This is a genomic window from Flavobacterium terrisoli, from assembly GCF_030167905.1.
GTDB lineage: Bacteria > Bacteroidota > Bacteroidia > Flavobacteriales > Flavobacteriaceae > Flavobacterium > Flavobacterium terrisoli.
Map to the genome: position 1 here is coordinate 115,344 of NZ_JARGNA010000005.1, position 57,671 is coordinate 173,014.

Below are 57,671 nucleotides of genomic sequence, written 5' to 3' on the forward strand. Positions count from 1 at the left end.
AGCCAAAATATCTCCATTTTCATCAACGTTATTTGCATAAACTTCGCCTTTTGGTGCTTTCTCAAAAATCCCAACCCAATCCAGTTCATCAAATCCTTGCCCCAAAATATCATTTCCCATTCCGAAATATTTGGTTTCTTTTCCATTTCCAAATATTATTCGCAAGCCAGATTTTTTATTTCGTGTGCTTTGAACAATTTCTACAATGTCATTCTTTTTGTCTCCATCCAAATCGCAAATAATTTTATTGACCTTATGCGTTTTAGAAATAGAAATAGTATCAATTTTTTTATTAGCAATTTTTTTTGCCGCTAAGTTTTCAGTTTTTACTTCTCTTTTACATGAAAAGAAAAGTAAAATGAAAATTAAAAGAAGAATGTCTTTCATGAAGATAGGTTTAATGCTTGCCAGTAACTAGTTTATAGGCGCTACAAAGTAGCGGGTTTACATCCTAATTTGGGTTGATAGGCGCTATTTTGTGGCGCTTTATGTTCAAATATAATTGTTTTTTTACAAATCATCAAACGGGCTCTTGATTTGTTGAAGACTCTTCGTGCTCACATGGGTATAAATCTCTGTCGTTTTACTGCTGCTGTGACCTAACAGTTCCTGTATATATCTTAAATCAGTGCCGCTTTCCAACAAATGGGTCGCGTAGCTGTGGCGCAACCAATGCAAAGTCACCGGCTTATCAATTTTGGCCTTTTCCACTGCATTCTTTAGTACCTGTTGCAAACTACGGGCATCATAGGGTTGGCCTATTTTTTGTCCCTCAAAAAGATAAGTCTTCGGTTTGTAAATCCTAAAATAACTTCGTAGCATTTCCAATATTTTAGGGCTCAATGGCGCTATCCTGTCTTTCTTGCCTTTCGCATTTTTAATCAATACTATATTCCTCTTGGAATCTATGTCTTGTGGTTTCAGTGCCAATAATTCACCACACCGCAATCCGCAACTGTAAATCAAACTCAGCATCGCTTTGTGCTTTATATTGCTATGGGCTTCCAGAATTAATTTCACTTCTTCTTTGCTCAGAACATTAGGCAATACCTTGGCGCGTTTGGGCCGATGAATCCTTTCAATATCCACTTTTCGATTGCCGATGGTCGTAAAAAACAGTTTGATGGCATTAACGATTTGATTTTGATACGAAGCCGATAACTGCTTTTTTAAAATGTAATCATTGTTGTAAAGGATTAAATCGTCATTGTCAATTTCACTAATGGCTTTTTGATTGTAAAAAGCCAATAAGGATTTGGCAGCATCCAAATAAGTTGCGATGGTATTTTCGCTATACCTTTTGGAACGAAGCCAACGCCTGAAATTCTCCAAACCTCTCAACCCTTCTTCATTGGGCATGGTGTCAGCGAGTAGGGGCAGCCCAAATCGCTTTCGGTTCTCATCAGTATCGGGCACATGCCACACCTTTAATGACTGACTCCATCTTGAACCGGCTATGGCTTTTATTCTGGCAATCAGTACTTCATCTTTGTCAAATGACACGGCAATTCGTTTCTCACCACCATGGGTTATCATTTTAGCACTCCATTGCATCTTGTTAATCTTTTTATAAAAGTAAGAAAAATAACCTTTAATATTATAAAAGAGCCATTAATAATGGTTTGTTTCTTTTTATACTGTTTATATCTTTTCTATGCCCTTATCCCTAAAACAAACTCACTTTAACTTTATTTTACCAAGCTCCCGTTTTAATATTGTTATTTTTGCCCTATGTCTGCAAAGCAATTCATAGTATTGGGTAAGTTATGGGTACTATTACTGTTTGGTAATAGCGCCTTTGCCAATACTGTGATGCCGTTTGGAGAGCAGCAGGAATCCAAAGCCGTAACGCTGTATAAAGCCGTAGAGACGCTTCACAAAGATGGTTTGCAACCTCAGGTGCCGTCGGTAAGAATAATCTCTGAGCAACAAGCCAAATCTTTTAGTCTTGGTTATCCGGTAATCGGGCTTTATGAAAGCGTCCGTTTGGTTCCGGGCTATGTGGGCCCAACCGTAGTCTTACTTCAGGATGCGGATCGCTGTAAAAGTGTTTCCCGTTTCTTGTTTCCCTATCATTTTTTCTGGTAAAGCTGTAATCGTTTAATCGACAGTATTACAATTCATCGTTTCCCTTTTGGGATAACGATACAACTTTATTTTAAAAATGATACCCATGGAAACATCAGTAATTATTATTGGTCTGGTCTTTATTTTGATCATAGCCATACCGCTCTATTTTGTCTTGAAATCCAAGAAAATAGACCAAAATCAAATTGACTCCCTTTTTGCCCAATACAGTCAGAACAACCGTTACCGCTTTCAGTTGGTAGCCTCACACGAACGCAAAGCCTTAGCGCTTGACCCTCAAAACCGAGGGCTGCTTTTTATGGATTTTAACCTTAACGAACCTTATGTCGCTTTCCGCGATTTGACTAACATTCAGAATTGCGCCATAGCCATCGGGAACCCGCAGGGCAGAAGCAATGTGTTGAAAAAGGTAGAATGGATTTTTATGTCCAATAAAGGAACCGCGCAGGATGATGGTGTTCTTTTCCATGATGGAGACAAGCCTTATATCGTTCCGGTGTATCCGCATGAAGAACTCAAATTGGCGGAGCAATGGCAGGAAGTGATTAATAAGCATCTTTAAAAGAAAAAGCCCTGAGAAATCAGGGCTTTTATTATCTTTAATTCACAGGCTCTACTTTAAACCCGGCTTTTCGGAGCAGCGCAATCACACCCTTTTCTCCACCTAAGTGCGCAGCACCAACACCAAAGAATGTTGATTTCTCTTTTGCGATTTTATCAATTCGGCTAATCCAGTTTTGGTTTCGGTTGTTGAGCAATTCATCAACATATTTGGAAGTCATCACATTATCCGATTTTTTAGTAAAATCAACCATCGCTTCAATGTTCTCCGATTTGTACATATCGAGCATGGCATTCATTTCTGTAGTGTCTCTTTTCAGATTGCTTTTGGCGGTTTTTACCAATTCGTCCATTTGGTCTTTATACGAAATGGCATCAAACACATCGAGTTGCTCAGAAACGGTTTCCAATCCAATGACTTCTTCATTCTGGGCTTTGCTTATTTTTTGCAGCTCTGTCTCTACCGATTGCATTTCGCAAGGCAGCATTTTTGGATACAACATCGCCGAAACCATAAAAGGCTTTACGGTATTAAGCATTTCGGCAGAAAAGCCCACTTCGGCTTTCAAAAAATCATCCACAATTTTAAAGTCTTCTGCTGAAGCCAATGATTTCATCGTAACGCCGTCTTTCATCATCATTTTCATCATCATTTCGCCCTGCATATTGGGATCATCCATATCCAGTTCCAAACACAATTGCTGGGTATTATCGAGTGCAGTTTTAACTTTCGCAGACAATGTAGCATCACAAGTGATGTGAATGGTTCCAAATAAATAAGACGGTTTGGAAAGGCCATTGCCTGATATTTTCCACAACAAGGTGTTATTCTTGTTGGTTTGGGCATTAGCAAAACCAGCCAATAAGGCGAGTAGAAGCAGGGCTATTTTTTTCATGTTATAAGTCGATTTTTTTAAGCTCTTTGTAATTGCCTTGTAATTTACGCAACAGTATGCCGTAAAGTAAGCGGTAGAACAACCAGAAGATTCCAACAAAGACCACTGTGGTTAAGATAATGATGCAAATCGTAATCGATAAGGTACGATAACTGTCTTCGTGGGCAATCTTGTCTTTTAGCGCATTCATTTTAGGATTGTAAACAAAAGCCATCACAAAGCCCATAATGGTACTGACAAATATCATGCTCAGATTATACCAAACATAGTATTGTACGGTCTTACGCGTTCTTAAAATATCCTGCATCAACTGTTTGGTTGAGGTTATCGTAGAGATTTTAGTGTAGTTTTTATAAAAACAATAAATAAACCCAACAACAACAACATAATTGAGATAGGTGAACGCTTTCAAATAAATTGAAAAGTTCTCGGCGTGCAGACTCTTAATGGCCTCATCAGTATTAAACAATATGTTGACCAAGGCCCATGCCGCAAATTCCAATACGCTAATAACCAATATCCATTTTACAATAGATGATGATTTCTTATGCAGCATGTTGTAAATCTCACTTTCCGTAACCTGCTCAAAAGAATGGGTATCCTTTTTCCAGGCTTTTTTTAATAAATCCAACTCATCCATATTCCTTAGGGATTTAATATTTTTTTTAATTTTCCTTTGATTCTGTTCATTTTCACTCGTGCATTGACTTCACTGATCCCCAATGTCTCCGATATTTCGGTGTAATCCTTATCTTCAAGATAGAGAAACACCAAAGCTTTTTCAATATCATTCAACTGTTGCACCGCCTGGTACATCAACTTGATTTGTTCTTCTTCTTCTAAATTGTAATCTTCCTGACTTAAGAAATGTTTTTGTCCTTCGTAAGTAACCGTTGCTACGGTTCTGGTATTTTTTCTGTAGAGTGTAATTGCAGTATTCAGCGCTACGCGATAAGCCCAGGTCGAAAATTTAGATTCACCTCTAAATTTTGGGAACGCTTTCCAAAGCTGAATGGTAATTTCCTGAAACAAGTCATTGTGTGCATCTTCGCCATTGGTGTATAACCGACATATCTTGTGGATAATGTTCTGGTTTTCCTTTAGCTGTTTTACAAATGATTGTTCTAAGTTGTCACTCATAGCTCGTTAGTAGTGCAAGCGGTTGTTTTGTTACACTTAGTAAAACTACATTTTTTATTATACAAATTCAAGTTTCTAATTTCCTTATCTTTGTAACCTAAATTACAAGCACAAAAATGAAAATAGGGCACTACAATACACTTACGATTGCACGCGAAACCAAAGTTGGACTTTTTTTAACCGATGGTACTGCCGATGTATTGCTTCCGGTGAAATATGTTCCAAAGGAGTATACTATCGGGGATGAAATCATAGTGTTTGTTTACCTTGACCATGAAGAAAGACCGGTGGCTACGACATTGGAACCTTATATACTGATGGATGAATTTGGCTTATTGCGCGTCAACTTTGTCAATAAGTTTGGTGCTTTTTTGGATTGGGGATTGGAAAAAGATTTGTTTGTTCCATTTAAGGAACAAGCGCGCCCAATGGAAAAAGGAAAACGTTATTTGGTCTTTGCCTATATCGATGAGAAAACCAACAGGATTGTGGCATCGAGTAAAACCAATCAGTTTTTGAGCAATGAGAATCTGACCGTTGCCGTTGGTGATGAAGTTGATTTAATCATTTCGCATATTACCGAAGTTGGGATTAATGTTATCATCAATGACCAACACAAAGGTTTGCTCTATAAAGATCAGGTGTATGACGATATCCGAACCGGAGACCGAATGACCGGTTATATCAAAAACATCCGCCCTGATAATAAGATTGATGTTACGCTGCACAAATTCGGTTACAGCAATGTGGAACCCAATGCCGAGAAAATCCTGTATGAACTGAGAGCCAGCCGCGGCTTTTTAAGATTGACGGACAACAGTCATCCAGAAGACATCAAAACCGTACTAAAGATGAGTAAAAAGACCTTTAAGAAAGCCATTGGAGCGCTTTACAAGGAAAAGCGCATCGAGATTAAGGAAGACGGGATTTACCTGGTAAAGGAAATAACCATCTAAAGTTTATTCTCCCAGTTCGAGTTCCGTTGGCACCGGAGTTTCTATTTCAGTTTTCTTTTTATAAAAAAGGCTGCTTACCATACTCAAGGTAGCATAAGGCCTGTTGGAGTATTTATTCCCCAAACAAATAACCGTTACGGTATCTTTTTTTACCGGTATAAAGGAAGTATTATTGCCATGCCACCAGCCGTTGTGGTACACCATTTTTTCGCCGTTTGGTGGTAAAAAACGCATGCGCATTCCCAAACCATAATCCTTAATTGGCTTGGCAACTTTGCCGGCGCTATAACCAAAGTAGGCTTCCTGCAATAATTCGGGTTTGATAAAATCAGGAGAATAAGTGGCTAAGTCAAACTTCACCAAATCTCTCGGTGTGGAATAGATGTTTTTATCACCATACAAATTATCATATTGATCCCAAGGGAAAATAGTACTCGATCGGTATGATTTGCAAACGGTGTCCCTGTCGGTTTCATAATTGAACACAAAAGTATTTTTCATGCCAAGCGGTTTGAAAATCAGGGTTTGCATGGCATCGCGATAGTTCTGGCCGGTGGCTCTTTCAATGATGAGTGCCAAAATCACATAATTGGTGTTGCAATAATCAAATCGGGCATTGTCGGCAAATATCGGTCTGAATTTTTGCTTGACCATCAAATCCAAAATATCCTGATTGGTCAAAACCTTTTTTCGGTTCCAGCCTTTTTTCATAATGCCCGGAAAGTTGGAGTAATGTGGCAAACCGCTTCTGTGATTGAGCAGCGTTCTGATGGTGGTGTTCTTATAGGGGAATTTCGGAATCCAATCGGTGACTTTCTGGTCGAGCATGATGTTGTCACCCTGAACCAGTTTCAGGATGGCAGTTGCGGTTAATACCTTACTCACAGAAGCCAGGTGAATCGAAGTATTAGCATCAATTTTTCTGCCGGTTTTGGTGTTAGCCAAACCTTTATAATCTTCATAAATGATGCGGCCGTTTTTGGCCACAATAAAACTTCCGCTATAGTAAAGTGAATTAATGTTTTTTTGATAAAACGAATCAATTTTTGATTTTTTTTCGTTGATGTATTCTTCTGAAACCTTACCAAATTTGATGTTAAACGGAATGGTAATCAGTGTACTGTCATGGCTTTGACTGCCATCCGAATACGAATATCGGTTTCCGGTTGTCGGACCGGAAAAGTAGAGTAGTGTGGTTAGAAAAATGGAAATCAGCGTAATCTTCATGATTGCAATAATACCAATATTTAGCCGAAATTAAAACCCAAAAAATCTAAATCCGTGTTAATCTTTTACAACTTTTGTTAACAAAAAACCGCCTCTGGATTGAGGCGGTTTTAAGGAATTAAATTTTAACTTTTATTGGTAACATAAATAAGGTTCTCACCGGTTCTCCGTCTTTCATGCCGGGAGTCCATTTTACTTTTAAAGCTCTCAGGATTCTGATGGCTTCTTTTTCCATATTTGGGTCAGTACTGCGGATGGCTTTGATATCGGTTAGTGTTCCGTCTTTTTCAATCACAAATGACATGATAACACTCATCGATATTTCTCCGCTGTCATCAATTTCAGGACGTGTAAAGGTTCGTTGTACATATTTATAGAATGCTGGCATTCCACCTGGGTATTCAGGAAGTACATCTAAATTGTTGGTAGTTACCACAGGGCCAGGACCTTTTCCTTTACCATCACCACCTTCTTTACCTGTACCGGTTGGACTACCGCCTGTATTTACAGGGGTAAGGTTTCCTTTTGAATCGCCGCCATTAGGATTTGGATCATCATTTCTTTTGCCCAGGTCTACATTTTTGGTAATGTCATCAGGATTGTCTGTTGATTTTACAATAACAGGATCAACTAAATCCTTGGAAGTTACCTTTTCTGTTGGTTCGTCTTCTACCGGTGGCACTACAATGTCGCTTTTAGGTTCTTCGTTTTTCTCCGGCGGATAATTATAGGCATCAACCTGGATGATAACATCCGGATTACCGGGAAGCTCTTTTGCGGCATCGCCAAAAGAAGTTAGAAATAGGCCGAGACCAATGGCACCGCAAAAAAAGGTGATGCCACTTATTAGGGCTATTAAAGAAGTTTTAGAATTTTCCTGACGCAATTGATACGCGCCATAGGCTTTGTTTTTGCCATCAAAAACCAGATCTATCCAGTTTTTTTCATAAATACTAACGTTTGACATAATTTATATGGTTTTAGAGTTAAGTATTTATACTACATAAGCAAGGTGTTTAATTATATAACGCAGCAAACATCAAAATAGTATAAATAATGTTAAATATTTATTATATAGATGATGTTTTCCCTTAAAAGGTTGGGAAGGTTCAGATAAATTTTGAAAAAAAAAAAATCAGAATTATTTTTTGCTCTCGATGATTTCTGCCAAGAGTTTTTTGGCGCGAAGCAATTTGATTTTAACGTTGCTCAACGGTTCGTTCAACTGTTCGGCAATTTCCTGATAACTCATTTCCTGAAAATAGCGAAGCTGAATCACTTCCTGATAGTGCGGTTTCAATTCTTTGATGAATTGGAGTAGGCGGGATAAGTTTTGTTCGGTAATCAATTCATCTTCGGCAGATGGAGAACTATCGGCAACATTATAAGCCTGTTGATCTTCCTCATCGGTGATTTCAACAAAAAGCGTTGATTTCTTTTTGCGAAGCAAATCAATATGGACATTTTTGGCAATGGCAATCAGCCAGGTGTTGAATTGGAATTCGGGATTGTAAGTGGCGATTTTGTCAAAGGCTTTAGAGAAGGTTTCGATGGTAATGTCTTCCGAATCGGTTTCGTTTTCGGTGCGTTTAAGCATAAAGCCATACACTTCGTTCCAGTAATGGTCGAGCAAATAAGTAAAGGCAACCTGGTCGCCTTTCTTAGCCATCTCTATGTATTTGTTTATTTCCAATGTACCGGTTTTGAGAACGTATTGGTGATGAATACGTTCAATTGGGTGAAAATTAAAACAATTTCTATTATTGGGAACCAATACATCACATCTTTTTCTTTTAATTTACCCGCTGCAAATCCCATGGCTAACCACGCAAATAAATATCGGAAACCGATAATGCTGACTACAGCAATCCATTGAAACTGGAATGCTAAAAGCACAATCGGCAGCAACAAAAACAACAATTGAGAAGCATAGAAGATGCTCAACTGGTTTCTGTCGAACATTTTATAATGCTTGGCAGTCGATACATGACGGCGTTTTTGGGTAAACCATTCTTTAAAGGAAGTTTTTGGTTCCGAATAGGTAAAGCTGTCCTGCATATAACAAACCGCAGTGTTGTCGGAGGTCGCAGCTTGGTTGATAAACAAATCGTCATCTCCGGAACGCAATTTCATATGATCCATAAATCCTCTTACCTTGAAAAATTCCTCGCGTTTGTAAGCCATATTGCGTCCTACGCCCATATACGGTTTCCCGATTTTGGCCCAGGCAAAAAATTGGGTTGCTGTCAATAAAGTTTCAAAGCGGATGATTTTATTCAAAAAGGAATTGGCTATTTTTTCATATGCACCATAACCCAGAACAATGTTCTTCTGAGGCGTGAACTGGGCGCTCATATTGGCAATCCATTCTTTTGAGTTTGGATAACAATCGGCATCGGTGAACAATAGGTATTCATATTTGGCGGCTTTGATTCCAAGAGTTAAGGCGAATTTTTTATTACCCCAAAAGGCTTCGTTGTTTTCAACCTTAACCAATTTGACATTGGAATACTGCTTTTCAAATTCTTCAAAAAGTTCCAAAGTGTTATCACTTGAAGCATCGTCAATCAAAACAATTTCAAAAGTATGGTAGTTTTGTTCGGCCAAAAGCGGCACAAACTTTTTTACGTTTTCTTCTTCATTTTTGGCGCAAACAATTACTGAAATAGGGATTCTATTTGGCGTTGCCGTTTGTGGTTTAGCAAATGAAAATTTGCCAAAAACTACAATATAATAGATGAATTGAACAACAACAACCGCAATGAACAGACAGAATAGAGTTAATAACATAGGCTTTTTTCGACATTAAAAAGGATTGCAAATGTAGGTATTCTAACGCCAATAGTCAAGGGATTTTGAACAAATTCCTAACGGTTTTTTTTCATTTCTTCGGCTATGGCAATTGCCTGACTGTCATTGGTTTTTTCCAGTTCGGTGATGATGTTTTGGTAGTTTTTGTCATCGCGGTTTTGGGACAGCTTTTTCTTGGCTTCAATACCGGTAATTTCAATTTCGAAAGCAACAATGCCTCGGGCTTCGCGCATCGTTTTTTCGGATAGATTTTCGACACGAACGGGTTTTTCCGATTTGGCTTCGTATTTATCAACCAACTTTTTAAGCGAATTGACCGCTTGCTCATGATTGTAAAGCGTCACTTTCCCGTAAACATGAACAGCCAGGTAATTCCACGTTGGCACATTTTCATGGTCATACCAGGAAGAGGAAATGTAGGTATGCACACCTTGAAAAATGGCCAGCACTTCGTCATTGGTTTTAAAACTTTCCGCCTGTGGATTGGCTTTGGAAATATGCCCGACCAAAATTTGTTTTCCGTCGGCATTGGTGTCTAAAATCAGCGGTGTATGCGTTGCCCACAATTTTCCATTGGTTTGATTGACCAAAATCGCAAAGCCGTTTTGATGCAGAAAGTTTTGAATGTCTTCCTGATTTTCGTTTTTATATAGTTCGGGTATATACATCGTTATTTTTTATTTTCAATTTGGTATAAAACGCCGTCGTGTAAATGAAATTCAAATTTGCCGACGAATGTCATGCCTATTTTTTCTAATACTTTTATCGAACCAACATTCAGTTCCATGGCTCTTCCGACAATTTTGGAAAGCTGCAACTGATTAAAGCCATAATCAATGCAGGCTTTGGCTGTTTCGGTAGCGTAACCTTGGGTCCAATATTTTCTGAAGAAACGAAAACCCAGGTCAACTTCATCCAAATCGGGTGAGTATTTCAAACCACACCAACCTAAAAACGCATCACTTTTTTTGTCAATCACCATCCAACGACCATAACCGTATTGCTCATATTGGCTGTAATTTTCCAGAAATGATCTGGCTTCGGCTACTGTTGAGAAAGCTTTGTCACCGGTAAATTTGATAACTTCTGGGTCGGCATTTAAATCATAAAAATGTTGTGCATCACCAACGGATAATTCACGGAGGTAACAGCGTTCGGTTTCTATGATAGGTTTCATTTTATTAATTTAAAGTGCTGTATTCTGACCAATTGAGATTCTCTGGTAATGCCATATTTGAAAATTCAATATGAATTACTCTTCGTTTCTTATTGTTTTGCGTTCTGTTTGAACCATGTAAAAGTAATGGTTTCATCAACATTATGCCACCGGAATTTACACTGCAAATCGTTTCCTTTTCAAGGTTCCAATTGATGGTTTCCGGTCTGTAAATTGATTTGGCGTGTGATTTATCAATCACTTTCAAGGCACCATTATTTTCATCTGTATCATCTAAATGAATCCGGATAGTAAAAATATTTTCCAGAATGGCCAAAGTAGGTTGAACAGCAAACTGATTCTGTTTAACGGTCCACGGACCAAAACCTTCGGTTTCTGTTTTTTTATCGACAGAAATAGTTAAATCCTGATGATAAGCAACAAACCAATTTGATTTTTCGGGTTTATCAAAATAGATTGACTTTACTACAAAACAATTGTCACCGCCAACTTCCTCAATGATTTTTTTCAAATTATTATTGAATAGAAGCGATTTGATTTCAGGGAATTCCTTAACGAATTGCCGAATGGCAAATAAGTCGTCTGTCTTTCTGAAAATAGGATTTGATGTGTCTAAACCATTTATAAAATTAGCAATCGATTGAATTTCAGTTTCACTATAGACATTGTCGACTATTGAAAATCCTAATTCGTTTAATTCGGTTTTGACTTTATCAAGTATAGTTATCATCTTAAATCACATTCACTTCAGCTTCAATCGCGATGCCAAATTCTCTTAAAATGGTTGCCTGTATGTCTTTGGAAACCGCTAAAATTTCCTGTCCGGTGGCGTTGCCGTAATTCACCAAAACTAAGGCTTGATTCTTATGGATTCCCGCATCACCAAAACGTTTTCCTTTAAATCCGGCGCGCTCAATCAGCCAGCCGGCCGGCACTTTGACTTCGGTTTCCGAAACCACATAATGCGGCATTTCGGGATGCAAAGCATGTGCTTTTTCATATTGTGCTTTTGGGATAATCGGGTTTTTGAAAAAACTGCCGCTGTTGCCCAGTTCTTTTGGATCGGGTAATTTACTCTGGCGAATGGCAATCACGGCATTGGAAACATCTTTCAGCGTAGGCGTAACGACGTTTTGTTTTTCCAGTTCCTTGGTAATATCGCCATAGGATGTATTGATTTTATGATTGCGTTTGGTTAGTTTAAACACCACCGAAGTAATCACAAATTGGTCTTTGACTCCGTGTTTGAAAACACTTTCGCGGTAACCAAACTGGCAATCTTCTTTGCTGAAAGTTTTGATATTTTGCGTAGCAATATTCACCGCTTCACACGACACAAAAGTATCCTTGATTTCGGTACCGTAAGCACCGATATTCTGCACCGGTGTGGTTCCTACATTCCCCGGAATTAAGGACATGTTTTCCAATCCGCCAAAGTTTTGGTCAATCGTCCAAAGGACAAATTCGTGCCAGTTTTCTCCGGCCATGCTTTCTACCCAGACAAAATCGTCATCTTCTTTCAATATTCTTCTGCCTTTTAAATCGATATGAATCACCAAGGCTTCTATATCTTGGGTTAACAACATATTGCTGCCGCCGCCAAGAATGAATTTTTTCTCGTTTGCGTTTTCCTGTAAAACAATTTTCAATTCTTCAACCGTGTGAACCGCTACAAATTGTCGGGCTTTGGCTTCGATACCAAAAGTATTGTATTTTTTTAGGGAGAAATTGGTTTGGATAGTCATCATTTAAAATTGGGCTTAATGGTTTACAAAAGTAAACAATCCTTTTAAATGAATTTGGTGTAGTAATGTTTTTGCCATTTGTGAAGCATAAATAAAGGCATCACATAAGGTAATATTTTGGTATTGCCTTTTCTGATTTCGGCTACCAATTTTTGACCGTCAATGTTTTCCATAAACGGCATATTGAAAATATCGCTTTTGGCAAAATTTTCCAGTTCGTCATTAAACCTTGGGAATTTCAGCAGATAACTTCCCCAGGGCGCACTCAATCCAATCTTTCTGAAATCGATGATTTCCTGCGGCAGTTTGTTCTCCATCGTGGTTTTGAGGATGAATTTTCCTTTCTTTCCGGTAAACATCCATTTGTCCTCCAAAGTGCCCAATCCGGCAACCAATCGCTGGTCTAAAAATGGCTCACGGCATTCGATGGAAGTTCCCATGGTACAACGATCATTTCGGTCTAACAGCGAACACAAATAAGTGTGTTGGTCAAAATAGAGTGCCTGGCGTTGCAAATTTTTCGGATACAATTCCTGTGCTTCCTTTAAAATCTGATGGCGGTATTCGTTTTCCGGTTTTTTCTTGTTGCCGTAAAACAAGTTAATGTCTTCCGGATATACATTGGAGCCGTTAAAAATAACCAAATCCGCATCGCTGTTGATTTTTGAATAACGGAATAATTTATCGTAACGCGGTCTTTTATTAAAGGTTTCAAATTTGGAGATTTGTGAAATTACCTTTAGTAATGTTGGATTTTTCAAGGCTTTGTAACGAACATAGCCACCCATCAATTCATCGGCACCTTCACCGGAAAGCAGCACTTTTACTTTTGGCTTGGCCAATTTAGCAATAGCCAACAAATGCGGTTCGTTGAGATGCATTAAAGGTTCGTCCTGAAAATAGGAAGTCTCAATTAAAGTTTGGTACAAATTATCATTCTCCAATTGGGTATGATTGAGAATATAATTATACTCTTCGGTTATTTTTTTGGCCAAATGGTATTCATTGTGTTCGGCTTCTGAAAAACTGATGTTGAATGTTTCTATATTCTTAAAGTCCTGATGGTACAAAGCTGACAGTATAGAACAGGAATCCAATCCACCGCTGAGTAAAACACCAACAGGAACATCACTCACCATGCGCAGTTTCACCGAGTCAAAGAAGGTTTCCTCAAACCATTTTTTCGGATTGACAATCGGGCTGTGGTTTTGAATTTGTTCTTTCAGATTCCACCATCTGGTAATACTGCTTTTTCCGTTTTCATCAATGACCATATAATGTCCCGGTAGCAGTTTTTTGATATGATTGTACAAAGTGTTTTCACCCGCTACAAAACGGTTGAAAATGTATTCTTCCATACCGTTTTCCGAGATTTCCAATGGAACTCCGGCGCCAAAAATGGCTTTTTGTTCTGAAGCAAAGTATAAAGTGTTTTGATAAATCGAATAATACAAAGGTTTTACGCCCATTCTGTCACGGCAAAGCGTCAGTTTCTTTTCGACAGTATCCCAAATAGCAAAGGCAAACATGCCGTTCAGGCGATGCAGCATTTCCATACCGTACAATTCAAAAAGATAGAGCAATACTTCAGTGTCGGAACCCGATTTCAAAGTGATTCCTTTGCTTTTTAATTCGGGATAAAAAGATTGGTAATTGTAAATTTCACCATTGAAAACGATGATATACCGTCCGTTTTCAGAAATAAATGGTTGGTGACCGGCTGCAGAAGTATCAATAATAGATAATCGCCTGTGTCCTAAACCGATATTGTCGTTGAGGAAAATGCCTTTGTCATCCGGACCACGATGCTCGAGTAAATCGCGCATTTTTACCAATTGACTTTGATCAACCGGTTTGTAATCCAAATTTAAAATTCCATTTATGCCACACATATAACTATAGAGACGTTGATTTATCTGAGATTAAATCGTGATATTTGAGGGCAATTTTTTTCATATTGATTTCATAGTTGGCATTATCTTCTACAAATTTCCTGTTGGCTATAATTACCTTTTGGGTAAAATCTGTATTCTGAAAAGCCCACTCCAATTCTCCGGCTAAATTAAACTCATTTTCGAAAGTTGCAAGTATTCCGTTAACTTTTTGTTCTATCCAATGACGATTTCCGGGTAAATCACTTACAATTGGGAAACAGCCACAAGCCATAGCTTCAAAAAGTGATGCCGAAACGCCTTCAGTGGAAGGCATGCTGATGTAAAAATTAGACTTTTGCAAATAAGCCGGAATATCATTATTATCAATCCTTCCGACAAAATCAACTTCGGTTGAGATGTTTAATGCTGCCGCCAGAGACTGTAATTTTTTCAATTCGATTCCATCACCGATAATCGTAAGATTGAAAGGAATATTCTTTTGTTTGAGAAGCGCAAATGACTTTAAAATCAAATCGTGCTGGTATTCAGGATTAAGGGAACGGGTTACGATGGCATTGATTTTTTTGTTATCAGTCGCGTCGTTAAATTGAAAGAAATCCAGGTTGATGCCTTTGGGTAAAATCATCACCTTATTCATATCAACACCGCTTGCTTCCATATGATCTGACATTACTTTTCCCCAGGCATGGATCAAATCGGCTTTGTCATAAGCATATTTTTGGATGATTTTTTTAAAGGGATAGGAAAGCGAATTCAAAGGCCACAAATCGGTAATGCCTTGTTGGGCAATCGCAATCGGTCTGATTCCGGATAAAGCTGCTAAACACCCATAACTGGTTGTGCGCTCGGCAATGACCATATCGGCATTGAATTTTTTGGCTATGCTTTTTATCGTTAAAAAGGCTTTGGTCAGTTCGAGGATTCGAATAAGCCTGTAAAATCCATGACTTTTGGTTTGCAGTTCCCAGGAAACGATTTCAAAATCGCCAAAATCCCTGAGACCATTCATCCAAGTGACAGCATCAGCGCGGTAGGTTTCGCCCAAAAACAGTATTCTTTTTTTTGCCATTTGGAGTTAGTCTTCGGTTTCCAGCGCTCTGTTTAAAAAATCATTTAAAGGTTTTAAAGCCATTAATTTTTGAGCTACTATTTTACTAAAATCTTTGTCAGTAAAAAGTGCATCCTCAATTTTGTTGGATGCCGTAAAACTTTTCAGTTTTAAAAATTCAATAGCAGGGTGATTGGGTTCGAAATCTTTGGGTGCTTTTTTCAAAGTGTTATTTTCGTCACGAGTCATTGCTACAAACTCTTTTTTGAACGTTTTGTCGTTGACAATCGCGTCTAAATCATCATGGAAAAAGGCTATTTCTTTACGTATTTTTTTTAATTCTTCGGGTTCCGGACACCAAACGCCACCTGCGATAAAGGAATTCCCTTTTTCGAAGTGAACATAGTATCCCGGACTGTTTTTCCTGAATTTATTTTGGGTAAACCAAACACCCATATTGGTTTTATAAGGCGATTTGTCTTTGGAAAAACGGATGTCGCGATTGATTCGGAATGTACAGTTTTTGACTTCCAATGGCTCTAAACTTTTATCCAATGGTTTCATTTCTGCCAAAAGCGAGGCAATGAAATTATGATAGTCCTTTTTATAGTTTTCATACCTTTTTTTATTGGCATGCATCCAATCAGTATTGTTATTGGCGATTAAATCTTCGAGAAACTGAAGTGCTTCTTTGGTTATCATAATGCTACAGGTGTTTTCTTAATTCTTCTTCCGAGATATAGCCCAAATTGCGCCAAACTTCTTTCCCTTTTTCATATACGATGATTACCGGCAAACTGTCTAATTTCATTTGCTTTACTAAGGTTTTATTCTCATCGGCATCGAGTTGGACAATCTTAATTTGGTCTTTCATTTCGGTTTGAAGCTTTACAATATAAGGCTTCATTTTTTTACAGGGTTCACACCATTTGGCACCGAAATCAATCATAACCTTATCACTGGATTGCAATAATTCGTTGTATTCCTGATCGCACATGCCAATGATTTTGTCATCTGGTTTGTTTTCTCCTGAAGCGTTCCATTTCATGATACCGCCATCCAGATTGTAAATTTCCGTAAAACCGAGTTCGGCTAATTTATTAGCGGCTTTGGCACCACGGCCACCAATTTTGCAATACACAAAAACCGGCTTGGATTTGTCCAATTGATTGGCTTTGTCCACAAAATTATCACCATTCCAATCCACGTTAACAGCATTGTCAATATGGCCGTCGCTGAATTCTTCTGGTGTTCTGACGTCTAATAATTGCGCATTAGTAGTGGCGTGAAGTTTCTCTGCAAAGACTTTTACATCAACGGTTTTTACTTCTTTTGCAGGTTGTCCCTGACAACTTAAGAATAAGAAACTCAATAATAGCAGGGGAAATAATCTGGATTGCATATCTTTTGGATTTTTAGCTAAATTACAAAATAGAATAACATTACAAATTAAATATTTTGTAGCTCTGATGTGTTGTTTTTACTATGTTTTCCGTGCGTTCCGGATGGGTGTCTGTGATAAATAATTGACCGAATTCTTCGTTGTTAACCATTTCGACAATCTTGCTGACACGAAATTCATCGAGCTTATCAAAAATATCATCAAAAAGCAGAATTGGTTTTTCACCGCTTTGTTTTTTGACAAAATCGAACTGTGCCAATTTCAACGCAATCAAAAAGGATTTCTGTTGGCCTTGGGAGCCAAACTTCTTAATCGGGTGATGGTCAATTTCAAACGACAAATCATCTTTATGAACACCAACCGAAGTATATTGCAATGCTCTGTCCTTACTCAGGTTTTCTTCCAACAGGGCTAAAGTGTCTTTTTCAAACAGATCACTTTGATATACCAATTGCACCGTTTCGGCGGAGTTGGTAATATCCTGATGGTATTTGTTGAAAATCGGAATGAATTCAGAAAGGAATTTTTGCCTTTTGTCAAAAATCGAATTCCCCAGATGGTGCAGTTGCTCATTATAAATGCCTAACGTGTCTTTTTCGAAGACATGATTCAGCGCAAAATATTTCAGTAAGGCATTGCGCTGACTGATGATTTTTTGGTATTGGATGAGTTGCTGTAAATAGGTGTTGTCCAACTGCGAAATTACACTGTCCATAAATTTACGGCGCGTTTCACTGCCTTCAATGATTAAATCCCGGTCGGCAGGGGAAATAATGACCAAAGGAATAAACCCGATGTGGTCTGAGAATTTTTCGTAGAGTTTACCGTTGCGCTTCAGCATTTTCTTTTGACCTTTCTTTAGGCTGCAGAGAATTTGCTCGGAGCGGTCATTTTTTTCGAATTCGCCATCCACTACAAAAAACTCTTCGCCGTGCTTGATGTTTTGCACCGCCAACGGATTGAAATAACTTTTCCCGTTGGCCAAATGGTAAATAGCATCAAGTATATTGGTTTTTCCAATACCGTTTTTACCCACGAAACAATTGATTTTGGCATCAAATTCGAAGGTGGTATCTGAAAAATTTTTGTAATTGAGTATTGAAATTCGCTTTAAAAACAATTTGGTTTTTGTTTGAAATTAGTGTCTAAACTCCTTATTTATAAGAGTAAAAGGTTAATTTATTGCAGTTATTCCCAACCCTTAAAGTAAAGAGGTGCAAAATATTCAAAAATATCGACAAAAATAGCTTTTAAATATGAATAAAAATTTTATTTTTGCGCACACTAAATTAAAAATAGATGGCAACTTTTAACAAAAGAGGATATAAAGCACCGAAAGAAAAAGCAGAAAAATTAGATAACAATTTTATCGAAGACGTTAACGTTGATGAGAAAGACAGTGCGACTGCAAAAGCATTTGACACGTTGGATCAATCGGCTTCAAGAGCGGAAGATTTTATTGCAAAAAACCAAAAAGTTATTTTAGGTTTCCTTGGCGCAATTGTATTGGCTGTTGTTGGATACTTTGCTTATGATAAATTTATTGCTGAGCCAAACCAACAAGATGGCGCTGAGCAGTTATTCGTAGCACAACAAAACTTCCAAAAAGCGGTTGATGGCGATGTAAAAGCCGATTCATTATTCAATTTGGTATTAAATGGTTCTGAAGGAAAATACGGTGTTGTGAAAATCGCTGAAGAATATTCAGGAACTGCAGCCGGTAACCTGGCTAACTATTATGCCGGTATCGCTTACCTAAACACAGGTAAATATGCTGAAGCTGTAAGCAGCTTAGAGAAATTCTCTTCAAAAGACATTATGCTGAGTACTTTGGCTCAAGGGGCGATAGGTGATGCTTATGCACAACAAAACAAACAAAAAGAGGCTTTGGAATTTTATTTGAAAGCAGCTGATGCAAGTCAGAATGATTTCACCAGACCAAGATATTTAATGAAAGCCGGAAAAACAGCTTTGGCTTTAGGAAACAAAGCAGACGCTTTGAAATATTTCACTGAAATCAAAGAAAGCTTTGATGGAACTCCGGAAGCACAAAACATCGATGGTTTGATTGGTTTAGCGCAATAAATCAAAAAATAATATTTTAAAAAGGATTAAGGATTGTATCTTTAATCCTTTTTTATTTTAAACAATAAAACTATGGCAACTGCAAATAAAAATTTGTCCAACTATGATAAAAATACACTTCCAAATGCAAAGGACTTTCGTTTTGGGGTTGTGGTTTCAGAATGGAATGATACAATCACCAATGGTTTGTATAATGGGGCAGAAGCGGCTTTATTAGACTGTGGCGCTTTACCGGAAAACATTATCCGTTGGAATGTGCCTGGAAGTTTTGAGCTGGTTTATGGTGCACAACGCATGATTGTCACTCAGGAAGTAGATGTGGTGATTACAATAGGTTGTGTGATCAAAGGCGAAACCATGCATTTCGAATTTGTATGCGAAGGCGTAACCCAGGGCATCAAAGATCTGAATGTACAAACCGATGTGCCGGTTATCTTTTGTTTATTGACCGATAACAACGAGCAGCAATCCATCGACAGAAGCGGTGGCAAACATGGCAACAAAGGAACCGAAGCCGCAATCGCAGCGATAAAAATGGCCGATTTGAGAAGAAGAACAATGTAACATCGCTATATTTTCAGTCTAAAATAAGAGCCTATTCCATTGTGAATAGGTTTTTTATTTTTAGCCAATTATTAACTATAAATCCCAATACTTTTTCCTTAAATTTGCTTTCTTCGGTTACCCAAAAACTGATGCCATAACAAAACACTGAATACTAAAAAAGAATGTCGAGTATAATTCAATTACTTCCTGATCACGTTGCCAATCAGATTGCTGCCGGCGAAGTGGTGCAAAGGCCGGCTTCGGTAGTCAAAGAACTATTGGAGAATGCCGTTGATGCCAAAGCCACTGACATCAAACTCATCATCAAAGATGCCGGGAAATCATTGATTCAGGTTATTGACAACGGACTCGGAATGAGTGTCACCGATTCGCGTTTGTGTTTTGAGCGTCATGCGACTTCCAAAATCCGTCAGGCGGAAGATTTATTCTCTTTGCACACCAAAGGTTTTCGCGGTGAAGCTTTGGCTTCGATAGCGGCGATTGCCCATGTGGAAATGAAAACCAAGCAGGAACAGGAAGAACTCGGAATTCACATTATCATCGAAGGCAGTAAATTCGTTTCCCAGGAACCGGCGGTTTTACCTAAAGGCACTTCGTTTGCGGTCAAGAATTTGTTTTTTAATATTCCGGCACGCCGTAACTTCTTAAAGTCGGAAACCGTAGAACAACGCCATATCGTGGATGAATTCCAACGTGTAGCGATGGCACATCCGAACATTCATTTTACGATGTACCACAACGGCAGTGAAATGTTCAATTTGCCGGTATCCAATTTCAGACAACGCATCGTCAATATATTTTCCGGTAAAACCAATGAGAAATTGGTTCCGGTAAAAGAAGATACCGAAATCGTCAACCTGCAGGGATTTATCGGCAAGCCCGAATTTTCGAAGAAAAACAGAGGCGAACAATTCTTTTTTGTCAATGACCGTTTTATCAAAAGCGGTTATCTGCATCATGCCGTGATGGCAGCTTATGAAGGTTTGCTCAAAGACGGTGCGCAGCCGAGTTATTTTTTATACCTGGAAGTTCCGCCACACACGATTGATATCAATATCCATCCGACCAAAACCGAAATTAAATTTGACGATGAGCACGCGTTGTACGCCATTTTACGTTCGGCCATCAAACACAGTTTGGGACAATTCAATGTAGCGCCAGTGCTGGATTTTGATCGCGACCCGAATTTGGATACGCCTTATCAATACCAAAATAAAGAAGCGGAATACCCAACCATACAAGTCGACAGAAGTTATAATCCTTTTTCTGAGGATAAGCCGAGTAAATCATCAGCGTCTAATTTCAGTTATAAAAAACCCGAAGCGCAACCGAGTTGGGAAAGTTTATATGTGGGTTTAAAGCAAGCCGGACAAGAGATAGCCGAAATGACTTTTGAAAATGAAGCAGTAACTTCTTCCTTATTCGAAGAAAATGAAATAGAACAGGAAGTTAAACGCACGTACCAAATCCATAAAAAATACATCGTCAGCCCAATCAAATCGGGCATGGTGATTATCAATCAGAAACGAGCGCACGAACGCGTTTTATACGAAGAGTTTTTGACGAGCATGACGGTTTATCAGGCATCGAGTCAGCAGTTGCTGTTTCCGTTGCAGTTGCATTTTTCTTCAGGAGAAATTGAGTTGTTGGCCGAATTAAAAACGTCGCTGGAAAATACCGGTTTTGTCTTTGAATCGATGAATGAGGATAACATCATGATTTCGGGTTTACCTGTCAATGTGACCGAAAGTGAGATTTCTATCGTTTTGGAAGAGTTATTGAGTGATTTACAGGACGGCATTCCGGACAACAGTTTTTCCCAAAATGACACCATCGCCAAGTCGATGGCACGAAGTTTGGCCATTAAAACCGGAACCTATTTAACCGAAAAAGAACAAGAAAATCTGGTGCACAATCTGTTTGCTTGTAAAGAACCGAATGTGTCACCGTTTCAAAAACCAACTTTCATCACCATGAGTGTGGAAGATTTAGATAAAAAATTCAGCGTATGATGCGAATGACCGAGACTGTTAAGCAGTTACTGATTATTAATGTTATATTTTTCATTGGTTCCAATATTGTGGGCGATGTGGCTTACCAATTGTTTTCAGAATATTATCCGGAAAATCCAAATTTCAGATTTTGGCAGCCTTTGACCAGTATGTTTATGCACGCGCCGGTTTACAACGGTTCGGGCGGTATGGGGATTAGCCATATTCTTTTCAATATGATTGCCTTAATCTCTTTTGGGAGTGCTTTGGAGCATTTTTGGGGCGCCAGAAAATTTATATTTTTCTATATATCCTGCGGATTGGGCGCCGCTTTATTACATGTTGGATTTAATTATTATGAATACCATCAAGCCCTGAATTTATTTCATGAGGCCAATATTTCCCAATCACAAATCAATTCATTTTTGGCTACCGGAAATTATGATAGTTTTCAAAATCTATTGCCATTAGGTACTATTGAGCAATTGTTCTTTTCGTATAATGGTACTTCAGTGGGAGCATCGGGAGCCATTTATGGTTTGTTGACTGCTTTTGCTTTTATGTTCCCAATGGCTGAATTGGGGATTATGTTTATTCCAATTCCGATTAAAGCCAAATATTTTGTACCGGGATTGATTGCGGTGGATTTATTTTTAGGATTTAAGGGAAGCTCTATTTTTGGAAGCGGAGGAAGTGGAATTGCCCACTTTGCCCATATTGGCGGCGCCTTGACCGGTTTTATCATGATGTGGTATTGGAAGAAAAATTCGTTCAATAAAAATCGCTGGAACTAAGTATGAACTTACTGCAAGATTTAAAATTTCAATATAAGATTGGCGACGTTGGTGTCCGATTGGTCTTTTGGAACCTGCTTTTTTTTGCGGTTCCTGAGATTGTTTTCGCGGTCATCAAGCTGTTGAATATTCATATTGACTATTTGAGTTTTGTGAGTTTGTCCACTAATTTTGGTGACCTCACCTGGAAACCCTGGTCGATTTTATCCTATGCGTTCTTTCATTTTGGAATCATTCATTTGATATTTAACATGCTGATGTTGCATTACACCAGCCGCTTGTTCCTGACTTTTTTCACCCAAAAACAATTGTTAGGCGCTTATATTTTGGGTGCTATTTTCTCAGGATTGATCTTTTTATTGGGCTACAATTATTTGCCGGCTTTATCACAGGTACAGACTTCAATGGTTGGCGCTTCCGGAGCGATTATGGCAATATTGTTGGCCACCACCACTTACCAACCGTTTATGGACGTTAGGTTGATGTTCTTTGGGAAGGTTAAGTTGTGGCAGATTACTATAGTTTTATTGTTTTTGGATTTGATTCAGTTGCCGATGAACAATACCGGCGGACATATTGCGCATTTGAGCGGCGCTTTTTTTGGTTATATTTACATCAAGCTGTTGCAGAACGGAACCGACTTGAGTAAAATAGTAACCGGGATCATTAATTTTTTTGCTGATTTGTTCAGCACAAAGAAAGCAACGCCTTTTAAAAAAGTACACGTTAACCCCAAAAAACCTGCTGTAAAAAAAGAGAGTAAAATTGTTGCCAAAGACAAAACCCAGCAACAAATTGACGAGATTTTGGATAAAATCAGTCAATCGGGTTATGACAGCCTGACAGCCGAAGAGAAGGAATTTCTCTTCAAAGCCGGGAAATAAATTGCAAATGAAAAAACTATCGTGGTTTAACAAAGTGGTTTTCGGATTCAATATAGTGGTAACTGTATTGACCTTTATTGCTTATGTATTGCCTTTTCTGGCGCCAAAGTTATTTCCGCTGCTTTCGGTACTGACCTTGATTTTGCCCTTGTTTTTAATCCTAAATGCGTTGTTTTTTGTGTATTGGTTAATCCAATTGAAACGACAGGTCATTCTTTCCGGTTTAGTCTTACTGCTCGGCATTACATTTATCAATAAATTTTATAAATTTTCCGCTAATGATTTGCCCGAAGAAGAGAAAGACTTCACGGTGATGAGTTATAATGTGCGGCTGTTTAATCTTTTTGACTGGCTTCCGAATGAGCATGTAGGCGATACTATTTTGTCATTTATCAACGAACAAAACCCGGATATTTTGTGCATACAGGAGTATTCGGAAAATGCCAAAGTGGATTTGAGGATTTACAAGTACAAGGCTGTTTTTATGGAAGGTAAGCAAATCAGGACCGGACAGGCTATTTTTTCCAAATTCCCGATATTCAATCAAGGTGATTTTAAAATTCCCGAAGCCGGAAACAACATCATTTATGCCGATATCAAAAAAGGAAAAGACACTATTCGGGTGTATAATATCCATTTGCAGTCGATAAAAATTTCACCGGATGTCAATGAAATTGAAGAACACGTTGACGCGATCGACCAAAACAAATCCCAAGAGGTTTTCAGCCGAATCAGGGATGCTTTTAAAAAACAGGAACAGCAAACGGCCATTTTAGTCAATCACAGAAACGACTGCAAGTATCCGGTAATTATTTGCGGAGATATGAATAACAGTGCGTTTTCCTATGTTTACCGAAACATCAAAGGCGATTTGAACGATTGTTTTGAAGAAGCCGGAAATGGTTTTGGGCAAACCTATAAATTCAAATATTATCCGGCGCGAATTGATTATATTTTTGCCAATAAAAAGATGCAGGTGAAGAGTTTTAAAAGCTTCTCCAAATTTGAAAATTCAGATCACTTTCCGGTGATGTCAAGGCTTTCTTTTACGGAGTAGTTATAGTTTTTGTTTCTTCAGATAATCCAACGCATATCTTCCTTCATTGAACAATAAATCCAATATGCTTAAATTGTTCAGATAACCATGCTTTTCGCCGAAAACCTGCGTGTACGAGTCAAATTGGGCTGTGTCTTTTTTACCGTTGATTAAATTTCTGAAATCTGTTTTATCGGTGACTTCATGAAAGTATTCTTCGGTTTCATTATAATCAAATTCCAATCCGAGACATTGTGATACAATCGACATGGTTTCCAGATTTAAATCCATCAGGAATTCGTGTTTCTTTTCGAATATCGGGTGAATGTCATCTTCAAAATACTCGAAGAAAGGCGAAGCCCTGTAAGCAGCTTCAAGCGATTTAAAATGCTGCTTCTGCCAATCGAAAGCGGTTTCCAAACGCACGTCTTTGGTTTTTTGATGGGCGGTTTTAGAATGTTTGATGGGAATATTGAGCAACTGAATGCCATTCGGACTGTAAATGTACATTCGGTTGCGGTTGGTTTGCTTTTGGAAGTTGTCCTCTATTTCAAAGGTTACCAAATCACTTTGGGCAATCGCTGCAAAATGACTGATCGATGGAAAATAACCCGGATGAATGAGAATGTTGGTCATTTGGTTATTCGGTAATTTGGTTATTTGATTTCGTTGGATTTATCAATTTGATAATTTCTAAGAGAATTTAGTTTGTTAGTTATGCTTTCTAATTTTTCTCTTAAAGTAATATAATCTGATTCCGAAATAAAATTTAACTCAAATGAAATTATTAATTGATTTAATACTTCAACGGCAGAACTGAATGCTATAGAAGTAAAATGAGCTTTATCTTTGTAGCTTTTTCTAGCAGAACCTTCTGCAATATTTGAACCTACTGATATTGAAGCTCTCCTTAGCTGGGAGATTAGGCCAAATTTTTCAGCTTCAGGGAAATTTGAGGTTACTTCATATATCGATTTGGAAAACTCTTTTGATTCAACCCAAACATCTAATTTTTCAAATGAAAAAGTGTACATATCTTATTAGTTTATTCTGTTATTTGTGGATTTGGTTATTCGAAACTTTGGAAACGAATTAACGAATTACCACATGAACAAATTAACCTTTCACCGCTTTTCTCTTTTTCCAGAAATAATCACCCACAACATATAAGGCTACCAATCCAAGGAAATATTTAAGATAAGATTGTGGTTGGCCTTCACCGCTCACTGTGGTAAACATTCTTTCCCAACGTATTTTATCAAGTCCTTGACCGTTACCATCATAACTTAACCAGATAAACACCGGTTTTCCAACGATATGATCTTCCGGTACAAATCCCCAATAACGGCTGTCTTCAGAGTTGTTGCGGTTGTCTCCCATCATCCAGTAATAATTTTGTCCAAAAGTATAGGAAGTCACTTTTTTGTCATCGATATAGATATCATCTCCGGCTACTTTTAAATTATGTTTTTCATAAACGGTGATTACCCTTTTGTAAAGCGGAAGATTTTCTTTGGTTAATGTGATGGTTTTGCCCGCTTCCGGAATATAGAAAGGTCCCATATTATCGGAACTCCAATTTGGATTGTGGCTGAAAATGGTGCCTTCAGGTTTTTTAATGATGATTTTGGTTACCGATTTTATGCCAGGTACTTTCTTCAAAGTAGCTACCGCTTCATCCGTTAATGCTTTAATGATAACTGTGTCTCTGGCTTCGTTCTTAAATCCGGCGCCATCAGTAGAACCTACATTTTTTATAACATAATCTAAGTCGACATTGGCATTTGGATCATAAGTCAGGAAATAAGCATGCTGAGGTTTGGCTCTTTCCGGTAAAATCAATTCCTTTCCGTTGATATAAACCACTCCGTCTTTGATTTGTAAATTATCACCAGGCGTTCCCTGACAACGTTTTACATAGTTAGATTTTTTGTCAATAGGCTTTACAATGCTTCTGCCCGAAGTATCGAAAAATTTGTATACGGTATCTGCCGGCCAGTTGAAAACCACGATATCATTTTTCTCAATTTTCTGGAATCCCGGAAATCTAAAGTAAGGCAATTGTGGCCAACTCAAATAAGATTTGGTTTTTACGAATGGTAAAGTATCGTGAACCATTGGTGCGGCAACTGCAGTCATTGGCGTTCTGGCACCGTAATGAAATTTACTTACGAATAAAAAGTCTCCAATCAACAATGATTTTTCCAAAGACGAGGTTGGAATTGTAAACGGCTGCATCACATAAGTATGCACCAAAGTAGCGACTACAATCGCAAAAAGAATCGAACTCACAGTATCACCGGCTTTGGTGGAAGCTACTAAACTCCTGTCGGAGATGTGTTGTACGTCTTGCGTATAATTGATATAGTAGATGTATAAGCCGAAGGTGAAAATCCCTAACCAGGTGTCAGCGGTTGATTTTCTGCCAAAACTTCTCAAAGTTTCTACCCAAACCACAGGGAACATAATCAGATTGATGATTGGGATGAATAAGAGCAACGTCCATAAGGTTGGACGACCGATAATGCGCATTAAAACAATGGCGTTATACACCGGTACAAAGGCTTCCCATCTTTTTCTTCCTGCTTTTTCATAAAGTTTCCAGGTTCCTAAACCGTGAATGACCTGAACAATCAGAAAAAATACAATCCATTGATATGTTGACATAATGTTGAGTTTAAAAGTTTTTTATTTGTTATCCAAAAGTTGAATTCGTTACAGTTCTTGGATGGATTAGTTTAAATCCAGGACATCTTTCATTGAAAACACGCCCTTTTTACCCTGAATCCATTCGGCTGCCAAGACAGCGCCCAAAGCAAATCCTTCGCGACTGTGTGCATGGTGTTTGATTTCGATAAAATCTACGTCTGAACGGTAGTAAACACTGTGTGTTCCGGGAACATTCTCTATTCTTTTTGCTTCGATGTGAATCTGATTTTCGGCAGCAGTTTCTTCTGTCCAGGAAGTATAAGCCGAATTTTCGATAACGCCTTTGGCTAAAGAAATAGCGGTTCCGCTTGGAGAATCCAGTTTTTGGGTATGGTGGATTTCTTCCATGGATACTTTATAAATCGAAGAGAATCGCGCCATCATTTTGGCCAAATAAGTATTCAGTTCAAAAAATAAGTTTACGCCTAAACTAAAATTGGAACCATATAAAAAAGCACCATTTTTTTCGTGGCATAATTTGACTACATCATCATAATGTTCCAACCAGCCTGTTGTGCCGCAAACTACGGGAATTCCATGGTTAAAAGCAGTCGAAATGTTTTCAACAGCGACCATTGGCACGCTAAAATCGATAGCGACATCGGCTTTTTCTAAACCTTCGTAAGTATTGGATTCATCCTTTCTGAGTACAATTTCGTGTCCTCTTTCCAAAGCGATTCTTTCGATCACTTTTCCCATTTTTCCGTATCCCAGAAGTGCAATTTTCATTAGAATTTGTAATTAAAAGTTAGGCCGATATTGGGTTTGGCCGTAAAATCATTTTGATAAACATCCGGTACAACCGAAAGTTTGTCATTGACGTTGAATTGTATCAAATGCGCGTCAACGTTGGCATCCACAATATTCAAAATGTAGAAACCTACGGTTATCATCAGCGATAAATCCCTGTTTCTTTGGTAAAACCGTTGCGCCTGAATCAGTCGGGAATCATCCAGATAATCATATTGATCATCGTTAAATCCGGCCAATCTTCTTTTATAAGCGTCGCGATAGCTGTGGTATTTTTTGTTGTTGTCAAGGTAAAAATACATGCTCGTTCCAATGGCTCCGTAAACGATTGGAATTTTCCAGTATTTCTTATTGTAAGCTTGTCCCAATCCGGGTAGAATAGCCGAATAGAAGGCAGCTTTTGCCGGAGTCAAAGGATCTATTTCTTTCATTTTAGTGGTATCGGTAACCACCAAACCTTTGATTTCATCTTGCGCAAAAAGCGATTGATTTCCAAACAGGCAGCAAAGAACAATTATGTAGAGAAACCTATTCACTAACCTTTGATTAATTTGATAATGCGGTTGAAATCTTCCTCAGAGTGGAAAGGAATGGTAATTTTGCCTTTGCCGTTTCCGGCCACTTTTACGTCGATTTTGGTTCCGAAGAAATTCACAAAAGCCTTTTTTTGCTCTTCGGCCACAGTGAAATTCTCTCCTTTTTTGGCTTTCGCCGGAGCTGGTTTTAAACTATCCTGGTAGTTTTTTACCAAAGCTTCAGTTTCACGAACGGAAAGATTTTGGCTTACGATTTTTTGGTAAATATCGGTTTGTACGTCTTGGTTTTCGATATTGATGATGGCACGGCCGTGACCCATGCTAATGAATCCATCTCTGATTCCGGTTTGGATAATCGGGTCTAATTTCAACAAACGCAGGTAGTTAGCGATGGTAGAACGTTTCTTGCCTACTCGCTCACTCATTTGCTCCTGAGTCAATTGGATTTCGTCAATCAATCTTTGGTATGACAAGGCAATCTCAATTGGGTCTAAGTCATGACGCTGGATGTTTTCCACCAAAGCCATAATCAACGACTCATTGTCATTGGCAATTCGGATGTAAGCCGGAACAGTAGTTAGTCCAACCAATCTCGAAGCGCGCAAACGACGCTCTCCCGAAATCAACTGGTATTTATTGAAGTCTAATTTGCGAACGGTAATCGGCTGGATAAGCCCTAATTCCTTGATGGAAGACGCCAATTCCTGAAGTTGCTCTTCGTTGAAATTGGTTCTCGGCTGAAACGGGTTGATTTCAATCGCTTCGATATCCAATTCGATAATATTCCCTACAACCTTGTCGGCATTCTTGTCGCCGATAGATTTGATATCATTTTCAGGGTCTTTTAATAGGGCAGATAATCCTCTTCCTAAGGCTTGTTTTTTTATCGCTTTTGCCATGGCTTAATTGCTGTTTTTCTTGATAATTTCCTGTGCCAAACTCAAGTAGTTTGTGGCACCTCTGCTCGTAGCGTCAAAGTTAATGATACTTTCACCAAAACTTGGCGCTTCACTCAATTTTACATTACGCTGGATGATGGTTTTGAAAACCATATCGTTGAAATGCTTTTGCACTTCTTCCACCACCTGATTGGACAAACGCAAACGCGAGTCATACATGGTTAGTAAAAGGCCTTCTATATCTAAGTTGGGATTGTGTATTTTTTGTACGCTTTTAATCGTATTCAGTAATTTTCCTAAACCTTCCAAGGCAAAATACTCACACTGAATCGGAATCACAACGCTATCGGCAGCGGTTAACGCATTTAACGTCAACAAACCCAATGATGGCGCGCAATCAATCAAAATGTAATCGTATTGGTCTTTTACGCTTTCCAAAGCTTGCTTGAGCATGTATTCGCGGTTTTCTTTGTCTACCAATTCGATTTCAATAGCTACCAAGTCAATATGTGCCGGAACTACCCAAACATTTGGCGCGGTACAAGCTATGATTGCCTCTTCGGGTGTATTGCTGTGTTCTAAGATTTGGTAAGTACCAATTTCAATACTTTCGACGTCTATTCCCAAACCTGAACTTGCGTTGGCCTGAGGATCGGCATCAATCAATAACACTTTTTTTTCTAAAACACCCAGTGATGCTGCAAGATTTACAGAAGTTGTCGTTTTCCCGACACCACCTTTTTGATTGGCAATTGCAATGATTTTACCCATTTATATATGATCAATTTTGAGCCGTAAAAATACGATTAATTATGGGTTTGTCAAGGCTTATTTGTTAACATTCTGGTAAAGTTTTGAAGATGAGAAAAGAAGAAAGATAAAAGAGAAAAGACTTAAGATTTTCACTGTTTAAATCGATAAAATTCACAATTCACAATTTTTATTTGTTCCCTTTGTTTTTAATCATCATCTCCAGCATATCCCACATTTCCTGCGGAATTTTTTCTAAGATGTTGAATTGTCCCGCGCCTTGCAACCATTCGCCACCATCGATAGTCACTACTTCTCCGTTGATATAAGCCGAGAAGTCCGAAACCATATAGGCTGCCAGATTGGCCAATTCCTGATGATCGCCCACTCTTTTCAAAGGCACTTTTTTAGCCATATCAAACTTTTCAGCCAAATCTCCAGGAAGCAATCTGTCCCAAGCGCCTTTGGTTGGAAATGGCCCCGGAGCAATCGCATTCATACGGATGCCGTATTTGGCCCATTCGACAGCCAAACTTCTGGTCATGGCTAAAACGCCGGCTTTAGCGGTAGCGCTCGGCACTACATAACCCGAGCCTGTCCAGGCATAAGTGGTGACAATGTTCAGAACATTACAGTTGGTTTGTTTGGTATTGATCCAATGTTTTCCAAAGGCAAGTGTACAGTTTTTGGAACCTTTTAGCACTATATCGATGATGGTATCAAAAGCATTGGCCGATAATCTTTCAGTAGGAGAGATGAAGTTTCCTGCTGCATTGTTGAGTAAAACATCCACTTTGCCAAAGGTTTTGAGTACTTCAGCGAGCATCGCTTCCACTTGGTCGTAATGACGCACATCACATTGCAGCGGTAAACATTTTCCGCCAGTTTCTGTTTCCAATTCGGTTGCGGTGGTTTGAAGTTTTTCAATATCTCTTGAAGTGATGGCGACTTTAGCACCCAGTTCCAGAAAATATTTGGTCATGGCTTTGCCTAAGCCGCTTCCGCCACCGGTTACCACAATTACTTTGTCTGAAAGCGCATTATCGCGAAGCATTTTTGCAGAAAAATCCATAAAGTTTATTTTTTAGTAAATATATAAACTTCGGCTTCAGAAAAAAAATAAACCGGATTGAAGTGATTACTTTCAATCCGGCTTTTTCACATTACACTTATTAACCTAACATTTATTTTTTGATGAACTTTTTGATAATGCTACCGGCATTTGATTCGACGTGAATAAAATACATTCCGGCATTTAACGGACTTACATCCATGGTATAGACATAATTTGACATTTCTGTGGTCGTATTTTGTTTTACGACTTTGCCTTGCATGTCTATAATTTTATAAGTTACCAGATCACTTTTTAAGCGTCCCGGAATGATGTTTAATTCATTGTCCGCCGATGTAGGATAGACGACGAACTCGTTGTCGATAATACTTGCTTCCTGTCCTAAAGCAGCAAAATTGGTGACCACATTGTCTATGAGCAAACGGCTTCCAAATGTCGGAGTTGAGCCTTCTTTTGCCATGCTGAATGAGATGTTCATAAACGCTCTGGGCGCATTGCTGGTATACGTAATAGGAATGTAGACATACTGGAATTGGCTATTTGTTCCCGAAATATCTAAGGACGCATTTCCGATTATGTTTCCTTGGTCGTCAGCCACTTCAATGACTGCTGTAGCTATGTCATTTCCGGCAGGAAGGAATTTATAGTAAAATCCGAGCATATCAATATGATCTCCGGGAACTACAGGAATACCTGGATTCCAACCCGGACTGTCTTGTTCAGGATCATTGAAAATCATAGCCATTCCCGGAATCACAAAATCTTGTGTTGCGTTATAGGCATTTGAAATTTCCATGGCATATTGCCCGGTTTGTGCTTCAGTTGTAGCATAAACCATTGACGGAACACACCAAGTGAACTGAATTTGGTCACCAACAGATTCTCCGGTTTCGGCATCAATGACAACTTGTTGTAAAAAGGTCATTCCCCAATTGCTTGGCAGAAAATTTGGTTTTACATTTTCAAAATTCCCGTTTGTCACCTGCGCATTTGCACCTGAAGTGAAAACGAGTAAAACCATACTTAAGAAAAGATAATGCTGTTTCATAATGATATTGTTTTGATTGATTATAGGAAACTTTTTCATAGCAATTTCCAAAACCAAAATTAGATATAAGATTTCATTTTCATTCAAAATGAAGGTGAACAATAGGTGAACATGATTGAGATTTTTGCTAAATCCCAGCAATGCTAGCTATTTTAGAATCAATTTTTTATGGGTTGATTTGTCTCCGGATGTCAACTCAATAATGTAAAGACCGCTATTGAGGTTTCCTAAATTGATCGTTGACTCTTCATTTTCTATAATCCCTGAAAAAACTTTTTTGCCTGAAATATCGAATACGGTCAGTGTAGTATTTGATTCCAAATCTTTGATCGAAATATTGACCAAACCATCGGATGGATTTGGATAGATTTCAAATCTTTTCTCCTCCGGAGTAGGATTGCCCAATACAATACAAGTTGATTCAATATTATATTTGGCGATAAACAAACCGGCATTATTTGGAATTCCGTTATTGTTGGAATTCAGCAAAAATTCATTGGCAGAAGGATCAAAATCGAGTTGGCCTCTGTAAGTTCCCGTGATGATAATGTCATTGTTCGGATCTAAGGCAATAGGCAGATAACCGTTGAAATCCACAAAAGTGACATTCCCCAATTTGCCAATATCCATGGACCATAAATGTTCACCAGTCGGGGAATAGGAAGCGATGAAGGCATCGACAGTGTTGTTTAAAGTGCTCAATATATTTTCCTCAGTATCTGGATTGAAATCACAATTCCCCTGAAATTCACCGGAAACATAGATGTTGTCGCAACTGTCCAGAATGATATTAGCATTAAAGGACGAAGGAAAGAAAGTAGTTTGTGTACTAGTAGGTGTTGCAAATTGCTTGTTCCAGCCTAAGTCACCATTATTATTGTATTTAACTAAAACAGAGCTGTAAAAATCATTGGTATCTAAAGTAGTAGCCGTAGGCAAAAAAGTGGCATTGCCTTTAAAGGAATAAGTCATGATAATGTCATTATTGCTGTCTTTTTTGATAAAAGTCATGAATATGTCTGTCGGCGCTGTGCCACGGATATGCCTGTTCCAAAGAAGATCACCGGTAGAGCTGAATTTGGCAATAAAAGCAGAACTGAATGCCCCGAAGGAAACCGATTGTGAGGTAATAAAAGCATTGGCTGCCTCACTCGGATTCAAATCAACGGTTCCGACAAAATTGCCACTCATGAAAATATTATTGTCGTCATCCACTTCCAAACCGCTGAGGATTACAGCGCCATTGCATCTGAACTGCTTTACCCATTGAAAATTTCCCGTATCCGAAAGAGACAAAAGGAAACCATCATTGTTAAATGCGCTTAGTTCAGCAGTTTCGGAAACCGAAGGATTAAAATCCATTGTTCCAAAAAATAAACCGGAAATCAATAGAGCGTTGTTTTGTTTCTTCAGGGCAAAAGTGGATACAAAATTCTCCTCGACATCATCAAAATATTGGGTCCAGAGTTCGGTTCCATCTGTATTCCATTTGGACACAAAAAAACCGCGTGTGCTGGTAAAGCCAGTCAGATACAGATTGTTTCCATCAATAATCATCGAAGAAGCGCGCTCTTCATTCATATTGGCAAAAGTGGGTTCGATAAGATTATGCGCCCAAATGAATTCTCCGGCCGAATTGTATTTGGCCACATAAACATCGGCTTCTCCATCAGTCACATTGACGGTTCCTCCTTGGTAAACCAATGGGAAACTTCCGGATGTACTGGTATCAAAATCCACGGTTCCATGGTACAATCCGGTGATGTAAAAGTTTCCGTTACTATCGGTAACCGTGGCACGCGACCAAACGCCGTGTTCGTGCTGGGTTTCGAGTGATTGGGCAAAAAGAAGTGTTGGTGTTTGAGAATAACTGAACAAAGTCGTCAGTAGTAACAATAAGGTAATCTTTGTTGAGAAATTTTTTTTCATAGCTTTTAATTTTTTTGATTTAGTCAAATTTAAAAAGCCGGTTTATCTCTTCTTGTTTTTTAAGGTTTACATAAGGTAAACAACGGTGTAAATAATTGAAATTCAGTAGTTTTTACACGCTAAGAATGAAATCGGTAAGGTTTTCTTCGGTGTTTAACAGCAGTTTTTTTCTCAAACGGTGACGTGCGGTTTTCACACTGTCGGGCGAAATGTTGAGAATAGATGCCATTTCCTTGATGGAAAGGTTTAATTTGATCAGGGCGCAGATTTTCAGGTCATTGGCACTGATGTCGGGGTATTTTTGTTTTAACCTAGTGTAGAAATTTTTGTTGACACTTTCAAAATAGTTGTCAAAGTCGCGCCAGTTGTTGTCCTGGATGGTGTACTTGCTCACGAGTTTTTTAAGTTCGCCTTCCGAGTTAGGTTCTTTCCTGTTGATGATGCTTTTGATTTCATCGAGAATCTCATTCTTTTCAATCATCTGAATGGTCACGGCGCTCAACTGACTTTCTTTGTGTTCGATGTCGTTTTGGAATTGTTGCTCTTTCAGGTGTTTTTGCTCTTCCATCAAGGCTACTAATTCCTCTTTGGTTTTGAGTAATTGCTTGTCGCGTTTGTTGATTCGTTTCAAAAAGAAAAATCCGATTGTAAAGATTAAAATCAATAAGCCCAACAGCGTAATCAGTAAATAGTTGGTCAGTTTGGACACTTCCTGCTCTTTGGAAATCAATTCGAGCTTTCTGTTTTTTTCAGAAACTTCAAACTGGACTTCGAGGCTTTTTACGATTTGTTCTCTTTCAAATGAATAAAAACTGTCTTTGATTTGAATGACTTCTTCCTGAAGCTGACTCACTTTAAGGAAATCATCCTGTTTCTTTTTCAGTTCAATTAAAGCTTCTATGGTTCTAATTTCAAAGGTCTTATCGCTTAATGGCATAGCGATGATTCTCGCTTTGTCAAAATAATTCTCCGCGACGATAAAGTTGTTTTCAAACCGCAGATGCCATTTGCCCAAAGCAATAAGTGAATAAACCTGCGCTTGCTTGTTTTCGGTTTTTTCGGCCAGTTCAAATGCTTTTTTGAAATAATTCAGGCTGCTTTCTTTCTGATTGTTCTTTTGGGCTATTTCTCCGAATTTCATATAAGACGTAGGCAAATAAGCCAAATTATTGAGCTTTTCAAATTCGGAAAGTGCCAATCTGAAATACTTTTCAGCATCTTCAGCTTCATTTTTCATCTCGTATAAATTGCCCAAGCTATTATAGGCCAAGCCCAAAGTTCCGGTGCTGTCTTTTTTATCCTTGAGTTCGTCAGCGACTTCCATACTCAATCGCATGGCGTCTTCATACTTTTTTTGGCGGCTGTAAATGGTGCTAATGAGTTGCAGGCATTTGTATCTTCCGATTTTGGCTTGCTCAGCATCGGTTTTTTCCAGTTTCTTGTATTGGTCCAGCGATTGTGTGGCAAATTGAAGTCCTTTTTCTAAACTCGAACCATAGGTACAAATTCCAAGATAGAATAAGGCGTCTGCTTTGTCTTTGGTGTTTTTTTCTTTGGTTGCTATTTCATTGGCTTCCCAAAATAGCTTGAAAGCTTCGGTATCGTTGTCTTTGATGAGTTCGGCCCAACCTTTTTGCAGTAATTTATTTCCTGATGTTTGGGCATGGCCAACACCAATGATGGAAAAAATAAGGATTAGACAGAAGTACTTCAATAAATTCATGCCTCAAAAATAGATTTTTTTGAGTTTACTTAGTAAAAATCAGGTTGACATATAGTATACATGTCCGGATTTTTTAGAGTTTCATCAATCGTTCGGCTGCTTTTTGAAGGGTGACATCATCTTTGGCAAAACAAAATCGAATGCATTGGTTATCATTGCCATTGGCATAGAATATTGAAATCGGAATGGTGGCTACGCCCAATTCGGTCACCAGTCTTTTGGTAAAATCCAAATCGTTTTCATCACTGATATTAGCATAGGAAGCCACTTGGAAATAAGTGCCTTCACAGGGTAGAAGTTCTAATTTGGTGTCTTTAATTAAACTTTGGAAAAAGTCTCTTTTCTGTTGGTAAAATTGTCCCAAAGCCTTTACATCAACCAAATCTATATATTCATTGAGCGCATGTTGGGCAATGCTGCTCACACTAAACACCAAAAACTGATGCACTTTTTTAATTTCCCTCATGAGGTGTTCCGGCGCAATCACATAACCGATTTTCCAGCCTGTAATATGAAATGACTTCCCGAAGGAAGAAACCGAAATGCTACGGTTCCAAAGTTTGGTATGGTGATGCACCGAAATATGGGGTTGCTCAAAAGTAATGTATTCATACACTTCGTCTGAAAGTACCAAAAGGTTTGGATAGGAATCTAGCAGTTTTTCCAATTGGTCAAAATCAGTTGGAGTCCACATTTTTCCGGTTGGATTGTGCGGATTGTTGATGATGATAAGTTTGGTTTTTTCATTGGTTGCTGCGAAAATCACTTCCCAATTGGGTGTAAAATCATTGTTGAGTGAAACCCTTATCGGTTTGGCATTGCTTAATAAAATAGGCGCTTCATAACAATCGTAACTTGGGTCGAGGATGATGACTTCTTCGTTGGCTTTGACCAATGCCTGAATCGTAGCGAAAATGCCTTCGGTAGCACCGGCTGTGATGAGGATTTCAGTTGTAGGAGTAATGGTTCTTCCATAGGATTGCCGGGTCAAAACTGCAATTTTTTCCAATAATGAAGGCAAACCGCTCATCGGCGTATATTGGTGGACATTTTCTTTGGTAAGCCTCGAAAGTATCGCAGTCAATCGTTCGTCAACCGGGAAATTGGGAAAGCCCTGAGATAAATTAATGGCCTGGTGTTCGGTTGCCATTTGTGACATTACCGTAAAAATGCTTGTGCCAATATGTGGAAGTTTGGACATCAATTAAGCTGATTTTAAAAATAAGGTGGTTAATGTTCTGGCCCAATACCGAGGAACACTGTAGTCGTTTTGCAAATGGGCAACAACATCGTTTGATTTTTTGTTTTTGGCATCAAAAGCAGTCAGAATTTGAATCCAATCGTCAATTTTTTTGCCGGTTTTTTCGATGACCTGTTCGTCAGACACGTCCCAATATTCCTTTTTCATTGTGTTTTTTTGTAAAAGTATAAAAAAAGCACTTCGATTGGAAGTGCTTTTTAAACCTATATAAATTTTGTTGTTATTCTTTTTTTTCTGTTTCGGCTGCCAATTCTTTTTTGCTTTCTAATCTTGGTCTGTCTGAAGCCGACATGTCGCGGATACAAACATATTTTCCATCTCTTTTTTCAAAAACAGCAATGTAGTTTCCGGTATAAAGTGCGTTACCACCAGCATCTGACACTCTGTAGTTTCCAATTTCCACAACCTGATTGGCATTGTCAGAAGGGAATATTTCATTCACTACAAAAGCAATTTGATATCCTTCCGGGAAATTAGCCAAGTCATCCTTAATCGACTTTTCTATAGCTGCTTTACCAACTAAAGGTGGTTTGTTTTGAGAGAAACTAGTTGCGTCATCGGCATAATATTCTGAAGCGTTTACGTTACGATCGTTAAACAATTCTGCCATTTTGTTTTCAATGCTTTGAATTTCATTTTTAATTTGTTCTTTATCCACAACTACTTCTTCTGTTTTGGGCTTACAAGCAAAAAAAAGTAGTGATACCATACTAAGAACGATACCTTTTAACATCTTGTTTTTCATAAATTATTGGTTTTGGTTACTAAATTTTGTTAGAGAGCGTGACTGGGGTGTTATAAAAGTAGTGATAATTTGCATAATTCTGAAAATTTTGCATCTTTTTTTATTTGATTAACATAAAAAAAGCACCTCTTTGCAGAAGTGCTCTAATTCCCTAAATGAGTATTGTCTATTTTTTTTCTTCTTTGGGCATATCGGAAGCACCCATATCGCGAACACAAACATATTTGCCATCTCTTTTTTCGAATAGCGCCATGTAATTTCCGCTGTATTTAGTTGTATTGGTTGTATCTGCTACTTTATAGCTTCCCAGTTCAACTACCAGATTTCCATCGCTGGAAGGAAATACTTCATTGGCTGTAAAAGTCACTTTGGTTCCTTTTGGACCTTCGCTTACCTCTTTCGCTAATTTGGCATCAATGGCGGCTTTCCCAACCAATGGCTTTTCGTTTTGCTCAAAACTTTTCGCATCGTCTGCATAATAGACTATGCTTTCGGGTTTGCCTGCATTCATGGCGTCAGCAAAAGCAGTTTCCATGGCTTGTAATTCGGTTTTGATTTGTTCTTTGTCAACTGCAACAGGTTCGGCAGCCGGTGCTTCTTCTTTTTTTGGATTACAGGCAATGGCCAATGCCACGATAATTCCTAAAGTAATTCCTTTTAAAATCTTGTTTTTCATAAAATTATTGGTTTAAAGATTTATAATTTTAGGTTACTCCACAAGATTTAGGGTAGATAAATGTACTTATAATTTATTGAAAATCAGAATCGTGTAATTATTATTTTTTTCCTTTCCAACCATTTTATAAAATAGATGCTCTATACACTTATAACAGTTTTTGCGAGGACACTAAAAATACTATTTTATGAAAAATCTAACCCTAGTCTTATTGTTGTGCATCAGTAGTTTGATGCAGGCCCAAAATCCACAATTGAATGTAAAAGGCAAAGACTCATTACTGGTGCGAATGAGTCAGATGAAAGTGAATGTGAAAGTCGTAGGCAATATTACTTATACCACTTCGGAAATGCACTTTTTTAATGGTACTAATCGCCAAATGGAAGCCGAATTATTGTTCCCTTTGCCCGAAGGTGTTTCTGTTTCGCGTTATGCCATTGATATCAACGGAAAGATGCGCGAAGCCGTTCCGGTAAATAAAAACAAAGGCAAACAGGTTTTTGAAGCCATTGAACACCGAAGAGTCGATCCGGGATTGCTGGAAAAAGTGGAAGGCAATAATTTCAGAACCCGAATTTATCCTTTGATGCCGGGCAAAGAGCGCATTGTGATTATTGGGTACGAACAGGAATTAAGTAGTTTGGATGCCACTCATTTGGGTTACCAAATGGTGAGCAGTGCTTCACGCGAGTTGGATGTTTTTGAACTGAATGTATCCATTGTTGGTGCTGCGATGACACCGACGGTTACTACCGATGAAGGCACTTTGGCTTTAGAAAACATGAACCAGGATTATCAGGCATCGATAAAAAGAAACCAGTATAAACCAAAAGGCAAACTGATGATTTCAATACCAATCCGAACAGAAATTCCAAGTGTGGTTGTGCAGTCTAAGGGAAGCGAACATTATTTTTATGCCAATACCATCATTGACGGAGAAAAAAGGCACAAGAAAAATCCAAATTCCATCGGACTGATTTGGGATGTGTCTTTGAGCTGCAGGCATCGCGATTTGAAAAAGGAACTGGAACTGATGGATGCCTATTTCAGAGGATTGAATAATGTAGAAATCACGCTTTATTTTTCGGGTTATAACTTTGATAAAAAAGCCGTCTTCGATATTAAAAATGGCGAATGGGAAGCTTTGAAAACAGTTTTAAAAGCCACTAAATATGATGGAGGAACACGTTATTCCAAAATCAAATGGGCTTCTCATGATGAGTATCTGTTTTTTACTGATGGTTTGTCGTCTTTGAGTGCCAACACTTTGGCCGCAACCAAAAAACCTATTTATACGATTACCTCACTGGTTTCTTCAGATTATGCTTTTCTGAATTACAATGCGATAAAAACCGGTGGCGCTTTTATCAATCTGAACGAAATGAAAGTAGAAGATGCCTTGAGCAAATTGGTTTTCCAACGCCTGAAATTCCTTGGGACAAAAGACAATTATATGGTCATTGAAATGTATCCTATGGTTGATACGCCGGTTTCCGGAAGTTTCAGTTTGGCAGGTATTTCATTAAAAGAAGAACAGGAAGTAACCTTGCTTTTTGGATATGATGAAACACCAATTTTGGAGAAAACCATAGTGATTAATGCCAACAGGCAAGCAGCCGATGACGTAAGCATTGAGAAACTTTGGGCACAGAAAAAAATAGCCGATCTGGGATTGCAATACAAGCAGCATGCAGAAGAAATTGAAACTTTAGGAAAGAAATACGGCATAGTTACTGAAAACACTTCGTTAATTGTTTTGGAGAATCTAAATGATTATATCCAATATGATATCGTGCCACCGGCAGAGTTGCGTCCCGAGTTTGATCGATTGGTAAAACAACAAATTGCCAACGCTCAGGCTAAGAAATACAGCAATTGGGAAAATGTAGCCAACTATTATGAAACCCTTTTGGCTTGGTGGAATAAAGACGTAAAATTTAGTCCGCCGAAACCAAAACCAGTTCAAAACCCAAAAACTGCTGGTGTACAAAGCGGAAATATCCGAGGTGTAGTTTCAGACAGAACCGGTCCTTTACCAGGTGCAAGCATAGTGGTTAAAGGTACTACCAGAAGCGCACAAACCGATTTTGACGGCAGGTACAGCATTAATGCGAGTCGTGGAGAAAAATTAGTGGTTTCATTTACAGGATATGAAAAGTCAGAGGTAAGAGTTGGCAATAGTAATGTGGTCAATGTTCAACTAAAAGATGGTGTGCATTTAGAGGAAGTTGTAATTGATGGTTATAGAAGTAGTGTCGATAGAAAAGATGAGGACGATGAAGAAATGGTAAAAGAAAAAAGAAGTCTTGCTTTTTCTACAACGGTTGTTAAAACCGAAGAAATATCTACATCAGTAAACGGTCAGGTTTCGGGTTTAAAGATATCAGCAAATGCACAAGCGCCTGGAGCACAGAGATTAACCCAAAATAATGTGATTGCCGACACTGTTGTTACTGAATGGTCTAACGGTGCAAAAGCCAACCGTTGGAGTCCGGACAGAGTGTATCTGAAAGCTTTGGGCGTCGCACCGGCAGACAAAAAGTATGGCCTGTATTTGGATTTGCGCGAAGGTCAGGAGGACAATCCTAGTTTTTATTTTGATGTTGCCAATTATTTTTATGACAATGACAACGAAGCGATGGCCTTATTGGTGTTGAGCAACATAGCCGATTTAGGTTTGGAGAACCACCAGTTGTATAAATCACTGACTTATGTATTGCGTCAATGGGAAGCTTATGAGGATGCCTTGTATACCGCCAATCAAGTCGCCAAATGGAGAATTCAGGAGCCACAGGCGCATCGCGATTTGGCTTTGACTTTGGAAGATAACAAACAGTATCAAGCCGCTTTTGACGAATTGATCAAAGGATTGGAAGTGAATTATTATGGTGAAATGCGTGGGCAGTATGAAGGTGTGGAAGACATTATTCTGATGGACATCAACCGAATGATTTCGGAGCACAAAGGCATTGATATTGGCAAATTGGACAAAAAATATGTCACCAAAATGCCGGTAGCTGTTCGCATCATTTTGAACTGGAACCAAATGGATACCGATATCGATTTGCATGTGGTGGAACCAACAGGTGAGGAGTGTTATTATGCCCATCGGGATACCGAAGCCGGTGCGAGATTCTCCAAAGATTTTACACAAGGTTACGGTCCGGAACAATATTTATTAAGAAATCCCGTTAAAGGTAAATACACTATTAAAACCAATTATTTTGGCGAAAGCGCCTTAACCGAAAACGGTCCGGCGACAGTGATGGTTGAAATATACACAACCAAAGCCGGTGTAACCGAAAGAACTTTGCAAACCATCCAATTGGGTAAAGTAAAAGAGCATCAGAATTTGGCAGAAATAACGATAGAATAGTTAAGTAATTGTGGTTAAATGATGAAAGCAGTCCCGGATTTTTTCGGGGCTGTTTTTGTTTTTTAAAATAAATTTTGTCAGAAATTAGGTTTTTTAAAAAATTAAATTAAATATTTGCAAACGAAAATTAATAATCATTTAAAACGAAGAAAAATGTTTGCATTCAAATCATTAAAACAAAGCTTCACACCGGTAGGAACTGGTGCAGCGCATCTTCGTGGCTTATATCTATCTTAGAGATTAACTTCAACAATATATGAAAAAGCCCGAAGACATTTAGTTTCGGGCTTTTTTGTATTTATTCTAGACCCTACACAAAAATTTCCCGAACACCGTTCATTACTCAGCCCAAATCGGGAGGAGAGACGCTATCGTTATTTATGCCTTGTCGTTACAGATTGGAGCTAAGTGGCGTTGCAAAATTTTAATAAACAATTATAAAATTTATGGGAAATAAATTAACCGGGAGAGACCTGATCAAATTGGGCTTCCCAAAGAATAACAGTATCAATATTGCTTTAGGGCAAATCAGCAGATACCGTAAAAAAGAAAAAAAAGACAGTATTATCAATGAGGCCAAAGATGTTTTACTACATCCTGAGAACTATAAAAACAATGGAACCTGGGGCAAAGTAGCAGAAGGTTTAATCAATCCGGTTCAGGTGAGAATGCACCAGTTGCAAACCACCAGAGCGCCGTTCTCCATATTTGGGGAAAACGAAATTGACCAACAGGCAAAGTTTCAATTGTATGACGCTTTAAAGTTGCCGATTTCTGTGGCTGGTGCTTTGATGCCCGATGCACATTCGGGTTATGGGTTGCCCATCGGTGGTGTTTTAGCGACAGAAAACGCAGTGATTCCGTATGGTGTTGGCGTAGATATCGGTTGCCGAATGAGCTTGTCGATTTTCGATTTGCCGGCATCTTTTATCAAAGGAAAAGACCATCAATTGCAGGCGATTTTGAAAGAGCACACCAAGTTCGGGATGACTGAAGTGCATGCGGTAAAAGCCGATCACGAAATCTTCAGCCGAAGTGAGTTTCAGAACATTCCGCTGTTAAAAGCATTGTTGCCAAAAGCCTATAAGCAATTGGGAACTTCAGGCGGCGGAAACCATTTTGTGGAATTTGGGATTGTAGAACTGGAAACCGTTCTGCCGGAATGGAAATTGGAACCGGGAAGTTATTTCTGTGTGTTATCACACAGTGGTTCCCGTGGATTGGGCGCCAATATAGCGAAGCATTATACGTATTTGGCAACCAAACAATGTCCGTTGCCAAAACACGTTCAGCAATTGGCTTGGCTCGATTTGAATACCCATGACGGTCAGGAATATTGGTTGGCTATGAATTTGGCCGGAGATTATGCCAAAGCCTGTCATGATGATATCCATCGTCGTGTGGCCAAAGCTCTCGGAAAGCGAATCGTGGTAACGATAGAAAACCACCACAATTTTGCCTGGAAAGAAATGGTCAACGGTAAAGAATGCATTGTGCACCGAAAAGGCGCAACACCGGCTTATCAAGGACAACTCGGAATCATTCCGGGTTCGATGACAACACCCGGTTTTGTGGTGATGGGCAAAGGAAATGGGCAATCGCTGAATTCTGCTTCTCACGGTGCCGGACGTTTGTTCTCGCGCGCCAAGTGCAAAGCCAATTTTACGCCAAGCCAAATCAAGAAAGAATTGGCGGCTAATGATGTACAATTGATAGGCGGCAATGTGGATGAAGCACCGATGGCTTACAAAGACATTCGTAAAGTGATGGCCTTGCAAACAGAATTGGTTACTGTCTTAGGAACATTTACACCAAAAATTGTCCGAATGGACAAGTAAAGTCTTAAGAGTATGGAAAAAATAATTCAGATAACTGCCGGTCGCGGACCGGCAGAATGCACTTGGGTTGCGGCCCAGGTACTTAAGAAAGTGTTGGAAGAAGCGCAAGAGAGTCAATTGGATGCAACGGTTTTGCAACGCGAAACCGGAAGTGAAAATGGGACTGTAGCTTCGGCTCTGGTTTTATTGAAAGGAAAATCAGTGGATTCTTTTATAGCATCGTGGACAGGAACCATCCAATGGATAGGCCAGAGTACCTTTAGGAAAATGCACAAAAGAAAGAATTGGTTTATCGGTGTTTTTGAAACGGATACTTTACAGTTAAAGATCCTTTCGGAAAAAGACATTCAATACCAAGCCATGCGAAGTTCGGGAGCTGGCGGACAACATGTGAATAAAGTAAGTTCGGCGATAAGAGCGATACATGTGCCGACAGGCTTGAGCGTAGTTTCGATGGATTCGCGTTCGCAGCACCAAAACAAAAAGTTGGCGACGGAACGTTTGCTTGAAAAATTCAAGGAATTTGAATTGGAACAAGTCAAGCAGCAGGTCAATAACCAATGGGAAAACCAGTTGAATGTGGAGCGTGGCAATCCAACACGAATCTTTAAAGGTTCCGATTTCAAGAAAGAAAAAGTAGTCAAGGGCTACAAATCGGAACGGCAAAAATTAAAACAACAATTGGGCGATTATGACGAATGATTGCCTGAATAATAAATTACAGTTATGAAAGCAGTAGATAAATACCTTTTTCAGGCTTTGGACAACTATCCATATTCTTTGGTGGAAACCATAGAATCTTTGGATTATGCTTTGGCCTATAATGAAAAAAGCACCATGGCTTTGTGTTTGTACGGAAGAGTACACGCCGAGCAATTGCAGGACTATGAAGAAGCGAAGCGTTTCTTTCAGGAGGCGTTGGCTATCAATGTCTATGCTGTTGTGGTGTATCCTTACTTTATCGAGACTTTGCTTTTGAATGAAGATTTGGACGAAGCGATGAAGTTAATTGACTTTGCGTTGACTTTGAAAGGAATCGACAAAGCAGTAATTATGCTTAAAAAAGTGACCCTTTTGGAAAAACAAAAAGAGATTAAAGCTGCTTTGGAGTTGTTGAAGGAAGTTAAATTGTTGGCGACCAATAATGATAATGACTATCAGATTGAGGAAACTGAAAAACGTTTGAAAGCCAAAGAGGAATTGTTGGAACCAAAGAAAAAAGACAAGTCTAAAAAGGATAAGGATGAAAAAGCGAAAAGAAAGAAGAATAAGTAATTCAGTTTGCTTAAAAGAAAGAGCGACAAGTGAATTGTCGCTCTTTTGTTTTTTATCGTTTCAGCGTAAAATGGCCTTTGTGCGTTCTGCCATCTTCCCGGTGTACCACAAACCAATAGTCGTCGGAAAATAACATTTTTCCATTGAGTGTTCCATCCCAGCCTTCAGTTCCTGAAGGGAAGCCAGTGATGAGTTTTCCATATCGGTCAAAAATATAAACCTGAAAATGAGGTTCGTTTTCCGAATTTTTTATATACCAGGTTTCATGAACACCATCTCCGTTAGGCGTGAAATAATGCGGGTAATTAAGCAACCAAATAATCTGAGTTACAAGTCTGCAACCTCCCGGATCACGAACATAAACGGTGTAAAGTCCGGGCCTTAAATTGGTAAAGGAAGGACTGTCCTGAAAAGTGATGCCATCAATGGAATATTCAAAAACTCCCTGTGTAGTTGTGACTACCGTAATGCTGTTTTCATCATCGGTCCAATCGTGTGATTCTATATGGTCAATTTCGGGTACTTCGGCGATGTTTACCGTAATATCTTTTGTGGTAACACAGCTTAAGGGCGTTGTATTACAATTACCATAAGTATTGGTTGCTGTTACATTTACTGTTGTGGTACCAACGTCGCCAATGGTTATGCTTGGTAAGGTTGTACCGTCTGACCAAGCGTAGGTAGTAATCGGAAGATTGCCATTGGCAGCATTAAGGACTACGGGTTGTCCGGCACAAGAGACATAATCCGATAACAGGTTAATTCGTGGGTTTTGTCCCGTAATCAAGTCAAAAGAACCAGTTTGGTAACAATTTGGCAATTGGTTAAAAATAAGCCTGATGTAAATGGTTTGCGTACTGCTAACCGGATTGAAAGCCGTTATGTTGGTGATTGGGTTGCTGTTGCTGTTGGCATCTGCCTGAGAAGTATGATAGGACAGGGTATAGTCCGCCGTTGATTGTGGTCCTAATATACCGGCGTTCTGGGATGACAAATCAAAAGTCTCATTGCCGGTTATGGTTGGCGTACAATAAAGCATATCACATGCCGGGAATACGGTAACCAATTCTTCCAAATCAGAAAGGTCGAAAGATCGGGTAATGCTATTACCACAAGCGTCTTCTACCTTAAACTTATAAATGCCTGTGGTTAAATTTAGGAACACATTTGAGTTTCCGTTGTCTATTACAAATGGAGCGCCGTCTTTTTCAATTATCCAATAATGCAGCGGTGGCTGACCTGTAGTAGTGACCAGTACATCAAAATTACCCGAAGTGGAGCAGGGAATACGATATACCTCGTCTATGGATAAAACATCAGTATAAGTAAGGTAAGGCGATAATATTTCGACGCATTTTTTTTCAAAAGTCACCAGCCCGCCATTGATGTCTACTCCATTGTTATACGAGGTGAAGAGATGCACTATCCTGAACACACCGGTAAAAGTAAGATCAGGATTGATGGCGTTATTTACCAATATATAGGAATTGGCAGTATTAGGGATGGTTCCATTGGGATAAACAACATCTGTAATCGGATGTCCCCAAGTGTCTGTGGCTTCATCCAATAATTTTTGGAGTACAAAGGTTTCGCTTCCGGTCAGATTGGAGTTAAATTGAAGCGGTATATTAAACACTCCGCAATCGGCTACCAATGAATAAGAACTGGAGTTTACCGTATAGCCGTTAATCATTTGTGATTTATTTGAAGTAAAATTACAAATGTCAGTTGTTGTGAAAGTGTAATTCCCTTCCGGTAAATCGGAGAGGTATAGTTCACCAGTAGCCAAAATGTTATTAGAAATATCATGTGGTAGCGGAAATGGATATGCTGCCGGTGCCGCTGTAATTTTTGCGGTTAAAAGCCTACCGTTATTACCAATTATCTTTAGGGAAGCAAAACCTCTGGCACAACCCGGCAATACATCAATCGTGATTCCCATATTTTCATAGGGAGGAACGTTTACCGGAAGTGGGTCGTAAACATTACCGCATATATCAGTAGCATAGAGGATGTAATCGCCCTGTGGTACCGGGGCTAAACTCAAGGCACCGGCACTGTTTATAGAAGCGGTTACATCATGTGGCAAGGGAAAAGGATAGCCGGCCGGGGCAGACATCACGATGACTGTAGCGAGTTCCGTATTAGAAACAGAGATTGATATTTGACCATCATTGCTTAAACAGCCATTACTGCTTCCGGTAGCACTAACTATGGGAGGCGTATCTTCAACTGTAAACTCTAAGTCAAATGTTTTACCACAAGGGTCAGTTATCGTAACCACATAATCACCAATGGGCATAGGATTAGCTTCGCTTCCATATACAAGTGTAGATTGGGTATAAGGTCCCGGATAATTACTGTCAAAAGTCACAGGATCAAAACCAGCTGGTGCGCTTGTAAACTGCATTGAAAAGGTGCCGACAAAATTTTGGATAGCAAAATTTACATAATGTTTGTTGCAGGGCAATGGGATTACCTCTGCGGAGGCAAAAATATCGTTGTTTACAATAAAGTTGTTTGGCGGATAAGTTATGCCGCAGGCATCAGTCAGTGTGATACTATAGATATAATCATTATCGACATCATAAGGAATTGTTAGTGAGATTTCCTGTGATGTTGGGTTTCCCGAATTTAAAACCATATTGACAGTTGTGGTATTTCCAGGAAGGTATAAAGTGTAAAGGACCTGTAAAGGATAGGCGATTACCGTACCCGTTCCAGCCAATATGGTATTGGTAGCCACCAGAAAATTACATGATGGAGGTGCAGTGTCACTAAAAACCGGACCGCCGGCAGTCAGAGGTGGCGGAGTAAGTGGTACCGTAAATGCCTGTACCAAAGCATTTCCGCAACTGTCGGTGACAGACATTCGGTAAACTCCGGGTGCCAAGCCTGAAAAGGTATTGGATGCCTGTGGCGGATAGGTCGCAGGTCCTGAAATTATGGCATAAGAGACAGGATTTCCTTCGGTTACTACAGCAGTAACAATACTGGTACTGGAGCAGGGCGGATAAGTAGTCTCTACGGTATAGACAAGCGGTTCAAACGAACTGGTTATGGTAATGTCCTGTTGCTGTGTTGTGACAGTTGAACCTACGGTTTCTCTGGCAATGATGCGGTAAGTACCGGCAGTCAGTCCGTTTACGATGTTACTCGGTCCCGAAGCGAAAGGCGTAACCAGCTCAGGGAGTTTGTAAACGAAATAGGTGATGGAGCCACCGGGATCCGCACCTGAAACGGTCATGGTTACCGAGCCGTTTCCGGGACAGGTTTCATGGGTTACGGCCACAGAAAAGGAGAAGCTAAAACCTGCCATCGGGCAAAGCCAAAGCAATACAAGGATTAGTCTGTAGCACCATTTTTTCATATCATTCAGAAATGTCTGAGATTCAGTCCAATGCTAATTTTCTTTCAATTGGAAGCCTAAAAGTATGAAATTTAGATGAATAAGTGAAGCTGTTGTGTTTTTTTATACTCAGAAGGATAATGGTTTGTGTGGCAAACAGGGGGCTTTTGTTACTTGAAAGGTTAAAAAAAGTAAGCCGAAAACCGTTTTGTTGATTTTGCTGCTGAGGTAGCGTGGTCTGATAAAGTTTTTTTTAATTCGCGGTCTACAATAGACTTCATGCGAAGGGCTTTCATTGAGGGCTTGATGATGTGATGTCTCCAGCGGTGCCCAAGATAATCTAGTTTTTTACCACGGATAATGGAATACACCACGATACTCGTCACGATAATCAGTACAATAGGCTCGTTATTTTTTCCGTTGATCATCATGGTATGGCAGTGATTGTTTAAGGCTTACCAAGTTACGATAAATCTTGAGACAATGCTCGCTTTTTTTAATAAAAATTGAATTTGAATAATGATTACCGGACATTCGGTATCTCTGTTCATTTTCTTTGCTTGTCCAAAGAAAACGAACCAAAAGAAAGGACCCTTTTCGGAGGAATTTTTAAGCTGCGCTTAAAACCGTCTGGCAAACTTCGCGATCCTTTGGACCTGAATCTCGAAGCTTTGCTCAGACCTATTCTCCCGAAAAGTTTTTTTTTTCTAAGAACTTATTGTTTATAGACACTGTATCAGGATATTCCAAAACTGCGAGCGGAGGCTTCAACACTCTGTGCGGGTGGTCTAACACTCTTGACGGGTTCTTCAACACTGCGTGCAGATGGCTTAACACTGTGTGCGGAGGCTTCAACACTCTTGGCGGGTATCTCAACACTGCGTGCGGGTACTTCAACACTCATGGCGGGTGGTTCAACACTGCGTGCGGATTCTTCAACACTGCGTGCGGATGCTCTAACACTGTGTGCGGGTGCTCTAACACTCTTGGCGGGTTCTTCAACACTATCAGCAGGTTGTTCAATATTAATTTCTGTTCATTTTCTTTGCTTGTCCAAAGAAAACGAACCAAAAGAAAGGACACTTTTACGAGGTGTTTCCGATAAATTGGAACCGATTTTAAAAGCCTAAAATTTCTACAAGGATTCGCAATTTTTTAACGGCTTTTAAAATCTACACTGCGTAAAAGGGGCTTACTAACATGTTTTTTTTATTCATGGACAATAAAAAAAAGCTTTCGGGAGAAAGCTTTTTGGTGGTATTTGATTGATATAAAGTAAAGCAAAATGAAGTCTAGTGCCTGAATACCGCCACTTAAAACCGAATGTCCACTGGACATTCTCCTCTTAATATCAAAGGCATTTGATTTTGATGATTATTCTTTTGGGCGTTTGAAGACGAGGCTACTGATTTGTCGGTATTGGGGTGACGTTGCGCCGAAGAGTGCTTTGATATAATTTTTGACATCGAAGGCTTTGTTTACTAAGGCGGTGTCTCCTTCATAGAAATGATCATTTCGGCTGATGATGGCGTTGCTGTAGGGCACATAGGCATTTCTTACGGCGGTGTTTGATGCGGACAGTTGGGTTAGTAGGTCCTGCAGGGTAGCGACTTTTAGTTCGTTTTCATTGGGGTTGTAGTTAGGTTCGTTTTGAGTGACTACAATTAATTCTTCGAAGCTGTCGACCAAACGGTCATAACTTTGTTGGGATACTGATATTTGATTTTCTTCGGGTGTGGTGATTGTGGTTTCTCCGGCTCTTTTGCCTGTGAGTTTGCGGATGATGGTTCGGGCGTCTTTGACATTGGGCGCTGCTGCGTTTTGGGCAATCATCACATTGATTATACGAGTTGCTAATGGTTTTAGCGGTTTGAACAGCAATTGTCTTTCGCCGGTAGCCATATCAAACGGGCCTTTGCTGTCTTTGACGGCTTTGAGTTTTAGTTTGGCCTCATCAAAAGTGCTTTGAAGTGAGCTGATTTTGAGTTCATTGTTGGTTGGGTTATAGGTTGCGCCATAACCTGTGCAAAAGGTTATTAGGGTTTCAAAGTTGGCCACGTTCTTTGCGTGACCGGTTTCAGAAGTTGATGCCATGGTTTTTAAAGTTAGGAGTTATGAATTATGAGTTATGAGTTTTTGGTTCTGGAAATAGTTCGGTGGGATGTACGTTGAGGATAATTGCGATATCGAGTACCGTTTTTAAGTTGGGCATTTTTTTACCGTTTTCGATTTTGCTGTAATAGCCTTGTGTGATTTTTAGTTGTTCAGCCATGTAGTATTGGGATAGGTTCTTTTCTACACGTTTGATGATGATTTTTTTGAGGATTGTTTCTACCATATGCAATAATTGGAAGGGCTATTATAAATGCCATTTGTGGTTAATAAATAAATAAATTGCTTGTGGTATTTAAAGCCAAGTTAAGAAAGGTGATTTATACTACAAAATAAATTGTAGGAAAATATATTCCTTATTGGAATGGATTTTTAAGGGGGGTTTGGAAAGGAGATTTAGCGTGGTAGGAGCAGGCTTAAAGCGATTGACCTTTGGCTGCGGCTAGGGCGGTTTCAATGGTATATATTACTTTGGGGAGGTTTTTATGGATTTCTGTTGGCCAGAACCAGAGAAATTTTACTCGCCTAAAATGTCAGTGATATAATCATAGATATTATCCTCTACAGGATTATTCATTGAATAAACAACTGTGACTGCTGAAACGTCTTTATTATTGTCATCCTTTAGTGTTGTTTGTTTGAAGGTATTGTCGATTGGGACCATGTCTCCCATGTAATAATGATCATCACCTTCATCATTACTTTTTTTAACAAATAATGGAATTCTGAGGTTTTTATTATCCCTGATGGTTTGAATATCAGGGCTATTTAATGTTCTTTTTGATTTAGAAACCCATTCAAACTCAAATTTATTGAGGAATCTATCCTCATATTTTGTCGAATTAGAAATGTGTTCACTTTTATGATAGTTCACAAAAATAGGGCAGTGTGTTCGGTCTGGGCTTATTATAGAACCACCTACATTTTGAGCTAATGGGTTTGTTTGCCAATTTAAAATTCTGAAAACATCCTTACGTGAATATTTTTTATACAATATAAAACCGTCAATGAATTTGTCAATTTGAAATGCTTTATTAAAAGTTTCAATTGAGTAGATTACATTGTCATTTAAAAAATTGAGAAAAGTTTCATTTAGGAGTGATAATTGAAATTCAGGATGAAAAGTCAATTTACCACTTTCAACATTTATAACTTTTAAATTGTAAACTTCGTTAACAGGTGTAAGTTTTTTGTTTTTATTTTCGGTTACAAATTTGAAATTTAAGTTGTTGATAGCTGACCTTATTGTTTCATCAGTTGGAGTATATTCGTAATTATTTTCAATTAACTGTCTAACTTTAATTATTGAAGTTTCTTTATTTTCAATTAATAATTTTAAAATGATGTTTTCTTCAACCCTTACACCATTGTTTATTTCTTTTGAGAATAGTTCAAGAAGTTTAATTTCATTAGGTTTCAATTTATCTTTCAGTTCATCTTCTTGACTTTCAACGAAATTGTAAAATGATCTTGAGTATTTAGAGTAAAGAAAAGGTTCTCTTGAACCATGTTCAATAAAGTCCATCATCATTGGTATTCTACCTAGTTTGTTTTTTAAAACAACATAATCATTCACGAGGTCTTTTTTCAATTTCATATTTGCAGAATCGATGGCTTCAAAAATTCTGTTTTTAGAAATTTCGTCAAAATTAATTGTTGAACTACCTGGAATTAAGCTACTGCCACTTGCCATCAATTTGCGTAAAGTATCTTTGTTGTATGAAGTGTCACCATACAGAGCTATGGGAACGAGGAAGGAATTGGCATAATTACCAATAAAATCAATAACTGTAAGATATTCTTTGTTTGCATTTTTTCTCAAACCACGTCCTAATTGTTGAACAAAAACAATAGCCGATTGAGTGGGTCTAAGCATTATTATTTGATTAACGCAAGGAATATCTATTCCTTCGTTAAAGATGTCCCTTGTGAAAATATAGTCTAATTTTTCAATTTCAGAATCAGTTTCAAGTCTCCTGATTGCTTCACTTCTTTCTTCGTCAGAATTGTCGCCAGTCAGAGCTACTGTTTTGTAATTCCTTTTATTAAATTCATTAGAAAGTTGTTTACACTCATCAACACTTGAACAAAATATTAATCCACGAACTTTTCCATTATCGCAGTTATATAGCTTAGCCTTTTCAATAATTCTTTCAACTCTTTCGATAGAAGTTAAAAGTCTAAAATCAGCATTTTCTTCTAAGACTTTTCCATTTACAGTAATGTCCGTAATACCATAATAGTGAAAAGGGCTTAACATATCTTCCTCGAGAGCTTTGTGTAATCTGATTTCGTAAGCAATATTATAATCAAAGGATTTAAAAATATCGAAATTATCACCTCTTTCTGGAGTTGCGGTCATGCCTAATAAGAAATTAGGTTTAAGATAATCTAATATTCTTTGATATGAAGCAGCACCAGCTCTATGAGTTTCATCGATTACTATATAATCAAAAAAGTTACTTTCAAATTGTTCAAGATTTTCTTGTTTCGAAATAGTTTGCACGGTTGAAAAGATAAAATCAGCATTTAAATCTTTTTGATTTCCTGTATAAAGTCCCATTGTTTTGGAATCATCAAAAATACTTTTGAAAGTTTTTAATGCAGCCCTTGCAATGTTTTCTCGATGGACAATGAATAAGAATTTTTTAGGATTATATTTTTTTACATCAAAAGCAGATAAAAAGGTTTTGCCGGTTCCTGTTGCAGATATTAATAAAGCTTTGTCCTTATTATTTGCTCTTAATTCTTCGATATTGGCTAATGCTTCAACTTGCATTTGATTGGGAACAATAGGCTTTGAATGAAATAATTCTTCTTTTAATTCAAAGTTTAGTGCAATTTGTCTTTGATATAATTTTTCATATTCTTTGATAAATGTTGTATTAACTGGAACTGCATTTTCGAACTCAAACGTAAACAACTTGATAGCCTCAAAAATAATGTGGCTTATAGGAGTAGCAGAAATTTTTAAGTTCCATTCCTTATTAGAACAAAGAGCCGTTGCAGTTAGATTACTACTACCAATAATTAAATTATAAATGTTTTCTTTTTTAAAAAGATATCCTTTAGAGTGGAAATCACCATCCGTTACAATTCTCAGTTCAATATTATCGAATTGTAATAGCCTTTTTAGAGCTTCTGGTTGGGTAAAGTTTAAGTATTGAGAAACTAAAATTTTTCCTTTGATGCCTCTTTTTTCTAAATCTACCAGAGAATCAATTAAGGTTGCGACACCACTAGTAGTAACAAAAGCTACAGAAAACCAAAATTCATCTCCATTTTTTAATTCTTTTAACTCTCTTAATATGGTGGTTAAAACTTTAACACCAATTGATTTGTCGTTGGTTACTAATTGAGGAAGGTATTCTTTTTTTGAATGTAAGCTTCTATCGATAAAACCCGTAGTAAAGCTCTGCAGTAAATGTTCTCTGATTAAATCCATAGATTATGACATTATTAGTTTGTCGACAATCGGAACATCAGCTGCAGCCCAATCCAATGACTTAAGGTCAGTATTTTTTAACCACTTATAATCTATATGTTCAGTGAGTTGCAATTCAGGATTATTACATGAACACAAAAAACTATGCATTATTAATGTAAAGTCAGGATATTCGTGATTAACAGTTAGGTATTTTGAGTCTATTTTTATATCAATGCTTAACTCTTCACGAATCTCTCTAAGTAAAGCTTCCTCGTTGGTTTCGTTTTCTTCAACTTTTCCTCCGGGGAATTCATATTTAAAAGCAATGTAATCATATTTACTATCTCCGCGTTGAACACAGAGTATTTTATTATTATGCGATATAACCGCAGCAACAACTTCTATTTTTTTCATTTGGACGACAGGTAATATTCAAATATATACAAATAATTGGAGAAATTTTAATAAATCGAATTTATGGAATAGAACAAAAAAAACACCCACTGAAAGTGAGTGCTTGTTTTTATGAATACTAATGCTATTAATCCCGATAGGGATTTGATTTGGGTACAAAGAATAATTATGTTTTTAGAAAAATCCCTTTAGGGATGATATAATATCTATATTGGATTTGTGAAATATAACATCCCTGGCGGGATTTTTTTGTTATATTTATTTTCCAATGGGTTGAAACCCATTGCTACGCGTATTTAACCCCTAGCGGGGTTGTGTGTTTTCACATCTAGCTAATGTAATTAAATAATTTCATGACAGATGAATTCTGCAATATTAAATTGGGTATCGATTATCCAATCATTTTCTAACAATAATTTTTTCAGTGCTTCATCTTGATTGATTACCTCTTCAACAATACCTATGACCTGCATGTTTTCTACTTCATCACCATTGGGAGATGTTGTATTTCCTTCGAGTGTTATAAATATGTATTTTTTCATTATCCTAGCTTCTTATATGTTCCTCTACCATTAAACTCTATGATTCCTTTATCTCTTAAAAATTGCAGTTGCTGTCTGATTTTATCTTTAATAAAGTTATTGTTTGGGTGTTTTAATTTTAAATCTTTTTCAAAATTATAAATATCTTCAAGTTTAAAGTCTTTACTTGGTATTTTTTCAACGCAATGTAATATATCTAAAATCCATCCCTTGGCATCAACACTTTGATGCCTTAAGAATGTTGTTTTATTATAGGCTATTTGAACTATTTCAGGTTTAATGATTTTAGACTTTTCAACTAAAAATATTTTTCCAAGTTCTGATACTTTAGATATATCAATATTACAGCCAGTCCAACCTGCTCTTTTTGCAGTTTCAGATAAAGGTTTTCTTTTTATAATAATTTCGGGGGTAAAAAATTGTTTTGGAATTATTAAAAAGTTATCTACTGCAAAGTCTTTATTGTAGGTTAAAAAGAAAAAATTTGGATTTGTATCAGAAGTAATCCTCTGTATCATTGTATCATAGGCGCCATCTGTAATGGTATTGCTAAATTTTCCACTTTTGCTTTTTAACTCAAATACTTCTGTACATTTTGTACAATAAAAATCAGCAACCGGCTTATTGTTTGCAAAATCGTTTAATGGTTTTTCTCCACAGCCAGGACAATACGAATTAAGTTTTACCCAATCTTCTGTTAGGACTCTTGCAATTTGTGAATTACTACTATATCCTTTTGCTAATTCAATATTAAAATTTAAGTCCATTTTACTGTTTTAAAAAAGGTTTTGCATGCATGAAATTGTAGCTTTTTGCTAAAATAATAAATGCAAAACTAATGTGATTACACTTTTAGTATACTTTTCAACAAAAAAACACCCACTAAAAGTGAGTGCTATTGTTTTATGTAATGAGATTGCTTCGCCAGTTCGAGTTTCACTCTCGGGTCCTCCTTCGTCGGAATGACAAGGTTGTGGAGGTTATTATTCTTCCAACAAAACCTCCAGAATCTGAATCGCGGCATCGCTAATCTTAGTCCCGGGACCAAAAACCGCCACGGCTCCGGCATCAAACAAATATTGGTAATCCTGTGCAGGGATTACACCACCTACGATGACCATAATGTCTTCGCGACCGTATTTTTTGAGTTCTTCGATTACTTGAGGAACGAGGGTTTTATGTCCGGCGGCTAAAGAGGAAACGCCTAAGATATGCACATCGTTTTCTACCGCTTGTTTGGCAGCTTCTTCCGGGGTTTGGAATAACGGACCAATGTCCACGTCAAAGCCCACATCAGCGTATCCTGTTGCGACTACCTTGGCACCACGGTCGTGACCGTCCTGTCCCATTTTGGCAATCATAATACGTGGTCGGCGACCTTCTTTCTTGGCGAAAGCGTCGGCTAATTGTTTGGCTTTTTCAAAGCTCTCGTCGTTTTTGATTTCTTTGCTATACACGCCGCTAAAACTTCTGATTTGTGCTTTATAGCGTCCGAAAACCGTTTCGAGTGCCTCACTGATTTCTCCCAGCGTGGCGCGATTTCGGGCTGCTTCTACGGCTAAAGATAATAAATTATCATTTCCGTTGATGGCACATTCGGTTAATTTGGCCAAAGACGCTTTGACTTTTGCGTCATCGCGCGTGGCTTTTATTTGTTGGAGTTGTTCAATTTGTTGTTTGCGCACCATTTGGTTATCGACATCCAAAATATGCAACGGATCTTCCTTGTCGAGACGGTATTTGTTGACCCCAACGATGATATCCTGTGCACTGTCGATACGCGCCTGTTTTCGTGCGGCGGCTTCTTCGATACGCAACTTCGGAATTCCGGCTTCGATGGCTTTGGTCATGCCGCCTAAACTTTCCACTTCTTCAATCAACGCCCAAGCTTTCTCCGCGATTTCAGCGGTTAAACTTTCCACATAATAACTACCGGCCCAAGGGTCAACGGTTTTGCAGATTTTGGTTTCTTCCTGTAAAAATATCTGGGTGTTTCGGGCAATTCGTGCTGAGAAATCGGTGGGTAATGCAATCGCTTCGTCTAACGCGTTGGTGTGCAAAGATTGTGTTCCGCCAAAAGCGGCAGCGGCAGCTTCAATGGCCGTACGTGCCACATTGTTAAACGGATCCTGTTCGGTTAAACTCCAGCCTGATGTTTGGCAATGGGTTCTGAGTGCCAATGATTTTTCGTCCTGCGGACTAAATTGTTTCAGGAGTTTGGCCCATAACATTCGTCCCGCACGCATTTTGGCAATCTCCATAAAATGGTTCATCCCAATCGCCCAAAAGAACGAAAGGCGAGGAGCGAACTCATCGATTTTCATTCCGGTAGCCAGTCCGGTTCTGATGTATTCCAAGCCATCGGCTAAAGTGTATGCCAACTCAATATCGGCGGTCGCTCCGGCTTCCTGCATGTGGTAACCCGAAATGGAAATCGAGTTGAATTTCGGCATTTTTTTGCTGGTATATTCAAAGATATCCGCAATGATTTTCATCGAAGGCGTTGGTGGATAAATATAGGTGTTACGCACCATAAACTCCTTCAGGATATCGTTTTGTATCGTCCCTGAAAGTTGCTCTGGCAATACGCCCTGTTCTTCAGCAGCGACAATGTAGAAAGCCATAATAGGTAAAACGGCACCGTTCATGGTCATGGAAACCGACATTTCATTTAACGGAATCTGGTCAAACAAAACCTTCATGTCTTCCACCGAATCAATTGCTACACCGGCTTTTCCCACATCACCAACCACACGGTCGTGATCTGAATCATAACCTCTGTGTGTAGCCAAGTCGAAAGCAACAGACAAACCTTTTTGTCCAGCGGCTAAGTTTCGGCGGTAAAACGCATTACTTTCTTCTGCAGTCGAAAATCCGGCGTATTGGCGAATTGTCCAAGGACGGCGCACATACATCGTTGCATAAGGTCCGCGTAGG

At 38.6% G+C, this 57,671-nt stretch carries 56 protein-coding genes (2 of these 56 cut by a window edge); 14 read left to right on the forward strand and 42 right to left on the reverse strand.

The window, feature by feature from the left end; all coding sequences use genetic code 11:
* Together P1K33_RS08040 and xerA are read right to left on the reverse strand one after the other, a co-directional pair.
* Positions 1-387 carry the 5' portion of a hypothetical protein gene (locus P1K33_RS08040; protein WP_284652413.1) on the reverse strand. 132 nt of this gene lie to the left of the window's left edge, so 387 of the gene's 519 nt are visible here — the first part of the coding sequence; the start codon lies at positions 385-387; its stop codon lies beyond the left edge, outside the window.
* 123 nt (positions 388-510) lie between these two features.
* A complete protein-coding gene (gene xerA / locus P1K33_RS08045) occupies positions 511-1,554 on the reverse strand; it encodes a site-specific tyrosine recombinase/integron integrase (RefSeq protein ID WP_284652414.1) in 1,044 nt (347 codons plus the stop codon).
* Positions 1,555-1,731: 177 nt separating this feature from the next.
* Between xerA and P1K33_RS08050 the strand changes: the two genes are divergently transcribed.
* Positions 1,732-2,088: a hypothetical protein gene (locus tag P1K33_RS08050; RefSeq protein ID WP_284652415.1), complete on the forward strand. Its 357-nt coding sequence runs from the start codon at positions 1,732-1,734 to the stop codon at positions 2,086-2,088.
* An 85-nt stretch (positions 2,089-2,173) separates the two neighbouring features.
* Entirely contained in the window at positions 2,174-2,650 is a 477-nt protein-coding gene (locus tag P1K33_RS08055) for a hypothetical protein (RefSeq protein WP_284652417.1), read from the forward strand.
* Between the two features lie 37 nt (positions 2,651-2,687).
* Here the strand turns inward: P1K33_RS08055 and P1K33_RS08060 are convergent, their stop codons facing one another.
* The 3 genes from P1K33_RS08060 to P1K33_RS08070 are packed head-to-tail and all read right to left on the reverse strand — an operon-like array spanning position 2,688 to position 4,685.
* Complete coding sequence (locus P1K33_RS08060) at positions 2,688-3,545, reverse strand: TraB/GumN family protein (protein ID WP_284652418.1); 858 nt, start codon at positions 3,543-3,545, stop codon at positions 2,688-2,690.
* Position 3,546: 1 nt separating this feature from the next.
* Positions 3,547-4,185 (reverse strand): DUF8845 family protein, encoded by a 639-nt coding sequence (locus P1K33_RS08065; RefSeq protein WP_284652419.1) that lies wholly within the window; start codon positions 4,183-4,185, stop codon positions 3,547-3,549.
* 5 nt (positions 4,186-4,190) lie between these two features.
* Positions 4,191-4,685 carry an RNA polymerase sigma factor gene (locus P1K33_RS08070; protein WP_284652420.1) on the reverse strand — a complete coding sequence of 165 codons (495 nt, stop codon included), beginning with the start codon at positions 4,683-4,685 and terminating at the stop codon, positions 4,191-4,193.
* A 116-nt stretch (positions 4,686-4,801) separates the two neighbouring features.
* On the opposite strand from P1K33_RS08070, the gene P1K33_RS08075 reads away from it, so the two are divergent.
* Positions 4,802-5,641, forward strand: a complete 840-nt coding sequence (locus P1K33_RS08075; protein ID WP_284652421.1) for a CvfB family protein — start codon at positions 4,802-4,804, stop codon at positions 5,639-5,641.
* Between the two features lie 3 nt (positions 5,642-5,644).
* Here P1K33_RS08075 and P1K33_RS08080 read toward each other — a convergent pair whose 3' ends face one another.
* The 13 genes from P1K33_RS08080 to recF form a co-directional block, all read right to left on the reverse strand.
* Positions 5,645-6,868 (reverse strand): serine hydrolase domain-containing protein, encoded by a 1,224-nt coding sequence (locus P1K33_RS08080; protein ID WP_284652422.1) that lies wholly within the window; start codon positions 6,866-6,868, stop codon positions 5,645-5,647.
* A gap of 118 nt (positions 6,869-6,986) precedes the next feature.
* A complete protein-coding gene (locus tag P1K33_RS08085; RefSeq protein ID WP_284652423.1) occupies positions 6,987-7,835 on the reverse strand; it encodes an energy transducer TonB in 849 nt (282 codons plus the stop codon).
* 174 nt (positions 7,836-8,009) lie between these two features.
* The gene (locus P1K33_RS08090) at positions 8,010-8,561 is read right to left on the reverse strand and encodes an RNA polymerase sigma factor (protein ID WP_284652424.1); all 552 of its coding nucleotides are present in this window, start codon (positions 8,559-8,561) and stop codon (positions 8,010-8,012) included.
* Positions 8,552-9,658 carry a glycosyltransferase gene (locus tag P1K33_RS08095; protein ID WP_284652426.1) on the reverse strand — a complete coding sequence of 369 codons (1,107 nt, stop codon included), beginning with the start codon at positions 9,656-9,658 and terminating at the stop codon, positions 8,552-8,554. The genes P1K33_RS08090 and P1K33_RS08095 overlap by 10 nt, the downstream gene beginning before the upstream one ends.
* A 77-nt stretch (positions 9,659-9,735) precedes the next feature.
* On the reverse strand, positions 9,736-10,347 hold the full coding sequence (locus P1K33_RS08100) for an FMN-binding negative transcriptional regulator (protein ID WP_284652428.1): 612 nt from the start codon (positions 10,345-10,347) through the stop codon (positions 9,736-9,738).
* Between the two features lie 2 nt (positions 10,348-10,349).
* Positions 10,350-10,856: a GNAT family N-acetyltransferase gene (locus P1K33_RS08105; RefSeq protein WP_284652430.1), complete on the reverse strand. Its 507-nt coding sequence runs from the start codon at positions 10,854-10,856 to the stop codon at positions 10,350-10,352.
* Between the two features lie 4 nt (positions 10,857-10,860).
* Positions 10,861-11,586 carry a phytanoyl-CoA dioxygenase family protein gene (locus tag P1K33_RS08110; RefSeq protein WP_284652431.1) on the reverse strand — a complete coding sequence of 242 codons (726 nt, stop codon included), beginning with the start codon at positions 11,584-11,586 and terminating at the stop codon, positions 10,861-10,863.
* Between the two features lies 1 nt (position 11,587).
* The gene (murB, locus tag P1K33_RS08115; RefSeq protein WP_284652631.1) at positions 11,588-12,601 is read right to left on the reverse strand and encodes a UDP-N-acetylmuramate dehydrogenase; all 1,014 of its coding nucleotides are present in this window, start codon (positions 12,599-12,601) and stop codon (positions 11,588-11,590) included.
* Positions 12,602-12,645: 44 nt separating this feature from the next.
* On the reverse strand, positions 12,646-14,493 hold the full coding sequence (gene asnB, locus P1K33_RS08120; protein ID WP_284652432.1) for an asparagine synthase (glutamine-hydrolyzing): 1,848 nt from the start codon (positions 14,491-14,493) through the stop codon (positions 12,646-12,648).
* A gap of 4 nt (positions 14,494-14,497) precedes the next feature.
* Positions 14,498-15,565 carry a glycosyltransferase gene (locus P1K33_RS08125; protein WP_284652434.1) on the reverse strand — a complete coding sequence of 356 codons (1,068 nt, stop codon included), beginning with the start codon at positions 15,563-15,565 and terminating at the stop codon, positions 14,498-14,500.
* A gap of 6 nt (positions 15,566-15,571) precedes the next feature.
* Positions 15,572-16,246, reverse strand: a complete 675-nt coding sequence (locus P1K33_RS08130; protein WP_284652436.1) for a DUF2461 domain-containing protein — start codon at positions 16,244-16,246, stop codon at positions 15,572-15,574.
* Between the two features lie 4 nt (positions 16,247-16,250).
* On the reverse strand, positions 16,251-16,946 hold the full coding sequence (locus P1K33_RS08135) for a rhodanese-like domain-containing protein (protein ID WP_284652437.1): 696 nt from the start codon (positions 16,944-16,946) through the stop codon (positions 16,251-16,253).
* 40 nt (positions 16,947-16,986) lie between these two features.
* The gene (recF, locus tag P1K33_RS08140; RefSeq protein ID WP_284652439.1) at positions 16,987-18,066 is read right to left on the reverse strand and encodes a DNA replication/repair protein RecF; all 1,080 of its coding nucleotides are present in this window, start codon (positions 18,064-18,066) and stop codon (positions 16,987-16,989) included.
* A gap of 179 nt (positions 18,067-18,245) precedes the next feature.
* Here recF and P1K33_RS08145 point away from each other — a divergent pair, with 179 nt between their 5' ends.
* From P1K33_RS08145 to P1K33_RS08170, 6 genes are all read left to right on the forward strand, one after another.
* Positions 18,246-19,031, forward strand: a complete 786-nt coding sequence (locus tag P1K33_RS08145; RefSeq protein WP_284652440.1) for a tetratricopeptide repeat protein — start codon at positions 18,246-18,248, stop codon at positions 19,029-19,031.
* A 72-nt stretch (positions 19,032-19,103) separates the two neighbouring features.
* Complete coding sequence (gene ribH, locus P1K33_RS08150) at positions 19,104-19,595, forward strand: 6,7-dimethyl-8-ribityllumazine synthase (RefSeq protein WP_284652441.1); 492 nt, start codon at positions 19,104-19,106, stop codon at positions 19,593-19,595.
* Positions 19,596-19,759: 164 nt separating this feature from the next.
* Positions 19,760-21,610 (forward strand): DNA mismatch repair endonuclease MutL, encoded by a 1,851-nt coding sequence (mutL, locus tag P1K33_RS08155; protein ID WP_284652442.1) that lies wholly within the window; start codon positions 19,760-19,762, stop codon positions 21,608-21,610.
* Positions 21,607-22,383 carry a rhomboid family intramembrane serine protease gene (locus tag P1K33_RS08160; protein ID WP_284652443.1) on the forward strand — a complete coding sequence of 259 codons (777 nt, stop codon included), beginning with the start codon at positions 21,607-21,609 and terminating at the stop codon, positions 22,381-22,383. Before mutL ends, P1K33_RS08160 begins: the two co-directional genes overlap by 4 nt.
* A 2-nt stretch (positions 22,384-22,385) precedes the next feature.
* Positions 22,386-23,267 carry a rhomboid family intramembrane serine protease gene (locus P1K33_RS08165; RefSeq protein ID WP_284652444.1) on the forward strand — a complete coding sequence of 294 codons (882 nt, stop codon included), beginning with the start codon at positions 22,386-22,388 and terminating at the stop codon, positions 23,265-23,267.
* Positions 23,268-23,274: 7 nt separating this feature from the next.
* Positions 23,275-24,324 (forward strand): endonuclease/exonuclease/phosphatase family protein, encoded by a 1,050-nt coding sequence (locus tag P1K33_RS08170; protein ID WP_284652445.1) that lies wholly within the window; start codon positions 23,275-23,277, stop codon positions 24,322-24,324.
* Here the strand turns inward: P1K33_RS08170 and P1K33_RS08175 are convergent, their stop codons facing one another.
* The 15 genes from P1K33_RS08175 to P1K33_RS08245 all read right to left on the reverse strand — a co-directional run bounded on the left by P1K33_RS08175 (position 24,325) and on the right by P1K33_RS08245 (position 38,401).
* Positions 24,325-24,939, reverse strand: coding sequence for a WbqC family protein (locus P1K33_RS08175; RefSeq protein ID WP_284652446.1), 615 nt, complete (start codon positions 24,937-24,939; stop codon positions 24,325-24,327).
* Positions 24,940-24,959: 20 nt separating this feature from the next.
* A complete protein-coding gene (locus P1K33_RS08180) occupies positions 24,960-25,337 on the reverse strand; it encodes a four helix bundle protein (RefSeq protein ID WP_284652447.1) in 378 nt (125 codons plus the stop codon).
* Between the two features lie 82 nt (positions 25,338-25,419).
* Entirely contained in the window at positions 25,420-26,970 is a 1,551-nt protein-coding gene (gene lepB, locus P1K33_RS08185) for a signal peptidase I (RefSeq protein WP_284652449.1), read from the reverse strand.
* Between the two features lie 66 nt (positions 26,971-27,036).
* A complete protein-coding gene (dapB, locus tag P1K33_RS08190) occupies positions 27,037-27,741 on the reverse strand; it encodes a 4-hydroxy-tetrahydrodipicolinate reductase (RefSeq protein WP_284652450.1) in 705 nt (234 codons plus the stop codon).
* Positions 27,741-28,298: a DUF5683 domain-containing protein gene (locus P1K33_RS08195; protein WP_284652451.1), complete on the reverse strand. Its 558-nt coding sequence runs from the start codon at positions 28,296-28,298 to the stop codon at positions 27,741-27,743. The genes dapB and P1K33_RS08195 overlap by 1 nt, the downstream gene beginning before the upstream one ends.
* Positions 28,298-29,197, reverse strand: coding sequence for a ParB/RepB/Spo0J family partition protein (locus P1K33_RS08200; RefSeq protein WP_284652452.1), 900 nt, complete (start codon positions 29,195-29,197; stop codon positions 28,298-28,300). Before P1K33_RS08200 ends, P1K33_RS08195 begins: the two co-directional genes overlap by 1 nt.
* Positions 29,198-29,200: 3 nt before the next feature.
* Entirely contained in the window at positions 29,201-29,968 is a 768-nt protein-coding gene (locus P1K33_RS08205; RefSeq protein ID WP_284652453.1) for a ParA family protein, read from the reverse strand.
* A 169-nt stretch (positions 29,969-30,137) separates the two neighbouring features.
* Positions 30,138-31,019: an SDR family oxidoreductase gene (locus P1K33_RS08210; RefSeq protein ID WP_284652454.1), complete on the reverse strand. Its 882-nt coding sequence runs from the start codon at positions 31,017-31,019 to the stop codon at positions 30,138-30,140.
* Between the two features lie 112 nt (positions 31,020-31,131).
* Positions 31,132-32,067 carry a T9SS type A sorting domain-containing protein gene (locus P1K33_RS08215; protein ID WP_284652455.1) on the reverse strand — a complete coding sequence of 312 codons (936 nt, stop codon included), beginning with the start codon at positions 32,065-32,067 and terminating at the stop codon, positions 31,132-31,134.
* 147 nt (positions 32,068-32,214) lie between these two features.
* On the reverse strand, positions 32,215-33,996 hold the full coding sequence (locus tag P1K33_RS08220) for a T9SS type A sorting domain-containing protein (protein ID WP_284652456.1): 1,782 nt from the start codon (positions 33,994-33,996) through the stop codon (positions 32,215-32,217).
* Positions 33,997-34,108: 112 nt separating this feature from the next.
* Positions 34,109-35,719, reverse strand: coding sequence for a hypothetical protein (locus P1K33_RS08225; RefSeq protein ID WP_284652457.1), 1,611 nt, complete (start codon positions 35,717-35,719; stop codon positions 34,109-34,111).
* Between the two features lie 73 nt (positions 35,720-35,792).
* Positions 35,793-36,920, reverse strand: a complete 1,128-nt coding sequence (locus P1K33_RS08230; RefSeq protein WP_284652458.1) for a methionine aminotransferase — start codon at positions 36,918-36,920, stop codon at positions 35,793-35,795.
* 3 nt (positions 36,921-36,923) lie between these two features.
* The gene (locus P1K33_RS08235) at positions 36,924-37,127 is read right to left on the reverse strand and encodes a DUF4287 domain-containing protein (protein ID WP_284652459.1); all 204 of its coding nucleotides are present in this window, start codon (positions 37,125-37,127) and stop codon (positions 36,924-36,926) included.
* Positions 37,128-37,200: 73 nt separating this feature from the next.
* Complete coding sequence (locus P1K33_RS08240; RefSeq protein WP_284652460.1) at positions 37,201-37,725, reverse strand: YybH family protein; 525 nt, start codon at positions 37,723-37,725, stop codon at positions 37,201-37,203.
* Positions 37,726-37,891: 166 nt separating this feature from the next.
* Positions 37,892-38,401 (reverse strand): YybH family protein, encoded by a 510-nt coding sequence (locus P1K33_RS08245; protein ID WP_284652461.1) that lies wholly within the window; start codon positions 38,399-38,401, stop codon positions 37,892-37,894.
* A 187-nt stretch (positions 38,402-38,588) separates the two neighbouring features.
* Between P1K33_RS08245 and P1K33_RS08250 the strand changes: the two genes are divergently transcribed.
* The 4 genes from P1K33_RS08250 to P1K33_RS08265 all read left to right on the forward strand — a co-directional run bounded on the left by P1K33_RS08250 (position 38,589) and on the right by P1K33_RS08265 (position 44,890).
* Positions 38,589-41,777, forward strand: a complete 3,189-nt coding sequence (locus P1K33_RS08250) for a DUF2135 domain-containing protein (protein WP_284652462.1) — start codon at positions 38,589-38,591, stop codon at positions 41,775-41,777.
* A 446-nt stretch (positions 41,778-42,223) separates the two neighbouring features.
* Positions 42,224-43,615 carry an RtcB family protein gene (locus tag P1K33_RS08255; protein ID WP_284652463.1) on the forward strand — a complete coding sequence of 464 codons (1,392 nt, stop codon included), beginning with the start codon at positions 42,224-42,226 and terminating at the stop codon, positions 43,613-43,615.
* Positions 43,616-43,627: 12 nt separating this feature from the next.
* Positions 43,628-44,317 carry a peptide chain release factor H gene (gene prfH / locus P1K33_RS08260; protein WP_284652464.1) on the forward strand — a complete coding sequence of 230 codons (690 nt, stop codon included), beginning with the start codon at positions 43,628-43,630 and terminating at the stop codon, positions 44,315-44,317.
* Positions 44,318-44,341: 24 nt separating this feature from the next.
* The gene (locus tag P1K33_RS08265) at positions 44,342-44,890 is read left to right on the forward strand and encodes a tetratricopeptide repeat protein (RefSeq protein ID WP_284652465.1); all 549 of its coding nucleotides are present in this window, start codon (positions 44,342-44,344) and stop codon (positions 44,888-44,890) included.
* A gap of 52 nt (positions 44,891-44,942) precedes the next feature.
* Here P1K33_RS08265 and P1K33_RS08270 read toward each other — a convergent pair whose 3' ends face one another.
* Positions 44,943-48,260, reverse strand: coding sequence for a T9SS type B sorting domain-containing protein (locus P1K33_RS08270; protein ID WP_284652467.1), 3,318 nt, complete (start codon positions 48,258-48,260; stop codon positions 44,943-44,945).
* Positions 48,261-48,421: 161 nt separating this feature from the next.
* Entirely contained in the window at positions 48,422-48,670 is a 249-nt protein-coding gene (locus P1K33_RS08275) for a hypothetical protein (protein ID WP_284652468.1), read from the reverse strand.
* A 366-nt stretch (positions 48,671-49,036) separates the two neighbouring features.
* On the opposite strand from P1K33_RS08275, the gene P1K33_RS08280 reads away from it, so the two are divergent.
* The gene (locus P1K33_RS08280; protein ID WP_284652470.1) at positions 49,037-49,369 is read left to right on the forward strand and encodes a hypothetical protein; all 333 of its coding nucleotides are present in this window, start codon (positions 49,037-49,039) and stop codon (positions 49,367-49,369) included.
* A 244-nt stretch (positions 49,370-49,613) separates the two neighbouring features.
* Here the strand turns inward: P1K33_RS08280 and P1K33_RS08285 are convergent, their stop codons facing one another.
* The 7 genes from P1K33_RS08285 to scpA form a co-directional block, all read right to left on the reverse strand.
* Positions 49,614-50,333, reverse strand: coding sequence for a hypothetical protein (locus tag P1K33_RS08285; protein WP_284652472.1), 720 nt, complete (start codon positions 50,331-50,333; stop codon positions 49,614-49,616).
* Between the two features lie 25 nt (positions 50,334-50,358).
* On the reverse strand, positions 50,359-50,577 hold the full coding sequence (locus tag P1K33_RS08290) for a helix-turn-helix transcriptional regulator (RefSeq protein WP_284652473.1): 219 nt from the start codon (positions 50,575-50,577) through the stop codon (positions 50,359-50,361).
* A 291-nt stretch (positions 50,578-50,868) separates the two neighbouring features.
* On the reverse strand, positions 50,869-53,796 hold the full coding sequence (locus P1K33_RS08295; RefSeq protein ID WP_284652474.1) for a DEAD/DEAH box helicase: 2,928 nt from the start codon (positions 53,794-53,796) through the stop codon (positions 50,869-50,871).
* Positions 53,797-53,799: 3 nt separating this feature from the next.
* Positions 53,800-54,192 (reverse strand): (deoxy)nucleoside triphosphate pyrophosphohydrolase, encoded by a 393-nt coding sequence (locus P1K33_RS08300; RefSeq protein WP_284652476.1) that lies wholly within the window; start codon positions 54,190-54,192, stop codon positions 53,800-53,802.
* 341 nt (positions 54,193-54,533) lie between these two features.
* Complete coding sequence (locus P1K33_RS08305; RefSeq protein ID WP_284652477.1) at positions 54,534-54,734, reverse strand: hypothetical protein; 201 nt, start codon at positions 54,732-54,734, stop codon at positions 54,534-54,536.
* Positions 54,734-55,501, reverse strand: coding sequence for a DpnI domain-containing protein (locus tag P1K33_RS08310; protein ID WP_284652478.1), 768 nt, complete (start codon positions 55,499-55,501; stop codon positions 54,734-54,736). The genes P1K33_RS08305 and P1K33_RS08310 overlap by 1 nt, the downstream gene beginning before the upstream one ends.
* A 216-nt stretch (positions 55,502-55,717) precedes the next feature.
* A protein-coding gene (gene scpA, locus P1K33_RS08315) for a methylmalonyl-CoA mutase (protein ID WP_284652479.1) crosses the window boundary here: on the reverse strand, positions 55,718-57,671 show its 3' portion. It continues 191 nt past the right edge of the window; 1,954 of the gene's 2,145 nt are visible here — the last part of the coding sequence; its start codon lies beyond the right edge, outside the window — the gene reads right to left on this strand; it ends in the stop codon at positions 55,718-55,720.

Excerpts from the sequence above, each read along its gene's own strand:
- xerA (WP_284652414.1), bottom strand. The coding sequence starts at position 1,554 with ATGCAATGGAGTGCTAAAATGATAACCCATGGTGGTGAGAAACGAATT.
- P1K33_RS08050 (WP_284652415.1), top strand. The coding sequence starts at position 1,732 with ATGTCTGCAAAGCAATTCATAGTATTGGGTAAGTTATGGGTACTATTA.
- P1K33_RS08055 (WP_284652417.1), top strand. The coding sequence starts at position 2,174 with ATGGAAACATCAGTAATTATTATTGGTCTGGTCTTTATTTTGATCATA.
- P1K33_RS08060 (WP_284652418.1), bottom strand. The coding sequence starts at position 3,545 with ATGAAAAAAATAGCCCTGCTTCTACTCGCCTTATTGGCTGGTTTTGCT.
- P1K33_RS08065 (WP_284652419.1), bottom strand. The coding sequence starts at position 4,185 with ATGGATGAGTTGGATTTATTAAAAAAAGCCTGGAAAAAGGATACCCAT.
- P1K33_RS08070 (WP_284652420.1), bottom strand. The coding sequence starts at position 4,685 with ATGAGTGACAACTTAGAACAATCATTTGTAAAACAGCTAAAGGAAAAC.
- P1K33_RS08075 (WP_284652421.1), top strand. The coding sequence starts at position 4,802 with ATGAAAATAGGGCACTACAATACACTTACGATTGCACGCGAAACCAAA.
- P1K33_RS08080 (WP_284652422.1), bottom strand. The coding sequence starts at position 6,868 with ATGAAGATTACGCTGATTTCCATTTTTCTAACCACACTACTCTACTTT.
- P1K33_RS08085 (WP_284652423.1), bottom strand. The coding sequence starts at position 7,835 with ATGTCAAACGTTAGTATTTATGAAAAAAACTGGATAGATCTGGTTTTT.
- P1K33_RS08095 (WP_284652426.1), bottom strand. The coding sequence starts at position 9,658 with ATGTTATTAACTCTATTCTGTCTGTTCATTGCGGTTGTTGTTGTTCAA.
- P1K33_RS08100 (WP_284652428.1), bottom strand. The coding sequence starts at position 10,347 with ATGTATATACCCGAACTATATAAAAACGAAAATCAGGAAGACATTCAA.
- P1K33_RS08105 (WP_284652430.1), bottom strand. The coding sequence starts at position 10,856 with ATGAAACCTATCATAGAAACCGAACGCTGTTACCTCCGTGAATTATCC.
- P1K33_RS08110 (WP_284652431.1), bottom strand. The coding sequence starts at position 11,586 with ATGATAACTATACTTGATAAAGTCAAAACCGAATTAAACGAATTAGGA.
- murB (WP_284652631.1), bottom strand. The coding sequence starts at position 12,601 with ATGACTATCCAAACCAATTTCTCCCTAAAAAAATACAATACTTTTGGT.
- asnB (WP_284652432.1), bottom strand. The coding sequence starts at position 14,493 with ATGTGTGGCATAAATGGAATTTTAAATTTGGATTACAAACCGGTTGAT.
- P1K33_RS08125 (WP_284652434.1), bottom strand. The coding sequence starts at position 15,565 with ATGGCAAAAAAAAGAATACTGTTTTTGGGCGAAACCTACCGCGCTGAT.
- P1K33_RS08130 (WP_284652436.1), bottom strand. The coding sequence starts at position 16,246 with ATGATAACCAAAGAAGCACTTCAGTTTCTCGAAGATTTAATCGCCAAT.
- P1K33_RS08135 (WP_284652437.1), bottom strand. The coding sequence starts at position 16,946 with ATGCAATCCAGATTATTTCCCCTGCTATTATTGAGTTTCTTATTCTTA.
- P1K33_RS08145 (WP_284652440.1), top strand. The coding sequence starts at position 18,246 with ATGGCAACTTTTAACAAAAGAGGATATAAAGCACCGAAAGAAAAAGCA.
- ribH (WP_284652441.1), top strand. The coding sequence starts at position 19,104 with ATGGCAACTGCAAATAAAAATTTGTCCAACTATGATAAAAATACACTT.
- mutL (WP_284652442.1), top strand. The coding sequence starts at position 19,760 with ATGTCGAGTATAATTCAATTACTTCCTGATCACGTTGCCAATCAGATT.
- P1K33_RS08160 (WP_284652443.1), top strand. The coding sequence starts at position 21,607 with ATGATGCGAATGACCGAGACTGTTAAGCAGTTACTGATTATTAATGTT.
- P1K33_RS08165 (WP_284652444.1), top strand. The coding sequence starts at position 22,386 with ATGAACTTACTGCAAGATTTAAAATTTCAATATAAGATTGGCGACGTT.
- P1K33_RS08170 (WP_284652445.1), top strand. The coding sequence starts at position 23,275 with ATGAAAAAACTATCGTGGTTTAACAAAGTGGTTTTCGGATTCAATATA.
- P1K33_RS08175 (WP_284652446.1), bottom strand. The coding sequence starts at position 24,939 with ATGACCAACATTCTCATTCATCCGGGTTATTTTCCATCGATCAGTCAT.
- P1K33_RS08180 (WP_284652447.1), bottom strand. The coding sequence starts at position 25,337 with ATGTACACTTTTTCATTTGAAAAATTAGATGTTTGGGTTGAATCAAAA.
- lepB (WP_284652449.1), bottom strand. The coding sequence starts at position 26,970 with ATGTCAACATATCAATGGATTGTATTTTTTCTGATTGTTCAGGTCATT.
- dapB (WP_284652450.1), bottom strand. The coding sequence starts at position 27,741 with ATGAAAATTGCACTTCTGGGATACGGAAAAATGGGAAAAGTGATCGAA.
- P1K33_RS08200 (WP_284652452.1), bottom strand. The coding sequence starts at position 29,197 with ATGGCAAAAGCGATAAAAAAACAAGCCTTAGGAAGAGGATTATCTGCC.
- P1K33_RS08205 (WP_284652453.1), bottom strand. The coding sequence starts at position 29,968 with ATGGGTAAAATCATTGCAATTGCCAATCAAAAAGGTGGTGTCGGGAAA.
- P1K33_RS08210 (WP_284652454.1), bottom strand. The coding sequence starts at position 31,019 with ATGGATTTTTCTGCAAAAATGCTTCGCGATAATGCGCTTTCAGACAAA.
- P1K33_RS08215 (WP_284652455.1), bottom strand. The coding sequence starts at position 32,067 with ATGAAACAGCATTATCTTTTCTTAAGTATGGTTTTACTCGTTTTCACT.
- P1K33_RS08220 (WP_284652456.1), bottom strand. The coding sequence starts at position 33,996 with ATGAAAAAAAATTTCTCAACAAAGATTACCTTATTGTTACTACTGACG.
- P1K33_RS08225 (WP_284652457.1), bottom strand. The coding sequence starts at position 35,719 with ATGAATTTATTGAAGTACTTCTGTCTAATCCTTATTTTTTCCATCATT.
- P1K33_RS08230 (WP_284652458.1), bottom strand. The coding sequence starts at position 36,920 with ATGTCCAAACTTCCACATATTGGCACAAGCATTTTTACGGTAATGTCA.
- P1K33_RS08235 (WP_284652459.1), bottom strand. The coding sequence starts at position 37,127 with ATGAAAAAGGAATATTGGGACGTGTCTGACGAACAGGTCATCGAAAAA.
- P1K33_RS08240 (WP_284652460.1), bottom strand. The coding sequence starts at position 37,725 with ATGAAAAACAAGATGTTAAAAGGTATCGTTCTTAGTATGGTATCACTA.
- P1K33_RS08245 (WP_284652461.1), bottom strand. The coding sequence starts at position 38,401 with ATGAAAAACAAGATTTTAAAAGGAATTACTTTAGGAATTATCGTGGCA.
- P1K33_RS08250 (WP_284652462.1), top strand. The coding sequence starts at position 38,589 with ATGAAAAATCTAACCCTAGTCTTATTGTTGTGCATCAGTAGTTTGATG.
- P1K33_RS08255 (WP_284652463.1), top strand. The coding sequence starts at position 42,224 with ATGGGAAATAAATTAACCGGGAGAGACCTGATCAAATTGGGCTTCCCA.
- prfH (WP_284652464.1), top strand. The coding sequence starts at position 43,628 with ATGGAAAAAATAATTCAGATAACTGCCGGTCGCGGACCGGCAGAATGC.
- P1K33_RS08265 (WP_284652465.1), top strand. The coding sequence starts at position 44,342 with ATGAAAGCAGTAGATAAATACCTTTTTCAGGCTTTGGACAACTATCCA.
- P1K33_RS08270 (WP_284652467.1), bottom strand. The coding sequence starts at position 48,260 with ATGAAAAAATGGTGCTACAGACTAATCCTTGTATTGCTTTGGCTTTGC.
- P1K33_RS08275 (WP_284652468.1), bottom strand. The coding sequence starts at position 48,670 with ATGATGATCAACGGAAAAAATAACGAGCCTATTGTACTGATTATCGTG.
- P1K33_RS08285 (WP_284652472.1), bottom strand. The coding sequence starts at position 50,333 with ATGGCATCAACTTCTGAAACCGGTCACGCAAAGAACGTGGCCAACTTT.
- P1K33_RS08290 (WP_284652473.1), bottom strand. The coding sequence starts at position 50,577 with ATGGTAGAAACAATCCTCAAAAAAATCATCATCAAACGTGTAGAAAAG.
- P1K33_RS08295 (WP_284652474.1), bottom strand. The coding sequence starts at position 53,796 with ATGGATTTAATCAGAGAACATTTACTGCAGAGCTTTACTACGGGTTTT.
- P1K33_RS08300 (WP_284652476.1), bottom strand. The coding sequence starts at position 54,192 with ATGAAAAAAATAGAAGTTGTTGCTGCGGTTATATCGCATAATAATAAA.
- P1K33_RS08305 (WP_284652477.1), bottom strand. The coding sequence starts at position 54,734 with ATGAAAAAATACATATTTATAACACTCGAAGGAAATACAACATCTCCC.
- P1K33_RS08310 (WP_284652478.1), bottom strand. The coding sequence starts at position 55,501 with ATGGACTTAAATTTTAATATTGAATTAGCAAAAGGATATAGTAGTAAT.